Below are 53,955 nucleotides of genomic sequence, written 5' to 3'. Positions count from 1 at the left end.
GACGTGGGCGTCGTCACGGGACGGCCGGCCGCGGAGGCCGATATCGCACTCGACCGCGTCGGTCTCGACCTCCCCGACGAGCACCGGTTCACGATGGACGACCCCGCGCCGGGCAAACCCGACCCGACCGCGCTTGTCACGTTGGCGGAGCGATTCGACGCCGAGACCGTCGCCTTCGTCGGCGACACCCTCGATGATATCGAGACGGCCACGAACGCCGACGCGACCGACGACCGCACCTACCACGGTATCGGGGTGTTGACCGGCGGACTGACGGGGGAGCCGGGCCGTCAAAAGTACGAACAGGCCGGCGCGAGCGCCGTCATCGACTCCGTGAACGACCTGCCCGCGCTGCTCGCCGGCGAGGTTGGTCGGTCTCACAACGCTTAGGCGCGCGCCGCCGTGAATGGGGGTATGCGAATCGCACTGCTTGGCGGCACCGGCGACATCGGGAAGGGACTCGCGCTCCGGTGGGGCCACGACACAGACCACGACATCATCCTCGGCTCACGCGACCCCGAGAAGGCGCGTGCGGCCGCAGACGAGTATCAGGAGACGCTCGCAGAACACGGCGTCGAGACGAAGATTACGGGGTTCGTCAACGAGATGGCGGCCGACCGGGCCGACGTGGCCGTCCTCGCCGTCCCCGCCTACCACGTCACCGACACCGTCGAGGCGGTCGCCGAGAAGCTCGACGACACGGTGCTCGTCACGCCGGCCGTCGGGATGAAGCGCGACGACGACGGCTTCCACTATAATCCACCGCCGGCCGGCTCCGTCTCCGCGCTCGCTGCCGACGCCGCCCCCGACGAGGTGTCCGTCGTCGGCGCGTTCCACAACCTCGCCGCGGCCGGACTCACCGACCTCGACACCGAGTTCGACTGGGACACGCCGGTCTTCGGTGACGACGACGGCGCGAAGGCGACGGTGATGGAGCTTGCAGCCGAAATCGAGGGGCTGCGTCCGCTCGACGTGGGCGGGTTGGCGAACGCCTCGGAGGTCGAAGCGCTCACGCCGCTGCTCATCAATCTCGCGAGCGAGAACGAGGGACTCCACGATCTCGGCGTGAAGTTCTGGTAGGGTCGGCGACCGAGCGCACTCGTCGGTGCGGCCCGGGTCGCCACGCTGTTCGTCCCGCTCGCGCTCGTCGTGTGGCTTTCGGGATTACCGTTCGTCTTCCCGAGTCTCGGCCCGTCGGCGTACGTGCTCGCCGTGAGTCCCGACGCCGACACGAGCCAACCGAGCCGCGTCTTCGGCGGTCACCTCATCTGACTCGCTGTCGGGCTGGTCTCCTATCACCTGCTCGCGTCGGGGCTCGTCCTCACGACACAGCCGGTCGCCGGGTCGCTCGCGGGTGGGCGACTCGCCGCGAGCGCGTTCCTCGCCGTCCTCGGCACGACCGCCGGAATGGTGGCGAGCGACTACCGGCACGCGCCGGCGTGTGCGACGACGCTCATCGTCTCGCTGGGGCTGTTGACGACACCGCGCGAGGCAGCTGTCGTCATGCTCGCTGTGGGCGCGCTGCTGGCGACCGAGGTCGGACTCAGGCGGGGCGCTCGTCGGTAGCTCAGCCGTCGTACGGGAGTTCGAACTCATAGCCCACGGCCTCGACCGCGGCATCGAGCACCGCCTCGACGCCGTCGTCGGTCTCGACGCTCATGTAGAGGTCGGCGTCCATCTCGCGGGACTCGTCGCTCTTGTTGCAGACGGTGAGCACGGGGATTCCGTCCTCGGCGTCGTCGACAGGCGAGTCGCCGACGGAAGGTTCCGCGAACAGCTCCTCGATTTCGTCGCGTAGTTCCAGTTGCGATTCGAGCGGGTATCCGCAGTTCCCGCTCGCGTCGGCGATGAAGAGGACGGCGTCGGCCAGATGGACCAGCGCGCTGACGGCCTGTGACTCGATGGCGTTGCGCTCCTCGGCGGGTCGGTCGAGCACGCCCGGCGTGTCGACGAGCTGGTAGCGGATGCGCTCGCGTTCGAAGTGACCGACCCGAAGCTGGCGGGTCGTGAACGGGTACGTCGCCACCTCGTTCGACGCGCGCGTGACTCGGTTGACGAACGACGACTTCCCGACGTTGGGGTAGCCGGCGACGACGATGGTCGGCTCGTCCGGCCGAATATCGGGGAGCGTGCGGAGTTCCTCGCGCGCGTCGGCGATGGCGAGCAGGTCGTCCTCGACGGACTCGGTCACGTCCGCAAAGCGGGCGAAGGCCTGCTTGCGGAGTTTGCGTGCCGTGTCGGGGTCGGCGTTGCGGATGCGGCCGTGGTACTCCTGTTTGATGTTCTCGACCTGTCGGGAGGCCCACATCACTTCGTTGAGGTGCTGGCGGAGCGCGTCCACGTCGAGGTCCTCGCGCGCGACGATGGCGTCCGCGAGGTCGCGGTAGAACGGGTCCACGAGGTCGAAATCCGGCCACGAGGTGACGACATTGCCGAGATTGTCAGAGAGGATGTTGCCCGCGGTCTGGAGCATCGACTCCTGGGCTTCGATGCCGTGTTTGGCGTTGCCCGCGCGTGCGGCCCGGGAAAACGCCTTGTCGATGAGCTCCTCCGACCGAGGGGTGGTGGGGAGCGACTCGAAGATAGTCATTACCCACCCTACCCTATCGACGCGTAAAACACGTTCGTTGGGGCCTCAGCCCGTGTGTGTCGCGTTCACAGCGCGAGCGTGGCGAGGTTTTTGTCCCGGGCGACCCAACGACGGGTATGGCAGAAATCGACGCCGGCGATCTACTTCCGAACGAGCGCGTGATGGATGCGGTCGCAGATGGCGAAATCACGCAGTTGACCCGCGGTGCCGGGACTCGCTACGCCGACGAGGGCGACACCTTCGTCGTGGACGGTGACAGCTTCACCGTCGTCGAGATCGAGGAGCGGAAGCTCGGCGACATGACCGATGGCGACGCCGAACGCGAGGGGTCGCCGTCGCTGTCGGCGTACAAGTCGCGGATGAAACGCGCCCACCCCGGTGGCTTCGAGTGGGACGACGACGCGGACGTGCTCACGTACCGGTTCGAACCGGCGGAGTAGTCAGCGCCGCTCCAGTTCCTCAAGGAGGTCGTCCAAATCGAGCTCCTGCATCGACAGCAGGACGAGCAGGTGGTAGACGAGGTCGGCGGACTCGGCCGCGAGCTCCTCGCCGTCGTCGTCTTTCGCGGCGAGAATCGTCTCCGTCGTCTCCTCGCCCAGCTTCTCCAGCACGTAGTTTTGGCCCTTCTCGTGAGTGAACAGCCGGGTGGTGTAGGAGTCGTCGGGCAGCTCGGCTTTGCGCGATTCGATGAGGTCGAACAGCTCGCGGAGGGTGTCGTCGGTCATTCGGTGACCGCACGAATGTCCCGCAGGTCGGTGAACGCATCGGTCTCGCGCTTGCCGGCGTCGAACACCGACCGGGCGACGGAGATGGGTGCGCCGGTCCGGGCCGCAAGCGCGAGCGAGTCGGAGGGGCGCGCGTCGAGCGTGACCGACCCGCGGGGCGTCGCCAGCCGGAGTTCCGCGATGTAGGTCCCCTCCTCCAGTCCGGTTATCTCGACTGCTTCGACGCGGCCGCCGAGTTCCTCAACGGCGTCAAGCAGGAGGTCGTGGGTGAACGGCTGGGGCGTGTCCTCGGCGTCGAGTCCACGGCGAATCGCCAGCGCCTTCTCGAAGGCGACGAAGATGGGGAGCACGTCGGTCGTGTCGGCGACGCCGACGAGGACGACCGGCACCTGCCCGGAGGGCGTGTCCGCGACGTGTACGCCGTCGATAGCTGCGTCCATACCCGAGAGAGGGGCGCTGGCGGGAAGTGGTTACCCCTCGGCGAAGAAGGCGAGTTCGTGGATGCGGGCGTCCTCGGTGAGTTCAGGGTGGAACGCCGTCGCGACAATCGGGCCGTCCTGGACGGCGACGACGCGGTCGTCCCACTGCGCGAGGACCGACACGTCGGGGCCGACGGAGTCGATTGCCGGCGCGCGGATGAAGACGGCCGGGAACGGCGAGTCGAGGCCCGTCAGGTCGAGCGGGGTCTGGAAGGAGTCGGCCTGCCGCCCGAAGGCGTTGCGGTCGACGGTCACGTCGAGCAGGTCGAGGGTGGCGACGCGGTCGTCTTTGGCGTCGGCCGCGAGGACGATGAGACCGGCACACGTCGCGAGAATCGGTTTGTCGGCCGCGGCGTGAGCGCGAATCTCCTCGTCGATGCCTTCCTCGGCGAGCAGCGTTGAGATTGTCGTCGACTCGCCGCCGGGAATCAACAGGAGGTCACAGTCGGGGACGAGCCCGGCGTCGCGAATCGTCACCACCTCGACGGTTCGGTCGTGGCGGGCGGCTGCCTTCTCGATGGCGGCGGCGTGTTCCGACACATCGCCCTGGACGGCGATGACGCCGGCTGTGAGAGTCATACGCGAGGGTAAGAACGACGGCGAGAAAAGCGCGCGGGTCCGTTATGCCAGCGCGTTCAGGACGATGACGAGGACCCCGAAGAGGAGCCCGAACATGACGACCGTCTGTGGGGCAATCGTCGGCGTGTTGCGGTCTTCGCTGTCGAAGTACCGGACGAGTCCCGCAGACGACATCAGGCCGCCGGAGTTTTGTCCACTGCTCATACTATACACTCCGAGCGCAGGAACCTAAGCGTTGTGTCATGGGCCGAGAGCGCCAGCCGCGAAAGGTTTTACACCGCGGCTCGTCTACGCCAGATAGGCATGAGTGTCAATCTGAAGGACTTCTACGCGGACTGGTGTGGTCCGTGTAAGACGCAAGACCCGATTCTCGAAGAGATCTCCGAGGATTACCCGGAGGTCGGTTTCGAGAAGGTGAACGTCGACGAGGACCAAGAGACTGCAAACGAGTATCAGGTCCGCTCGCTCCCGACGCTCGTCATCGAGAACGACGACGGTATCGTCGAGCGGTTCGTCGGCGTCACCCAGCGCGACGACATCGAGAGCGCCCTGCAGAAGGCGGGCGCGTAACCCGGTCGCTTTTCTCTCCGCTGCGCGTACCGACGGTATGGACGGCGAAGTCACTCCCGCAGAGCTATCTGAACTGCGCGACAGCGAAGATCCGCGCATCATCGACATCCGGTCGCCCGTCGCCTTCGACCGGAGCCACATCCCCGGCAGCGAGAACATCCCGTTCCCGGAGCTGTCTGGTCGCATCGAGGAGCTGAACGGCACCGACCGCATCGTCACCGTCTGTCCACACGGCAAGTCCTCGGTACAGGCCGCTCGCCTCATCGACTCCTACGAGGGGGCGAGTGGCCGCGTCGAGTCGCTCGAATCCGGACTCACCGGCTGGGAGCAGGCAGGTTACGAACTGGAGTCGTCCGGGCCGAGCGACGAGGGGCCGAGCGCGGAGCCGCCCTTCTGACCCACCTGTCGCTGGCCGAGTCGAGAAGACGAACGACAGAGAGAGTGTTAGGCGACGTTGAAGCCTTTGTCGCGGAGGAAGTCCTCCACACGGCCGGTGTGGTTCCCCTGGAGTTCGATCTGGCCGTCCTCGACCGTCCCTCCACAGGCGAACTTGGATTTGAGGTCCGACGAGAGTGAATCCACATCCACGTCCTTCGGGTCGAACCCTTCGATAATCGTTACCTCCTTCCCGTAGCGGCGCTCGTCAATGCGGATTGTGATCTCTTGGGACTCCTTGGCGACGTCCTCACAGACGCAGAGTTCCTGGGGCAATCCACACGTCGAGCAGACTTCCGACATTACGCAAAGACCTACAGAACGGCGCTATTAAACACTGTCGGGAGCGGCGGTCACGAGCCGACAACGACAGCCGCGAGCTCGACTGCGTCGTCGGCGTCCGACTCGCTCGCCGTCTCCGCGTACATCGCCCGCTCGTACAGTCGCGCGAGCCGCTGGAACGGCTCGTCGCCGACGGCCGCGGCGTACTGGCGGACGGTCTCGTCGGGCCGGCGCGTCCGCGTGCGCGCTTCGAGCGCGTACTCGGCACGCGCGTAGGCGCGCTCGACATCTTCGAGTGGAGAGTTGCGCGGCTGATAGCGGAGCCACACGGCCCGGTAGGCGAGTTCGTCGATGCCCGCGAGCCGGAGGGCGGCGACGCCGCCGGCGAGTGCGACGACCGCGAGTGCGGCCTGCTCGCTGGTGACCGACCCGGCCGCGCCACCGGGGGTCGGCGTCGGTGTGGTCGGGTCGGACTCCGAGAGACCCGGCGGTGCCACGCCGCTGCGCTGTGGAATCGCCGTCGCCGTTCGGTCGCCGGACGATACCGTGGTTTCCGGGGTGGCCGTCGGGGTCGGCGTCGGCGACCACTCGCCCGGTCCCGTCTCGTTGGTGTCGACGTTGTCCTCGTCGGAGAGGCGCGCCTGTTCGAGTCGCTGCTGTTCGTTGAGTCGGCGGGGGCCGGCCGGCGTCGGGTCGAACTGCTGCCAGCCGTAGCCGGGAAAGTACACCTCGACCCACGCGTGGGCGTCGAAGCCGCGCACGACCCACGACGACTCGCCGACCCGTTCGCCGGGCGTGTAGCCGACCGTGAACCGTGCGGGGATGTCTTGCGTCCGGAGCATCGCGACCATCGTCGTCGCGAAGTAGGTACAGTAGCCGGCGTCCATCTCGAAGAGGAACTGGTCGGCGATGTCACCGCCCGGTCGGTCCACGTCGAGCGAGTAGTCGCGGTTCGCTTCGAGCCACGCCTCAACTCGGTTCGCGACATCGTAGGCGGTCGCGGCGTCGCCGACGATATCGGCCGTGCGGTCGGCAACCCGCGACGGGAAATCGCCCGGAAGCGCGAGATACCGCTGTTCGATGCTGTCGGGATACTGCTCGGGCGCGGACCGGAGGTCCGCCGGCGTCGCCTCTGAACGGGCCGAGGTGACGGTGTACGACTCGTCTTCCCGGAGCGAGCGCGTGGGCGCGAGGCTGCCGTCCTGGTACGCGTCGACGCTCGCGGGTACGTCGACCTCGACGGGCTTCCACAGCGCCGGGAGCCGGCCGAGCTGTCCGGCGAGGGTGACCTCCTGTCGGACGCGTTCGGCGGGTCCCGGCGGCGGGGCTGTAGTGCCGTCGTACGGCTCCGTCTCGCCGGTTCGGATCCAGCCGCGCCCGGAGTAACGGTCGAAGGAGAGCGCACGCCAGTAGCCGACCCGCTCGCTTTCGATCCGGAATCTGACCGTCGGCGAGAGCGAAATCGATCCCTGGATCTGGAGCGACTCGCTGTCGGCGAGCAGATTCGCCTCGGTCGTGGTCGCGTCCCCGCCGAACCCGCCGAGTCCGTCGCCGCCGACGCCGGCACGCTCGCTCGGCACCACGTCAAGGACGGACGCGCCGACGACCGCACCCCCCAGACCGACGAGTACGGACCGGCGGCTCGCGTCGACGGCCGTCGGCGTCGCCTCGACGGTGCCGAAGCCGGCCGCGGCGGCCACCCCGACCGCACCGAGTAAGGTGGTCGTCGCGCCGGCGTCGCCGGTCAACACGAGTAGCCCGAGCGTGCTCCCGGCGACGGCCGCGCCGGCGACGTAGCGGCGACGCACCGCGAGATACCACGCGAACACCGTCGGTGCCGGCGTCAACGTCAGCGCCCAGATGTCCGCGTTGATGATGCGGAGAATCGACATCCCGGTGAGCAGCGACACCGTGTCGCCGACGAACGGTCCCAGGTTCTCGCCGAGCGCGACAGTCGCGGGGAGCGAGGCGACGTACTGTTGGGTGCCGACGGCAACCAGCGCGAGGAAACAGACGAGCGCCCACCGCGGCCGGACGAGTCTGGCGAGGGCCGTCCCGCCGGCGAGTGAGAGGGCCGCCAACACCGGGACCGACCCCGAGCCGTCGGCCACGACGACGATACGGTCGAGCACGGCGAGATACGTCAGGATGACGAGCAGGACCCCGCCGGTCGCGAGCACTCTGTCGGGGCGGTCTACCTCGAACAGCGTCCGCACTCGACCCTCGGGGAGTCGCCCGCGCGGTCGTTCGCGACCGCTCATGCGTTTGCCCCCGTGAGTTCGGTAAACGTGAACGACTCCTCGGCGATGGTGATGGTCGTCTCCTCCGTCGCCGCGTCGATTCGAACGTCGCCCTCGTCGGCCGGCCGCCCGGGACCGGCACGAGCGAGCAGCGCCAGCATATCGGTGCGGGCCGTCGGCCCGCGGCGTTCCGGGACCCGGCCGTTGGGCGCGACCAGCCCGACGGTGAGTCCGCGGTCGAGTAGGTGGACGGCGACGCTCGCTGCGGCGGTCGCCATCGCGTCCGCGCTGTCGGCGTCACTCGCCGCGACGATGGTGATACCGCCCTCGTCGGGAGCGGCGTACTCCGTGACGACGAGTTCCCCCGGTTCCCGTTTCGCCGACGACGGCCAGTGGACGTTCCGGAGCGGGTCACCGGGGACATACTCGCGAAGCGAGGCGAACGCGTCCCGTTCGGGCGACCCGGCCTCGTCCACCAGGCCGGCGAACCGTCGGGACGGAGCGAGCGGCTCGACGGCCGGATAGACGAGCAGGTCCGTCGGGTCGCCGCGCTCGGCCGTGCGCGAGAGCAGTCCGAACACGTCGGTCTCAGTCGTCGTCGCCGGACCGAGTCGGCCGACGCCGCGTTCCGTGAGCTCGACGCTGTACCCGTCGGGACGGTCGCCGCGGCGCGCGAGTCGCTCGCCGACGCTGTCGGTGACGGTCACCGGGCCGGCGCCGTCAGTTCGGAGGGTGATATCCCGCGTCTCTCCCGGAAAGCCGGGGGTCGGCTGTGACCGCGTGACCGTCGGCGGCGCGCGCCGGCGGAGCGAGAGCCACCCGTAGCCGACGGCGACGAGCGCCGGCATCACGACGGCGTTCAGCGACCGCGGACCCGCCGTCAGCCCGGCCCACAACGCGACGACGACGAGCGCGAGCGTCGCGTAGCCACGCCGCGTCGGTCTCATCGCTCGACGGGCACCGCCTCGAGTGCCGACGCCACCACGTCTCCGGGGTCGCCCTCGCCGCGGGCCACGCGAATCCGGTGGGTGAACACCGGTCTCGTCTCCTGTTGGATGTCGTCGGGGAGGACGTAGTCGCGGTCGTTCAGGACGGCGCGACCCTGTGCGGCCTGCAACAGCGCGACCGACCCCCGCGGCGAGACGCCGAGTTGCGCGTTCTCGCGCGTGTAACCCGCCAGCCGAGTGACGTAGTCGCGAACCTCCTCGCTTACCGTCACCTCGGCGGTCGTTGTTTGGGCGGCGACGAGGTCTTCGGTCGTCGCGACCGGCTCCAGGGTCTCGATTGGGTGTTCGCCGACCACGCGGCCGAGAATCTCCGTCTCGTCGTCGGGGTCGGGGTAGCCGAGCGAGAGCTTCACCGCAAACCGGTCGAGTTCGGCGGCCGGAAGCTCGTAGGTGCGGTCCCGCTCCACGCTGTTTTGGGTCGCGACGACGAAGAACGGCTCCGGCAGCGTCCGGGTCGTCCCGTCGGCCGTTACCTGTTGCTCCTCCATCGCTTCGAGCAGCGCGGCCTGCGTCTTCGGCGGCGCGCGATTGATCTCGTCGCCGAGGACGACGTTCGCGAACACCGGCCCGGGCCGGAACTCGAACGTCTGATCGGCCTGGTCGAAGACGTTGACGCCGGTGATGTCCGCCGGGAGCAGGTCCGGCGTGAACTGGACGCGCTTGAACTCACACTCGAAGGAGGTGGCGACAGCGCGCGCGAGCATCGTTTTCCCGACGCCCGGGACGTCTTCGAGCAGGACGTGGCCGCGACCGAGCAGCGCGACGACGAGATGTTCGATACTGTTCTCGTTTCCGACGATGACCTCTCCGATGTTGTCGATGACGCGGCGAGCCGTCTCGCCAGCCGTCGCGGTTGTGTGCTGGCTCATCGTGGCTCGGCCATGCGGAGGGATGGCATTAGCCGAACGGTGGAGCCGCTGTACCGTAAGTTTGGTCCCGGGGAGGGGGATTTTATGTCAGCGGGCGACCGGGATAGGACAATGACCCAGACGGCGATTTCCGGGAACTACTACAACGCCAATCTCTTCTCGAACTACTATCTCGACGAGCGAATCTACGGGCTGGACGAGTGGGACTGTGACGACACAGCCCGCGAGGCGATGGAGGAGTTACAGGACCTGTACGAGCGTGAGCGTGACCAGTTTGCGGGCCGGAAGGAAGACCAACACATCAGCCGGTGGATTGAGCCGGTGTTGGAGACACTGGGCTTTGCGCATGCGTCGGAGGCGACACTCCCAAGCGGTGGCGGGTACGTCGACCGAACACTGTTCGGGTCGGACGACGAACTACTGGCAGCCGAGAACGGCGACAGCGAGACCTTCTTCGCCCGGTCGCTCGCCCTGTTAGAGGCAAAGCAGTGGGGCCACGACTTCGAGGCCGAGTTCGGAACCGACCGGCAGTATCGCAACGCCTCCCACCAAATCAAGCATTATCTCGAACAGACGCCCGACGAGGTCGGGTGGGGAGTCCTCACGGACGGGAAGAAGTGGCGGCTGTACGGAACCAAGGAGTACGAGGCGCGGACCTACTACGAGGTCGACCTGCCCGAACTGCTGGAGCGTGGAAACCTGGAGGCGTTCAAGCGGTTTTTCGTCTTCTTCCGGGCGGAAGCGTTCCGTGCGGTCGGTGAGACGACGTTTCTCGACCGCGTGTGGGCGGAAAGCGAGACGGCCGCACAGGAACTCGGCGAGGACCTCCAAGACAACGTCTTCACCGCACTGCGCGTGCTCGGTGAGGGGTTCGTGGAGTCGAACGACCTCGACATCGACCCCGGCGACGAGGAGGCGCTCGCGGAACTGAAAGAGCAGTCGCTCGTCTTACTGTACCGGCTGATGTTCGTCTCGTACGCCGAGTCGCGCGACCTGATACACCCAGAAGGCGAGGAGCGCGCCGAGTACGAAGAGAACTTCTCGTTCGGCCACCTTCGGGAGACAGTCAAGGAGACGGTCGATTCTGGTGAGACGTTCGCGTCCGGCTTCAGCACCTACTCGGACTCGATGTGGTCGCGGCTTTCGCGACTGTTCGACCTCGTGGACAGCGGCGAGGACGCACTCGGGATTCCAGCGTACAACGGCGGGCTGTTCGACCCGATGAAACACGCGTTCCTCGACGAGCATTCGGTGTACGACCGGTGGCTCGCCGAGGTGGTGTATCTCATCTCCACGACGGACTCGGAGACGAGCGACGAGGTCGTGTTCGCCGACTACGCCGACCTCGACACCCGGCATCTCGGCAGCATCTACGAGGGGCTGCTCGAACACGAGTTCCGTATCGCCGGTGAACCCCTCGCCGCGGTGGCCGACGACGGCGGGCAGACGTGGAAGCCGGCGGACGAGGTCACCGTCGCCGACGCCGTGGAGACGGTCGACCCGGGTGAACTCTACGTGGTGAACGACGACGGCGAGCGGAAGGCCACCGGCGCGTACTACACGCCCGACTACGTCGTCACCTACATCGTCGAGGAGACAATCGACCCGCTGCTGGACGAGATTCGCGCCGACCTCAACGCCGACGGACTCGAATCCGGCGACCCGCAGTACTACGCGCGGTTTCACCGCCGCGTCCTCGATTTGACCGTCCTCGACCCGGCGATGGGGTCGGGACACTTCCTCACGAAGGCGACGGAGTATCTGGCCGAGGCCGTGATGGAGGAGTCGCGTGAACTCGCCTCCGCCGGTGGAATCGACGAGCAGGCGGTGCGGCGTGAAATCTCGAAGGAGTGCATCTACGGCGTCGACCTCAACGGGATGGCCGTCGAGCTCGCGAAGCTGTCGATGTGGCTGGAGACGCTCGCGACGGACCAGCCGCTCGCCTTCTTAGACCACCATCTCAAGTCGGGCAACTCACTCGTCGGCTCGGATATCGAGACCATCGAGGGGCTGGAATCCGACGCCAGCGACGACGCCGACACGCAGTCGTCGCTCGCGGAGTTCGGAGCCACCCGCGCCGGGACCATCGAGCGACTGATGGACATTTATCAGGAGTTCCTCGCCATCGAGAACGAGGATATCGAGGACGCCCGCGAGATGGAGCGCAAATACCGCGAAATCGAGCAGGACGACCTCCGCCAGCGGCTCGTCGGCATGGCGAACGTCGCCACCGCCGAGGATTTCGGCGTCGACGTTCCCTCCGGCGCGTACGAGCGCATGGCCCGGTCGCTCGAAGCCGACGACGAGTGGGCCGAAGTCGAACAACAGGACTGGTATCAGACCGGCCAGTCGCTCGCCGAGGAACACGACTTCTTCCACTGGAAACTGGAGTTCCCCGAGGTGTTTTACGATAGAGACGGTGGGATGGCCGAACGAAGTGGCTACGATGCTGTTGTCGGGAATCCGCCGTATGTACGTATTTACGGAGATCGTTTGCCAGATGAGGTCGTTGAATACTATCGAACAGCGTACGAATCAGCGTATAAGAAATTTGACCTATATATCTTGTTTTTGGATATATCTCTAGATTTACTGCATCACGAAGGATTCACTTCACAGATTGTTCCTGATAAATTTCTCAACACACCCTACGGCGAGAAGCTTCGAGACAAGATATATCAGACATCGGATATCCAATCCATCCTTGATTTGAGAGATACGAGTGTGTTCAAAGATGCTTCGGTCTCTAATGTTATTCCAGTATTCACCAAGCAGAGAACAGCGAACTCAAAAATATCAATCCGAGAGAAGGAACACACCACGTTCCCAGAGGTGAATCGTGCCGATATAAATTTGCTCACAACGGGGACTGAGAACACGATTCGGCTCCGTGTAGAACAGGGGGATATCTCAATTCTCGATAGAATCAGCAAGAAATCAATTCGCTTTGACGATGTTTATTACGTGAACTGGGGGCTCCGAACGGGAACTGCTGAGAAAACGAATAAGTATGTTGTCAAGGAGACGGACGACCCACGAGCAAAGCCGATGATACGAGGGCAAGACGTTGCAGAGAGATATCGACTTTTACCCCCGTCAGAGTATGTGATTTACGCGCCAGAGGATTTCTACAATCCGATGTTTCCAGAGCTGTTTGAGAATCCTAAGCTGGTCTTTAGGAAGATAAGTGGTGAAGGTATTATGGCAGTTGTTGACGAGAGCGGTTACTACTGCTTCTCAACGCTGATTCCCTGTGTGAATATCAGAGAAGTATCGCATATTGACCGTTCGGGAATACCAAATGAAACACCCGAATCAAGCGAATATGACGACCCATACTTTGCACTCGCAGTAGTTAATTCAAATCTGACAGCTTGGTACTACCACAAGACCCTATCCGATGAACTGAGTGTGGTTCCGGGCCATGTGAGCGAACTACCACTACCTGAGGTCGAATTTGGGACGGGGAGAATCACCGAGCAAGAATTGGAACAAGTACATAATCAGACTATTTCTGGGAAGTTCCAAGAAATAATTGATAGAGTTACTCCGGATGGCAGCAATTCTGTTGTATCGAATGAGACCACATACCGCGTTTTATCATACTCTGCCCGAAAAATTTCGAAATATCAAGATGCATACGTCTCACTCAATCTCCACCTCCCCGACTACCTCGGCAGCTACAACGATGGCCCCACTCTCGCCGACCTGAGTCCGATGCCGCCGTCGGGACTCGCCGACAGTGTGTTGACGAAGGGGATGGGCGACGTGGAGCAGTACGAGACGGTTCGGGCGACCGAGGCGACCGTCGAACGCACCGGGAACCGGGTGACGGTGTCGCTGGTCCCGTACGTGAAGCCAATCGAGAGCGAGCGCGACGAGTACGAGACGAACACGCACGACTATGCCACCCTCGACCCTGTGCCGGCGATGGAGTTTCACGACGTGGACGACGACCTCGCCGCGCTCCTAGAAGCGTTCGTCCCCTACGCCGTCGAAGAAGAGAAGGCGGGGTATCGCGACGGCACGACCAAGACCATCTCGCTGCTCGACCGACTCGAAGACCTGACGCTCCCGGCTATCGAGGACGTGCGCGACGGCATCGAGCGCTACGAGCAGGCGACGGAGCGCGCGGCGGAGCTGGACGAGCAAATCGAGCGCACCGACGACCTCATCGACGAACTGGTGTATGACCTCTACGGACTGACCGACGAGGAAATCGAGATCGTCGAGCAGGCGGTCGGAGAGTAAGCCGGGCCAGCATCCGCTCGCGGAGCGAGCGGTTCACCGCGCCGAAGGCGCGGCTGCGGCTTTTGGTGCAGATTTTACCGACGAGCGGTGCGCTTCGCGCACCCGAGTCGGTAAAAGGTGCGTTAGAAGAACTTGAACAGGTCGTCGCGTTTCGCCTCGTGCAGATGATGCCGGACGGCCTGATTCAGCGCGTCGATGTTCCCCGTCTTCGCCGTAATCGGGGCAATCGTCTCGCCTTCCCACTGTTTCCACGGCGGAAAGAGACCGAACCGGTCACAGATGTCGTTGAGTCGCTCGTCGCGGTCGTCGACCTTGTCCATCTTGTTGACCGCGAGCACGACCGGAATCCCGAGTTCGCGACAGAAGCCGAACATCTCGACGGTGTGGGGTATCTCGTCGGGCCCGGAGTGGCGGTCGATGATATCGACGGCGGCCTTCCCGTCGAGGACGATGACCCCGCAGAGAATCTTGTCGGCGTGTTCCTCCAGATATTGGACGATGTGGGTCTTGATGTCGTCCTGTACGTCGTCGGGGACGCCGGCCATGAAGCCGAAGCCGGGGAGGTCCGAGATGACGAAGTCCTCGCTGGTCCAGTCGTAGTGGTTGGGCTGGCGAGTGACGCCCGGCTTCTGGCCGGTGTCGAAGGTGTGGCCCGTGATTTCGCGCATCAGGGTCGATTTCCCGACGTTGGAGCGGCCGATGAGGACGACCTCGGCGTCACGGTCGGGGCGAGAATCGAACATACCACCCGTAGCGGGGCGAGGGGGATAACGCTCGTGGAGTCGGCCGGGGAGAGGCGGCTTTTTATTCGCGCGTTACGAGGCGTGAGCGTGCGACTCGTACAGGTGACGATTCCGGCGGGCAAACGCGACGCGCTGTTATCGGTGCTCGACGACGAGGGAATCGATTACGTCGTGACCGACGAGACCAGCGGGCGCGAGTACGTCGGCGTCGTCTACTTCCCGATACCGACGGTGGCCGTCGAGCCGGTGCTCGAATCGCTGCGCGAGGTCGGCATCGACGACCAGGCCTACACCGTCATCCTGACGGCCGAGACGGTCGTCTCCCGGAAGTTCGACCAGCTGAAAGAGAAGTACGAGGAAGACCAGGGGAGCGACGACCGCATCGCGCGCGAGGAGCTCCAGGCCCGTGCCGAGGACCTCGCCTCCTCCCTCCCGACGTACGTCGTGATGACGGTCGTGTCGGCGGTCATCGCGACGGCCGGCCTCCTGCTCGATTCGCCCGCGACCGTCGTCGGATCGATGGTCATCGCGCCGCTCATCGGGCCGGCGATGGCCGCCGCCGTCGGCAGCGTCGTCAACGACGACGAGCTGTTTGCTCGGGGCGTCCGGATGCAGGCGCTCGGGGGGCTCCTCGCCGTCGTTTCCGCAGCCGCGTTCGCTGCACTCGTCAACGGCTTGAATCTCGTGCCCGCGTCGCTCGACCCCGCGACCATCGGACAGGTGCGGGAACGACTGAATCCGGATTTCCTCTCGCTGGCCGTGGCGCTCGGCTCCGGTATCGCCGGGGCCGTCTCGCTGACGACGGGCGTCTCCTCCGCGCTCGTGGGTGTGATGATCGCCGTCGCGCTGGTCCCGCCGGCCGCGACCGTCGGAATCGGCATCGCCTACGGCAGCCCCGTGATGGCCGTCTCCTCGGGCGTGTTGGTCGTCGTGAATCTGCTCTCGATTAACCTCGCCGCGCTCGGCGTGTTGTGGTACGCGGGCTACCGACCCGCCGGTCTGTTCCACGAGGACAACGCCCGCGCCGCGACCATCCGCCGGGTCGCTGCACTCGCCGGGATTATCCTCCTGCTGTCGGCGTTTCTCGGCGGCGTCACCTACGACACCTACCAGACCTCCGCCGTCGAATCGGACATCGAGGGTGAGGTCGCCGGGCTGTTCGCCGACGACGGCGCGTATCCCGACCTCACCGCGTTCGAGACGGTCGTGAGCTTCGAGCCGCGCGACCCCGTCTTCCTCCTGCACGACGCCTCCTCGGTCGTCGTCACCGTCGGCGTCCCGCCGGGCGGGGAGACGGCGGGATTGACGGCCGCCATCGAACGGGAAGTGTCAGCCGTCGTCGACGCCGACACCGAGGTAGAGGTGCGCTACGTTTCCTACGAACGGGCGTAGCTCAAATCTCTCTTTGAGTTATCAGCGTGGTTATCTAACCAGGTGTCCTACCGAGGTGTATGCGCAAACAGACACTCGCTACCGTGGCCGTCGCAGTCGCCGTGCTCCTCGCCGGGGGCGGTCTCGCCGCGGCCGTCTCGTCGAACGACCAGCCCGCACAGCCCGCGACCCAACAGTCGAGTGACGCCCCGACCGTCACCGTGACCGGGGTCGGTGACGCAGAGGCCGCGGCCGACCGCGCCGTCGTCGCCGTCACCGTCGAGGCAACCGCCGACAGCGCGAGCGAGGTGCGTGAGGCCCTCGCCACCGACGCCGACGGCATGCGCGGTGCTCTCGCCGACGCGGGTATCGACGGCGACCAGCTTCGCACGGCTCGCTACGACATCTCACGCAACTACGAGAGCCGCGAGAATCCCGACGCGCCCGCCTACCGCGGCCAACACAGCTTCGAGATTCGGCTGAGTGACACCGACGCCGTCGGAACCGCCATCGACGCCGCCGTCGACGGTGGCGCGAGCTACGTCGAGAACGTGCGCTTTACTCTCTTCGAGGAGACACGACAGGAGCTTCGCACGCAGGCGCTCGCCGAGGCGATGGAGACGGCCCGCGGTGAGGCCGAGACGCTTGCCGACAACGGCGGTCTCGAACTCACCGGCACGGCCGATATTTCGACCACGACCGACTACAACCGCCCCGTCGCTTACGCCGCTGACAGCGGTGGTGCGGGCGCGGCGACCAGCATCGACGCCGGTCCCGTGAGCGTCTCTGTCACCGTACAGGTCACCTACGACGCCCAGAACGTCTAGAGTTCGATTTTCGTTCTTTCGTCTTCTTCGCTGATTTTCTCGTCCTTCGGTTGTTTGGCTGGCGTCCGGTATTTTGACACTACGGCGCTTTGTGGTGTGGGTTCGACAGCACCGCGACCACTCTCAATGCTTGGCATCGGGGAAACAGCACCGCGACCACAGCGGTCGTGTCGCGCCACGAGGGCGCGACGGACCGCCCGCTCGCGTGTCGCTTCGCTCCCGCTCGCTGGCCCGTGGCCGTCGGCCACTCTCCCAACCCTTCCCCACGACGCACACGGCTTCGCCGGTGCGTCAGGCCACCGCACGGTTGCCCAGTCAAGCAACGCAGTGCGGTGGCGTGAGCCGGCGCGCCTTGTGCGCGCCCGTCGTCGCGAGGTCGTCGCGAGGGCACCGAGCGACAGCTTGTCAGCGCGTGTGCTGACAGTGGATAAACGAGCGCAGCGAGTGAATCGGCTGGGGAGGCGTGAGGGCGGTGTGGTTGGGTGGAGTGAAAGGGGTCCTGAAGTCTGCCATGGCAGACTTCAGGGTCAGCAAGACGCGCAGCGTCTTGCACAAACGGGCGTGTCGCGTTCGCGTGGTCGGGTCCGTGACCACTCTCGACGAGAACGAACGTGAGCGAGAGATGTCACGGAGCGACCGCGACACGCCCGGGGCTTTCAAGATAATCTCAGCTACGTAGCTGAATCCACCAAATGACGCGACCAGGACTTTCGGCTAATTCATGAAAAAAGTCAATCAAAATATCCGAATTCCCACTTAGCGCAGTCCTACAAGTCGTACAGGTCAGAGAACTTCGCGTCAGCGTAGTCGATGAACGCGTCGGCCGAGAACTCCTCGCCGGTCGCGCGCTTCACGAGTTCGTTCGTGGTGTAGCGCGCCCCGTGCTGGTGGACCTCCTCGGTGAGCCACTCGTGGAGCGCGTCGAACTCCCCGTCCGCGAGCTGTGCGTCCAATCCGTCGATATCGGACTCGGCCGCGTCGAACAGCTGGGCGGCGAGGACGGAGCCGAGCGAGTAGGTCGGGAAGTAGCCAAAGGAGCCGTGTGCCCAGTGGATGTCCTGCAGACAGCCCTCGGCGTCGGTGTCGGGCGTGACGCCGAGATACTCCTCCATCTTCGCGTTCCACGCCTCGGGCACGTCGGCCACGTCGAGGTCGCCCGAGAGGAGGTCGCGCTCGATTTCGAACCGGAGGATGATGTGCATGTGGTAGGTGAGCTCGTCGGCCTCGACGCGAATCAGGTTGTCCGGATACACCTGATTGGCCGCCTCGTAGAGTTCCCGTCCCGAGATGTCCGTGCCGAGGTCGTCGTTCACGAGGTCGACGTAGCTCGACAGGAACGACGCCGAGCGGCCGACGTGATTCTCCCAGAGCCGAGACTGCGACTCGTGGACCGTCAGCCCGCGGTTCTGGCCGAGCGGCGTGCCGTACGCCTCGCGCGGCAGCCCGAGGGTGTAGGTGGCGTGGCCGAACTCGTGGATGACCGAGCCGATGGAGCCGACGGGGTCCTCGTTGTCAAAGCGCGTCGTCACGCGGGCGTCGAACTGCGTGCCCGACGAGAACGGATGCGGGGCCGTGTCGAGTCGGCCGTGCTCCTCGGGGTAGCCGAGATACTCGAGGGTCGACTCCGCGAGGGAAAACTGGTCATCGTCGGAGTAGGTCCCGTCGAACGGGGTAGCGAGGTCGGCGTCGGTCTCGTTTAGCTCGTCGATGAGCGGAATCAGGGCGTCACGGAGCTGTTCGAGCACGTCCTCGGCGACCGAGAGGTCGAGCCACGGCTCGTAGTCGGCGAACAACACCTCGTAGGTGTCGGTCTCGGGGTCGATGTGGTTGGCGTACTCGCGCTTGAGTTCGAGGAGCGTCTCGACCTGCGGGGCGAACGTCTCCCAGTCGTCCTCGGCTTTGGCTTCCTTCCAGATTGGGAGGGCGTTCGAGGTCTCCTCGGAGATGCGCTCGACGAGGGATTTCGGCACCTTGGCGGCCCGGTCGAACTCGCGGCGAATCTCGCGGACGACGGCCGCCTGCTCGTCGGAGAGGTCGGCGTCCTCGGCGGCGTTCAGGTCGGCTTCGAACTCGTCGCTCGTCAGGATGTCGTGGCGGGCACCTGAGAGCGCGGAGGTCTGCTTCGAGCGGGCGGGCGTGCCACCTTCCGGCATCACGACCTCTTGATCCCACGAGAGGACACCCGCGGCGTCACCGATGTAGGTGGCGCGTTCGTACCGTTCGAGGAGGGAATCGTACGCGTCGGGGCTGTCGTCGGCTGACATACCCGATTCGTGGTGGGCGACGGTAAGAAAGCCGGCGGTTCGCGTCTCGCCCAGACGCGGGCACAGACTGGCGACACGACGCTTTTCTTCCCCCCGAACCGAACCACGGTATGCACTTCGACCAGCGGGAACAGACCGCGCTCCGCGAGGCCGGACTCGACACCGACGACCTCCAGAGCGCCTCCGAGCGAGTGGGCGAACTCGCCGCCGACACGGCCGCCGACCTCGAAGCGTTCGTCGCCGACCACGACACCCTCTACTCCGACATGGACCTCGCCCACTCGGGCGACGGACCGGCCGAACACGCCGTCGAGTACCTCGACACCTACATCCACGGCGGTGACCTCCACGGCTGGCTCCGGTTCGAGACGTGGGGAGCCACGGTCACCGACGGCCGCGTGCTGACCGACGAGACGGTCGAGTTGACGCTCGAGGGTCGCCACGGGCGGACCCGGTTCGCGACCACGCCCGACGCGCTATGAGGGTCCGGATTCGCGGCATCTACACCACCACACTCACCCACCTGTTCGAGGACGTGGTGCAGGCGTCCCCGCCGATTCGGGACCGGTTCGACGAGTCGTTTCCCGTCGCCCCTGCCGACCTCGCGGCGTGGACAACCACCGACAGACAGGGCGTCACCCTCTCTGGGGACCCGGTCGCGGTCGCCGACGCCCACGAGCGACTGGCCGGTATCTCGCGTGACACCCTCGCGTGGACTGACCCGCTCCCGAAAGACGGCGTCTTCGCCGGCGAGGTGACCGAGACGCTCGGCGGCGGCGCAGTGGTCGACGTGGGCGGCGGCGAGGGGTATCTCCCCTACGGCGAGACCGACGACCACGTCGAGACGGGCGACACCGTGCGCGTGCAGGTCCGGCGACCGAAGCCCCCGTGGACCGACCGCCGCGCTCGCCTCTCGACCCGTATCGAGGTGTCTGGCGAACTCGTCCGTCTCGTCCGCGGGGAGTCGCGCGAGTCGACCGGCGCGGCGAGTCTCGAAGACCTGCTCCCGCCGGAGGTCCCGGACGGCTGGCGACCGAAGTGGGGCCGCGACGAGGAGGAGGCCGCGATGGACGCACTCGGTACCGCACTCGATACGGCGACCGACCGCGCCGAACGGTTCGACGACCTGCCGACGCGGGGCGACCCCGACGCGCCGACCGCGCTCGCGACCCCGCTCGCCACGAGCCACGTCTGGTTCGGGCGGGAGGGCCGGTTCGAACTCGACGCGTTGCGCCGAGAAGTGACCCGGACGATGCCCGGACACCACCGCGTGAAGGCGGGCGCGTCCGACGCGAGCGCGGCCGTCGACTTCGCGGAGGCGCTTGGCGCGTTCGATTCCGAGGCGTTCCCCTTCGCCGTCGTCGCCAGACAGTTCGGCCCACAGGAAGGTGACCGACTCGCCATCGACCACGGGAAGCCGTCGGGGGAGTGTTTCACCCTCGGGAAGGGGGAGGTAACGAGCGTCGGAGCCGACGGCTCGCTCAGACTGGAGCGCGAGATGTCGCCCGGCGGGACGTACGACGCGCTCGGCGTCGACCGACGAGCCGGCGACGTGGCCGTCACGAAGTTCGAGGAGGGCCGCTGGTGGTATCCGACCGTCTACCGGGGCGACGACGGCACCTGGCGGGGGACGTACGTCAACGTGTGTACGCCTGTCGAGCTGTTTCCGAATGCCGCGCGCTACGTCGACCTCCACGTCGACGTGGTGAAGGGACCCGACGGCGAGGTTCGCCGGGTCGACGACGACGAACTCGACGCGGCGGTCGCGGCCGGGCACATCTCGGAACCGCTGGCGGAGAAGGCTCGGGCGGTCGCGTCGAAACTGGAGCGGGCGCTTTGAGCGATTTCTGACGGCCCCATCCGTACACCCCCCGGTGCGTTCGCTCGGTCGGTCGTCTATCTCGACGTGCTGGGCGAGGTGGCGAGCGGGACGAGTGCTGCTTCTGCCTCGTCGGCGTCGTAGCGTTTGCGCTGTCCACCGTCGGCGCGAGCGGTCGTCGTGGACGTATCGTCTATCGGCATTCTCGGGACAATCGGTTCGATTGTATCTCGGCGCATCTACTCTGTAGATGAACCGGAGGGTAATAAGTATAATGAATGTTCATAATATATGCGAAGGGCTGGCGGCGATCCAACAATACCCAGACCGTACAATCAGTGCAGGTAGTGGATTCCGGGTTCGACGGCGTCCCGTACACATATCTTCGGGGCGCGTGTCTGGCCCGTATGGACCTGCTTCCCGACCTCGACGGCCGAGTCGCGCTTGTCACCGGTGCCGCCCGCGGGCTGGGCCGTGAGTTCGCACTGGCGCTGGCCGACTGCGGTGCGGACGTGGCCGTCCACTACAACACCAGCGACAAGAGCGCCCGCGAGACCGCCGCCGACATCCGCGAACTCGGCGTCGATGCACAGGCGTTCTCCGCCGACGTGACCGACCCGACGCTCGTGGAGGACCTCTTTAGCGCAATCGAGGACGAACTCGGCACGGTGAACGTCCTCATCAACAACGTCGGTGACTTCGAGCCGGTTCACTGGGAGACGGTCGAGTGGTCGCGCTGGCGAGAAGTGACCGCGACCAACTACGAGGCGACCGTGCTCTGTTCCCGGCGCGCGCTCGCTCCCATGCGCGAGGCCGGCTGGGGTCGTATCATCAACATTGGCTACGCCTCCGCCGACAAGGGACTCGTCTCGCCGAAGAACTTCCCGTACTTCGTCGCCAAGACAGGCGTCCTGATGTTCACCCGGATGCTCGCGGCCGACACACAGGCGGACAACATCACGGTGAACGCCGTCTCGCCGTACGTCATCGAAAGCTCCGACGAGTTCCCGGAAGAGGCTCCCCGCGGCCGGTGGGCCACCTACGACGACCTCATCGCCCCGACGCTGTTCTTCTGTTCGGACGCCGCCAGCTATCTCTCGGGCGAGAACATCGAGGTCGACGGCGGCTGGCTTCCGGAGACCGTATGAGTGTCGAGTATTACACGCGAGTAATACTTTTCTGACGCCAGTTCGTACGCGCGGTATGTCCAAGGTGACGAGCAAGGGACAGGTGACGATTCCCAAGAGCATCCGTGACCGGCTCGGTATCGAGGCCGGCGACGAGGTGATTTTCGAGGAGACGGACGACGGCTACGTCCTCCGAAAGCGCGTCACCGAGAACCCCTTCGAGAAGTGGCGCGGCGCGGCCGACACCGATGCGACCGTGACCGAACGGATGGCGGAGCTGCGTGGCGAGCGGTGAGGACGGCTATCGACACCAGCGCGCTGCTCGCACTCCTGTATCCCGACGACGCGCACAACGAACGGGCGAGTCGCCTACTCGGCGAGGCCGTCGCGGACGGGTCGGTTGTCGTCACCGGCACCGTCGAGACGGAGCTGGCTGCGGACCCGACGTTCGAGACGCGCGCAGACCTCGACGCGTTCCTCTCCGACACCGGGATACAGACGGTGACGCCCGCCTCGGAGACGCGATTTCTCGCCGGCGAACAGTTCTGCACGTACATCGACCGCCGTGGCTCCGAGTTACAGTGTCCAGCCTGTGGTTACGAGACGACCCACGACTGTCTGGAGTGTGACCGAGAGATTCGGTCACGACAGCGACTCGCCGCCGACTTCACCATCGGCGCGCACGCCGAGCGCGAGGCCGACCGACTGCTCACCTTCGACGCCGGCGTCTACGAGACGTACTTCGACGTGGAGATACAGACCGTCGGGGAGTAGTTACGCGTCGTCGACGGCCGCGAGCGCGACGCCGATGGAGATGCCGGCACCCATCCCGATGGCGATACCGACAGCGATGTCGTCGAGTGCGACACCGAGGGCAGCGCCGAATCCCGTACCGAGGGCGATACCGATGGCGAGCCGCTCGGGGTGAGGGAGTCCCTCGTCGGCGCCCGCGTCGCCCATCAGTTGTTCTGAATCGCGTCGATAACCATCGCGGCGGCGACGACCGGCTCTTTCGGCACGTCGCTCGTGTCGTCGAGGTCGATGGTGTATGTGTCCCGCAGAGAGAACTTCCCGTGGATGCTGCCGACGTGATCGCCGTCTGCGTCGGTGATTTCGTACTTGTGCGGGATGAGATAGCCGAACGGGAGGAAGTTCCGCGCGAGCGTGACAGCAGCGCCACGGGAGTCGATTTTCGCGAGCGCGCGCTCGGAGTCGGCGTCGCGAATCGTCCACGTGTCCTGAAAGATCGAGTAGTCGTTATCGAGGATGACGAGGTTCTGGCCGGTCTGGCTGTCAGTGAGCATGTAATCGCCGGCCACGTCGAGGATACCGCCGGCCTTAACCGTGAATACGTCCGTTCCGTCGCCGTCGACGAACGGGAACTCCTCTTTCAGCTTGAACATCTTCTGTTTCCCCCGCAGGACGACGTTGCCGGTCGAATCCGTCGCTTTGTACTTGTTGCGGATGAGACTCTGCTGGACGGTGTAGGAGGCGTCCATCAGTTCGATGCCGCTGATGTCGTAGGAGGACATGCGCGTGTCGTCTCGGGGAGGGGTAAAAAGGACTCGCCACCCATGTCAGACGCGTGACCGACAGGGTTTCCGTTCGCGCGTCCCTCGATTCGCGTAATGAGTAAAGACCACATCGAGGTCCGTGGGGCCGAAGAACACAACCTCAAGGACATCGATATCGAGATTCCTCGCGACTCCTTTACCGTCGTCACGGGCTTGTCGGGGTCGGGCAAGTCCTCGCTCGCCTTCGAGACGGTGTACGCCGAGGGCCAGCGCCGCTACATCGAATCGCTGTCCGCGTACGCGCGCAACTTCCTCGGCCAGATGGACAAGCCGCAGGTCGAGAACGTCGAGGGGCTCTCGCCGGCCATCTCCATCGACCAGAAGAACGCCGCCAACAACCCCCGCTCGACGGTCGGGACCGTCACCGAACTCCACGACTACCTCCGCCTGCTGTACGCCCGCATCGGCAATCCACACTGTCCCGAGTGTGGCCGTCCCGTCGGGGAGCAGTCGGCCCAGAACATGGTGTCACGACTGCTCGAACTCCCCGAGGGAACCCGCGCGAAAATCGCCGCGCCCGTCGTGCGCGACCAGAAGGGAGCCTTCGAGGACCGGTTCGACGACCTCGTGAGCGAGGGGTACTCGCGGGTCGAGGTCGACGGCGAGGCGTACGACCTGACGACGGAGCGTCCCGACTTGGACGAGAACTACAACCACACCGTCGACGTCGTCGTCGACCGCGTGAAACTCTCCGCGGATGCGCGGTCGCGAATCACAGACTCCGTCGAGACCGCCCTCGAGGAGGCCGACGGCGCGTTGAAGCTCATCCTCCCCGACCCGCCCGAAGACACCGAGTTGGGTCGCGAGACGCGCTCGACCGGCGACTTGGCTGGCGAGAGCGACGACCGACTCGTCGTCACCTTCTCCGAGGACCTCGCCTGCACCCACTGCGGAATCGACCTGCCCGAGTTGGAGACGCGGTCGTTCTCGTTCAACAGCCCCCACGGCGCGTGTCCCGAGTGTGAAGGGATCGGGGAGTCGAAGAGCGTGGACGAGCGGTTGGTCGTACAGGACCCGTCGAAGCCGCTGAAAGACGTGTTCGAGCCGTGGTCGTACAACCGGAAGTACTACCAGCGCCAAATCGACAACGTCGCGGAGCACTTCGGCGTGAGCGTCGAGACGCCCTTCGAGGAGTTAGACAAGGAGATTCGAGAGCAGTTCCTCTACGGTACCAACGACATCGTGGAGTTCTCCTGGCGCACCAAGAACGGCGTGCGCGAGAAGTCCGAGAGGTTCGAAGGCGTGATGGGGAACCTCTCGCGGCGACACGTCGAGACGGACTCCGACCGTGCCCGTGACCACATCGAGGAGTACATGGCGACGACGACCTGTCCCGCCTGCGACGGGACGCGGCTCCGACCGGAGTCGCGGGCCGTGCTCGTCAACGGGACCGACATCACCGAAATCAACGAACTCTCCATCGGCGACGCGCTCGAATACTTCGAAGGGCTGGAGGCGGAACTGACCGAGCGCGACCGCAAGATTGCCGAGGAGATCTGCAAGGAGATTCGCGCGCGTCTCGGCTTCATGGAGGAGGTCGGGCTCGAATACCTGACGCTCGACCGCGAGGCCGCCACGCTCTCGGGCGGGGAGAGCCAGCGGATTCGGCTGGCGACGCAGGTCGGCTCCGGGCTGGTCGGGGTACTCTACGTGCTGGACGAGCCATCCATCGGGCTTCACCAGCGCGACAACGACAAGCTGCTCGACACGCTCGAAGGGTTGCGCGACCTGGGGAACACGCTCATCGTGGTCGAACACGACGAGGAGACGATGTGGCGGGCGGACAACGTCATCGACATGGGTCCCGGGCCGGGGAAGCGCGGCGGCGAAATCGTCTCCCACGGCGACGTGTCGGACATCATGGCCGAGGAGGAATCGGTCACCGGGGAGTATCTCTCCGGCGAGCGCGGGATTCCCGTGCCCGAGACGCGCCGCGAGGCCGACGGCTACCTGACGATTCGGGGCGCGCGCCAGCACAACCTCGCTGACCTCGACGTGGAGGTTCCGCTCGGCTGTTTCACGGCGATTACGGGCGTCTCCGGGTCGGGCAAGTCAACGCTGCTGCACGAGATTCTGTACAAGGGCCTTCGCAAGCGGATGAACGACAGCGACGTGAATCCGGGCGAACACGACGACATCGAGGGCATCGACCGGATTCGCGGCGTCCGGCTCATCGACCAGTCGCCCATCGGACGAACGCCGCGGTCGAACCCCGCGACCTACACCGGCGTCTTCGACCACATCCGCGAGCTGTTCGCCGAGACGAAGCTGTCGAAACAGCGCGGCTACGAGAAGGGCCGCTTCTCGTTCAACGTCAAGGGCGGCCGGTGTGAGGCCTGTGGCGGGCAGGGAACCGTCAAAATCGACATGAACTTCCTGTCGGACGTGCACGTCCCCTGCGAGGAGTGTGACGGGGCGCGCTACAACGACGAGACGCTCGACGTGACCTACAAGGGCGAGACCATCTCGGACGTGCTCGACATGGAGGTGGACGAGGCGTACGACTTCTTCGAGTCCCACAGCGGGCTGCGCCGTCGGCTTCAGCTGCTGAAGGACGTTGGTCTCGGCTACATGCGACTGGGCCAGCCGTCGACGACGCTCTCGGGCGGGGAGGCACAGCGCGTGAAGCTGGCCGAGGAACTCGGCAAACAGGACAAAGGCGAGACGCTGTATCTGCTCGACGAGCCGACGACGGGCCTCCACTCGGCCGACGAGCGCAAGCTCATCGAGGTGCTCCAGCGGCTGACCGACGATGGCAACACCGTCGCGGTCGTAGAACACGAGCTCGACCTCGTGAAGAACGCCGACCACATCATCGATCTCGGTCCGGAGGGTGGCGAACACGGCGGCGACCTCGTCGCCGAGGGAACCCCCGAGGCGGTTGCGGAAAACGACGACTCCCACACGGGTCGGTATCTGCGCGACCTGCTCCCGGGCGTCGAGCTTGAGGGACCACGCTCTGACAGTCGCCGTCACGAGCTGAAGGAGGCAGAGACGCCGGTGGCAGAGTAGTCGACCCGACTGTGAACGCTCGAAGTGGCCGAATTTCGGCTCGTGAGCCGACCAACGTTCTTAATGGGCTATCGGGCGACAGTGAGTTGTGAACCAATACGCCGTAGTGGCAGTCTTCCTCGCCGTCGCGCTCGCCGGCTGTGGCGGGTTGGTGGGCGATACGTCCACGGGACCGATCGCCGACGGGTACAACGAAACGGGCGTCGAGGACGTTTCGCTGGCCGTCCAGACCCACGCGGAAGCGGTCGCGTCGAGCCGGTACAGCTACGAGCAGACGGTCGAGACGGGCGGGACGACCGGGAGCTTCGAGATACACAGCGGCTCTTCGGGGACCATAGCGACCCAGCGTTCCTCGAACGGCGCGAGCCGGTCGGTGTGGCGTGACGCCGACAGCGCGGAGGTACGCACCCAGCGCGGTGAGCAGTCGACCTACAGCGCGCTCGCCGGTAACGTCTCCATCGCCCTCTCGGACTCACGAACCGGAAGCACGCTCCGCGCGGCCGAGCAGTTCCCGCGGACCATCATTCAGCAGGTCGCCTTCGACGCGGCGGGCGGGACGGAGTGGAACGGCGTCAGCGTGCGCGAGTACGAGACGACCGGCTTCCGCGTCGCCGGCATCAACGGCACCGTCGACGGTCAGATGCTCGTCGACGCCGAGGGCCGCGTCCGGCACATCGACATCGACCTGACCCAGACGATACAGGGGCAGTCGCAGTCGGTCGCTATCGAGACGAGTCTGACCGACGTCGGCTCCGCCACTGCGAGCGAACCGGACTGGACCGGCGAGGCACCCTCCGTCTCGGTCGTCAACGAGGGCGGCGTTCTCGAAGTGACCAACACCGGGAGCGCGAGCATCAACGCGACGTTCGTGGGACTGGAGGCTGGACTCGATAGCCCGCTCGCCCCCGACGAGACGATGTACGTCGCCCCGGGGAACAGCACCGTCAGCGTGAGCCGCGAGCGACCCGATTCGGTCGAGTACAACTGGCCGCGCCCGGATATTGCGCTCCGATTCGGCACGGACCGGACGGTGACGATTGGCGCGTACTTCAGCGCGGAGTACGCCGACGAGCCGGTGACGCTGGGCGCGTAACGTCGGCTGGATAACTTAAGTTGGATGCCGTCGTTTTCTCGGGTATGAGCACGGCTGTCGATGACGAGACGATTCTCGAGGTGTTGCGGTCGAACAGCGCGCCACAGATGACGACCACCGAGGTCGCGAGCCATCTGCCGGTGACGCGCGGGACGACCCGAACCCGGCTCCAGCGACTCGTCGACGAGGGCCTCATCAACCGCGAGACGGAGGGAAACAACGTCGTCTGGTGGCTCCCCGAGCGCGAAGACGAACGGGAGGCGTGGGAGCCAGACGCCGAGGAGGAAGAAGCCGAGCCGGAGGAAACGGGCGCTGAGGAAGAAGAAGCCGAACCGGAGGAAACCGAGGCGGAAGCCGAAGAAGAGGAAGAGCCTGACGAGTCCGCGGCTGACGACGCAGAGAGTGAAGCGGGCGAGGATGAGGAGACGGACGAAGCGGGAGACGGAGCGGAAAGCGAGGATGAGGAGACCGAAATTGCGGTGACGGCGACCGAACAGTCGAAGGCCGAAGGCGAGGATGGAACCGAAGTCGAGGTCGAGGCGGTCGAGTCCGAGCCGTCGGTCGAGACACCCGACGAGGCGACCGAGACGCGAACCGCAGCGGACCGCGAGGAGGCGGCCGAACTCTCCGACGACGACGAGGGGCTGCGCGTGCTCGCCGGCGTGGCCGTCGGTCTCGTAGCCGTCATCCTGCTGCGTCGACTCCTCGGCGAGGACGAGCAGTAGGGCGGCGACTGAAAGGCATTTACTCGCGCTCGCGAACAGTGCGTATGCACGATTTCGTCGTCGTGGGTGCTGGGCCCGCCGGCTCGCGGTTCGCTCGGAGCGCGAGCGAGCGCGGTCACGACGTGCTCGTCTTCGAACAGGGAACAATCGGCGAGCCGCTGGCCTGTTCGGGCCACGTCTCGCTCGACGTGTGGGAGTACGTCCCCGACGGCGCACGCGAGGAACTGTTCCAAAACGAGATTCGGGGCGCGCGGTTCCACCTCGGCGGGCCGGACTCGCGGGCGTACCCGTTCTACCGCGACGGCCCGATTTCGAACGCGGTCGACCGCGTCGGTCTCGACCGCGCGCTCGCGCGAGCGGCGAGCGACGCGGGCGCAGACGTGCGCGACAGCCACACCGTCACCGCCGTCGATGAGGGTCGCGAGGCGGTCACCGTCACCGCGCGCGGGCCGGATGGAACAGAGAGCCACGAGGCGCGAATGGTCGTCGGCGCGGACGGCCCGCGCTCGCGCGTCCGCGAACAGTGTTCGATTCCCGAACCGGACGAGTTCCTCCACGGCGTCCTCGGCTTCGATCCCGAGCCGGACCACGAGGCGTTCGTCGACGTACACCTGACCGTGCCGGGGTTCTTCGCGTGGCGGATTCCGCGGGGCGAGGACGGCGTCGAGTACGGGCTGGCCGTCTCGCCGGGCGACGACCTCAACGCCCGGTTCGACCGGCTTACCGCCGGTTACGACGCGACCATCGACCGCCGGTGTTCCGGGCTGATTCCGGTCGGTCCCGCCTCGCGGACCATCGGTCGCCGGTCGCTACTCGTCGGTGACGCCGCCGGCCAGACGAAGCCGTTCACCGGTGGCGGCATCCTCTACGGGATGCGCAGCGCCGACCACGCCGCCCGTACCGTCGACCCGACCGACCCGGCGACGCTCTCCGAGTACGAGTCGGCGTGGCGCGAGGAACTGGGGACCGAGATTCGGCTGGGTCACGCCGTTCGGGCCGGCTACTCGGTGCCCGCACCGCTCCAGCGGCTCGGACTCCGGGCGTTCTCCGGCGAAATCGGCGTCCACATGGACGAGCCGTCGAGTCTCTTCTCCCGCGAGCAGCTGCGTGCGATGTTTTGACGCGGACGCAGAAAGCCTATGACGGACTCCCGACTCGCAGGGAGTATGTCCGAGGAACTGGTCGCGGAAAGCGACGCGCCGGTCACGCCCGACCGAATCGCCGACGACCTCCGGGCGTTGGGCGTCGAGACCGACGACACGCTGTTCGTCCACTCGTCGCTCTCCGCACTCGGATGGGTGCCCGGCCGCGCGCAGGGTGCAGTCGAGGGGCTTCGCCGTGCCGTTTCCGAGGGGACCATCGTCGTACCCACCCACTCGACGGACCTCTCTGACCCGAGCGAGTGGGAGAATCCGCCCGTCCCGGAGCCGTGGTACGGCCCGATTCGGGCGGCGACGCCCGCGTATCGTCCGGACGCGACGCCGACGCGCGGGATGGGCGCGATTGCCGACTGTCTGCGGAGCTACGACGACGCAGTGCGGAGTGCCCACCCGCTCTACTCCGTTGCCGCGCTCGGGCCTGACGCAGACCGAATCACCAACGACCACCCGCTCGAAGACGGGATGGGACCGGAGTCGCCGCTCGCAACCGTGCGCAACCTCGGCGGCCGAGTGCTCATGTTCGGCTGCGACTGGGGGCGAAACACCTCGCTCCATCTCGCGGAACAGCTCGCCGACATCGACGCCGGGCGCGTCGAGGCCGGCGCGCCGATTACCGTCGACGGTCGACGGGAGTGGGTCACGTTCACCGAACCCGACTACGACGACAGCGACTTCGCGGCCTGCGGCGAGGCGTTCGTGGAGGCGCGACCCGAGGACACGGCGACGGGGACGGTCGGCAACGCCGACGCCGTGCTGTTCGACCAGCCGTCGCTCCTCGAGTTCGCGACCGAGTGGCTCGAAGTGAACCGTTAGACCCAGACGCCGAGCGCGAGAAACAAGCCGCCGAGCGCGAGGACCGGGAGACAGTGGCCGACGCCCCACGCGAGCCCGGCGGTGACGGGTCGGTCGTCGTCCTCGACGAGGGTGGCGACGGCGGCGACGTGGTCGGCCTCGAACGTGTGTCGCACGCCGAACAGCCCGCCGACGAGGAAGGGGAGTTCGAGCATACCCCGACCACTCGGCCGCCGAGGAAAGCGCTGTCCATCCGGGCGAAACACCGAACAGCCGGCCCTCCGAAGGGCGGGTATGGACGCACTCGTGTTGTGTGGCGGCGAGGGGACGCGGCTCGACGCTGGCGAGAAGCCGCTGTACGAGGTCGGCGGCGAGCCGATGGTTGGGCGCGTGCTCGACGCGCTCGACGCCTCGGGCGTCGATACCGTCTACGCCGCCGTCACGCCACAGACACCCGAGACCCGCGCGTACGTCCGCGACCGCGCGACCGTCATCGACACCGCGGGCAAGGGGTACGTCGCCGACCTCGGAGCTGCCCTCGAAACGGTGGGGACACCCGCCGTCACTGCTGCCGCCGACCTCCCCCTGCTCGCGGCAGAACACGTCGACAGCCTGCTGGACCGCGACCGCTCAACGAGCGTCTGCGTGCCGACGCGGCTCCAGCGTGCGCTCGACGTGTGCCCGGACCGGACACACACCGTCGAGGGCCGGGAACTGTCGCCGTCGGGACTGAACCTCGTCGGTGACGGGGCAGACCGAATCGACCGCCGGTGGGACGCCCGGCTGGCCGTGAACGTGAACTACGCGAGCGACGCGACCGTCGCGGAGCGGCTCTGCTGATGGACCCCGACAGCGTCGATTCGGTCGGGCGGGTCCCCCACGGCTCCAGCGACGACCCCGACGTGCTCGACTTCTCGGCCAACGTCAACACCCGCGTACCCGACAGGGCGCGCGCAGCCTACAACGACGCCTTCGCCGAATCTCGCTCGTACCCTCCCGACGACTATCCCAACTTCCGGGCCGCCGCCGCCGAGTACGTCGGCTGTGCGCACGAGCAGATCGTCCCGACCGCCGGCGGGTTGGCCGCGCTCCGGCTCGCAATTGCGACGGCGATACGACCGGGCGAGTCGGCGCTCGTCCCGTACCCGAGCTTCGGGGAGTACGCCCGCGAAGTCGAGTTACAGGGCGGCGAGCCGACGCTCGTTCCCCACGACGCCCTGCTCGACCGCGACCCCGAACCTCACGCGCTCGCGGTCGTCTGTAACCCGAACAATCCGACCGGCGACAGCTACGACGCCGACCGGCTCCGCGAGTTCGCAGTCCGGTGTCGGAAACGCGACACACTCCTCGTCGCCGACGAGGCGTTTCTCGGCTTCACCGACGAGCCGTCGCTCGCTGGCGAACCGGGGGTTGTCGTCGCGCGCTCGCTGACGAAGCTGTTCGGCTTCCCGGGGCTTCGGGCAGGGTTCGCCGTCGACGGACGGGAGTCGGGGCGATTGGAAACGGCACGCCGGGCGTGGTCGCTCGGCTGGCCCGCCGCCCGCGTCGGCACCGTCTCGATGCGCGATACGGCGTTCATCCGGGAGACGCGCGAGCGCGTGGCCCGCGAACGTGCCTTCCTCGAACGCGCACTCGCGACGGAGTTCACCGTCACGCCGAGCGATTCCCCCTTCCTGCTCGTGGAGGTTCCCGACCACGAACGGCTCATCGAGCGGGCGCGCGAGTCGGGTGTCGTTGTTCGCGACGCCACTACCTTCCGGGGAATTGACTCACACGTTCGGGTGGCGGTACGCGAACGCGAGGAGAACGAACGACTGCTCGCCGCACTCGGAGTCGATGTATCGGAGTGACCACCGGGCGGGCGTCTGTCGGCTTCACGGGCCGGCGACGCGGTGGCTGTCGGCCGGCTTCGACGGCGGCTACACCGAAGGGGAGGTGGCGTACAACGTCACCGTCCCGGAGGGGTTCGACCGGACCGACCTCGCGACCTACGCTCGCGAGCGCCGCCGCGAGGCCGAATTCGGCGACGGCCCGACCCTGCTGACTGGGGTGGAACAGCAGCACGCGAGAGGGGCGCGACTCGACTCCGTTACGGCAATCGCGACGGCCGGCGTATCGAACCCGGCCGGGTTGCCGATGGACCTCGACGACGGGCCGACGGAGCCGACGGAGCCGAAATCCGGTGACAGGCCGCCGAAACCCGGAACCGTGAACGTCCTGTTGGCGACGACGCGACGGCTCCCGGACGGCGCGCTCGCCAGCCTGCTCGCGCTCGTCGCCGAGACGAAGGCCGCCACTCTCCTCCACGAGACGGGGGTCCCGGGGACGACCTCCGATGCCGTCATCGTCGGGAGCGCACGCGACGGCGAGCGGGCACAGTTCGCAGGGAGTGCGACCGCGGTGGGCCGGGCGGCCCGCGCCTGTGTGCGCGAGGCGGTGCGTGGAAGTCTCGCCTCCCGGTACGCCGACCGGTCGCTCCCCGAATCGGTCGCCGATGCGGCGTACGGCGTCGAGACGACGGTGCGGGCGGACGTGTTCGAGCCGAGCGATACGCCGAAGTAGGCGGCCCGCCTGCTCGGAGTGTGCCCGTTACGTTCGATCTGTTCGGCACGCTCGTCGACGCTGCCCGGCCGGCCGACCCCGCGGCGGCCGTGGCGCGCGAACTCCGCGAGCGCGGCGTCTCGGTCCCCGACGACTGGGCCGACGCCTACGCCGAACCACACGTCGATGCGCCCGAAGGAGCCGAGGTGCCGCTACACGCACACGTCGCCCGTGCGCTCGACTCGCGTGGCGTCTCGGCCCCCGACAACGCCGCTCGTCGCGCCGTCACCGCCGCCTTCGAACCCGACGTGACGGCCGGCGAGGGTGCGCGTGCGGCCGTCGAGCGTGCCCGCGAGCGCGGTCCCGTCGGCCTGCTTTCGAACTGTTCGGTCCCGGAACTCGCCCGCCGGAGTCTCCTGTCTGCCGACCTGCGATGGCTGAACGACGACCGCGACCCGCTGTTCGACGTGGTCGTGACGAGTCTCTCCTGTGGCTGGCGAAAGCCCGACCGGCGCGCATTCGAGGCGGTCGCGCGCCAACTCGACTGTGAGGTGCGCGAACTAACCCACGTCGGTGACAGCGATGCCGACGCCGGTATCGAGGCGGCCGGCGGCAGGTTCGTCGACGTGCGCGAGCGACCGCTGGAGGCGCTGTTCCGATGAGTCTCGCCGCCGCGGGCGCTGTCGTGCTCGCCGCCCTGCTCGACCGGCTGGTCGGCGAGCCGCCGAACCGCGTCCACCCGGTCGCGCTCCTCGGGCGAGCGATTGCTCCCCTCGACCGGGCGTGGAACAGCCCCGCCGAGATGGGTCTCTCCATCGCAATCGTGCTCCCGGTGCTCGTCGGCGCGGGCGTCGGGGCAGTCGTGGCCGTGGTAGTCTCCCTGTCGGTACCCGCGGCGACTGTCGTGGCCGGTCTCGTGCTCTTCTCGGCGACGAGCCTCCGGATGTTGTTGGCCGAGGCGCGCGCCGTCGAGCGCCTGCTCGGAGAGGACATCGACGCCGCGCGCGACCGGCTTCGGTCGCTGGCGGGCCGAGACAGCTCCGACCTCGACGCGAGTGAGATTCGCTCTGCTGCCATCGAGAGCATCGCCGAGAACCTCGCCGACGGGCTGGTCGCGCCACTGCTCGCGTTCGCGCTCGGCGCGCTCGTCTCGCTGCCCGTGGCGGCCGGTGCGGCCGCGTTCGTCAAGACCGTCAACACGCTGGACTCGATGCTCGGCTACCCGGACAAGCGCCACGGCACGGCCAGCGCATGCCTCGACGACATCGTGATGTGGGTCCCGGCGCGGCTGTCGGCGCTCGCACTCGCGGTCGCGGCCGTCGACCCCGAGACGCCGTGGCGCGCGCGCGGCTGGGTCGATCGCGTCCCCTCGCCCAACTCCGGGTGGCCGATGGGGACGGTCGCCTCGGCGCTCGCCGTTCGACTCGAAAAGCCGGGGGTGTACGTCCTCAACGACGTGGCCCGGACGCCCGAATCGGCCGATGTTGACCGGGCGATTCGGCTCGTCTCGCGGGCCGGCTGGCTCGTGTGGGGGCTGGCCGCGTTCCTGCTCGCGTACGCGGGGTGGCTCTGATGGGCACACTCCGCGGTGCAGTCGGCTTTCTGACCCGGATTCCGGTCAGCGCCGACGGGGACGACTGGGACGCCTTCGCTCGCGCGCCGTGGGCCTTTCCCGTCGTCGGCTGGCTCGTCGGCGGGCTGGCGGCGCTCGCGCTTTTTGTTCCCACGCTGGGCGTCCCGTTCGCGTATCTCGTCGCACTCGTGCTCGTGACGGGGGTGAACCACTTCGACGGACTAGCCGACCTCGGTGACGCGATGGTCGTCCACGGGGACAGCGAGCGACGGCGCGCGGTGTTGAAAGACAGCGAGGTCGGCGTCGGCGCGGTGCTCGCGCTCGGGGTCGCACTCGTCGGGTTGGCCCTCGCCGGATTGGGACTGGCACGGCTCCCGCTCCGGACGGGAGTGACAGTCGTCCTCGCGAGCGAGGTCGGTGCGAAGCTGGCGATGGCAGCACTCGCGTGCACCGGGCGCGCGAGCCACGAGGGATTCGCGAGCGCGTTCACGGAACAATGCGACCCCACGGATATGGTTGGACCGCTCGTCGTCGCGGTGCCGGCGGTCGGTCTCGCCGCGTTCGGTGGACTCGCGGTGCCGGCCGCACTCGCCGCGCCGCCCGCGGTCGCGTGGTGGCTCCGTCGGTGGGCAGACGAGAAACTGGGGGGCGTCAACGGTGACGTGTTCGGCGCGACGAACGAACTCGGGCGGCTAGCCGGGCTGTACGCCGGTCTGCTTCTCGTTTAGAGGGTCTTCTCGTCGCGCACGGCCTCGGAGTCGATATCGCTCGCGGCGTCGATGCCCGCAAGCCCCATCGTGAGGTCGAGTTGCGAGAGCGTGTTGCGGAGGACCTGCTCAACGCCGTCCTGGCCGGAGTGGGCCAGTCCGTAGACGAACGGGCGACCGAGCATCACCGAGTCGGCCCCGAGCGCGAGGGCTTTGAACGCGTGCTCGCCGCGGCGGATGCCCGAGTCGAACAGCACCGTCGTCTCGTCGCCGACCTCCTCGACGATCTCCGGGAGCGCTTCGATTGCGGAGATGGAGCCGTCGATTTGGCGGCCGCCGTGAGTGGAGACCTGCACGCCCGCCGCGCCCGCCTCGACCGCCTTGCGCGCGTCTTCGGGATGGAGAATTCCCTTGATGATGACCGGCAGGTCGGTTCGTTCGAAGACGAACTCCAGGTCGTCCCACGTGAGCGAGGCGTCGCCGAAGACGGAGAGGAAGCGGTCGACGGCGGCCTCGGGGTCCTCTTCCGGCGGCTCGTCGAGCGACTCCCGGAACGCCGGGTCCGAGAAGTAGTTGCCCATGCCCTCGCCGTCGAGGAACGGGTAATACCCCTTCGAGAGGAGCCGTTCGCGCCAGCCGAGCGTCGGCGCGTCGACGGTGAGCACGATGGCCTCGTAGCCGGCCTCCTCGGCGCGGTCGAGGAACGACGCCGCCACGTCACGGTCTGCAGACCAGTAGTACTGGAACCACTTCGGCGTGTCACCGAGGGCGTCCGCCACCTCTTCCATCGACCGGGTGGAGAGCGACGAGAGGACGAACGGCACGTCGAGGTCGGCGGCGGCGCGTGCCGTCGCGAGTTCTCCCTCCTCGTGGACGAGTCCCTGCACCCCGAGCGGGGTAATCATCAGCGGGTAGGCGTGTTCCTCACCGAGGACGTCGACCGAGAGGTCTCGGTCGGCGACGCCACGTAACATTCGGGGGACGATGCGCCAGCGCGAGAACTCCTTGTTGCGCTCGAAGGTCTCTTCGGTGCCGGCCCCGCCGTGGATGTACGCCTGCGCCTGCCACGACATCCGTTCTGTGGCCTCCTCGCGCAGCGTCTCGAAGGAGACGGGGAAGTCGGGCGTCTCGCCGTCGAACATCCCGCGTCGGTACACCTCGCGAATCTGTTTCACGCCGAACTGCTCGCCGTGGGTGTCGTCGTCTGACATACAGGGGGTGGCGGGGCCGGCGGCATAACTCTACGGCTCGCCGCGAACGGAAACGGGAAGGAGCGTGAGAGGTCGCGCACGGACCTCCGTTCGGGGCTGAATACGGCCGCAGTATAGCTGTTTCGCCGCGTCCGACGACCGTTCGCCGCCCGTCGTCGCTGCGTCCGACGCTCAGTACTCGGTGCCGCGGCGCGCCCGAATCCCGGCGTCGAACGGATGAGTCACCTTCCGAACGTTGGAGACGAGGTCGGCGACGCCCTCCAGATACGCCGGCGAGGAGTGTGAGCCGGTGAGTACGAGTTCGAGCGACTCGGGCTTTGACTCCACGAACTCGACGACCGCGTCCGACGAGACGAGGTCGCGGTCGACGGCGTACAGCAGTTCGTCCACGATGAGCATGTGGACCCCCTCGTCGGCGGGGCCATCGGGGTCGAATGGCGTCGTGAGGTCGGCCTCGCGACATGCCGCCACGACCTCGCGAGCGCGCTCGAAGCCGGCTGCGGCCTCCGCTTCGTGGTCGCGGTCGTCGCTTCCGTCGTTGAGCGCGTGCCAGCCGTAGTGGCCGAGGTTCTCGTAGCTGTAGCCGGGGAGGGCGGCGATGGCGTTGTACTCGCCGCGAGTCGACTCGACGCTGTCTGCGCCACCTTTCATTAACTGGAGCAGATGGACGCGGTAGCCGTGACCGGCCGCGCGCATCCCCATCCCGAGGGCGGCGGTCGTCTTCCCCTTCCCGTCACCCCACCACGCCTGCGTACAGCCGAAGTCGTCGGGCGCGCTCGGCTCGATTGGCTCCGCGGTCGGCGTCTCTCCACCGGCAGGTGTCCGGTCGTGCATACCGGCGGGTGGAGTCTCCCGCTCAAAGTCGTGTCGTCACTCCACGAACTCGACGCCGGTGAACTCGAAGCGTGCCCCGCCCGACTCGCTGTCCGTGAGCGACACTGTCCAGTCGTGTGCCTCGGCGATAGAGCGGACGATGGCGAGCCCGAAGCCGGTGCCGTCGCCGCCGGAGTGGCCGAACTCGAACACCTGGTCGCGCTCGTCGGCGGGCACGCCCGGCCCGTCGTCGGCGACGTAGAAGCCGGTCGGGAGCCACCGCCACCGACGCTCCCAGCCGGTCGGGAAGCGCAGCCGGCGGGCACTCGTCGCTGAGAACGTAATCGTCGGCACCAGCCGCGAACAGGTCACTCGCGAAGGAAGCGTCCCCCTCGTCGGCGTAGACCACGACCGACACGTCCTGTCGACACAACGAGAGCGTCTCCTCGGGTGAGATTGCCGGCCCGACGACGAGCGCGGCTGCACCGGGCAGCCGCTCGCGGGCATCCGCCGGCGTCGCGACTGTCTCCACCGTGTAGCCGGCAGCCGACAGCGCGTCCCCAACCGCCCCGTCGTACGCCTGACCGAGGCAGATCACCCGGGCTGTCACACTGTACTGTGGAACCCATCCCAATTTAAAACGTGTGTCAAACCAGACGGCAGTCAAGACGAGTCGGCGACCAACGGGGCGGTCAAGAAGACGGGAGACAAGTTTCAGCTACGGAAATCGCCCGACGGCGACGGACACCGTTCGTCTCCTCGTTCCACTCACGATTTTCCGAGGTCGAGCAACCGCCGAAATCGCACGACAGCGTGGGAACTGTCGGATGCCCTGATACGGCGTGAGAAGTAGTCCGCCCTCCCCGATTTGAACGGGGGACTGCGGCGCGATAACAGGGTGGCATCGGGCAATCTGCTCGGCTTCCCCGACCGACGTCGTGGGTTCGCGGAGATGACAACCGATGACCCAAAACCTCGAACCCATCGCACCACAGAAAGCGGTAGACCTCTACCTCGCACAACGGGAAGACGACGCTTCTGAGAGAACCGTACAGGCTCACAGATACCGTCTCAAGCACTTCGTGCGCTGGTGTGGACAGGAGAACCTCACCAACCTCAACGGCCTCACCGGTCGCAGGCTGTACGATTACCGACTCTGGCGGAAGGACGACGGCGACCTCAACCCTGTGTCGCTTCGGACCCAACTCTCGACGCTCCGAGCCTTCGTGCGATTCTGTGAGAGCATCGACGCTGTCGAGTCAGGCACCCACGAGGAGATTCTGCTTCCGACCCTCGATGCCAACGAAGACGTGAAGGACGAGATGCTGGACGGAGAGCGGGCAGGGAAGATTCGGGAGTATCTCGAACGGTTCGAGTACGCCTCTCGAAAGCACGTCCTCTTCGAGATGTTCTGGGCGACCTCGATACGGATGGGTACCCTACACTCGCTCGATCTCGAAGACTTCCGCTCGGAGGAGCAAGCACTCGCAATACGGCATCGTCCCGACGAAGGAACGTCTCTCAAGAATGGCAAGAGGGCAGAGCGAACCATCGCCTTGCCAGAACGTACCTGTGAAGTCCTGAGCGATTGGATAACCCACACTCGTCCCGACGTAACTGACGACAACGGACGAGAGCCGCTCATTACTACTAAGCAAGGGCGTGTGAGCCAGAGCAACATCCGTGCCCTCGTGTACCACATCACCCGACCCTGCTACCACGGGGAGTCCTGCTGTTGTGCCGAACAGTACCCCTACTCCTACGCCAGCAAGTGCGAGCAATCACGGAGTCCCCACTGCTTGCGGAAGGGGAGCCTAACTCATCTCCTGAAGAACGACGTGCCGAAGCAGGTCGTCTCTGACAGGGCAGATGTCTCGCCCGACATTCTCGACAGGCACTACAACAAGATGACCGAGGAGGAGAAGATGGAGCAACGGAGAGAGTACCTCGACTCGGTGTGACCGCCCGATTGTCATAGGTTACATATGGAGGAGTGAAAGGAGTGGTAGACCACTCCTCTTAGAATGACAGACAGCAGAGATAACACAGTAGGATTTAAAAGTGATATGGTACCCACGTTCGTCTAGAAAGGCAGGCTAATGGGGCCTCTATGTCCATAAAATGGCGAAAAAACTCGCCGCCACCTTTAAGTGATAATCTCCCGTATAGTAATGTAAGGAAGTCAGAAACGTATCGCTCGCTGAGTAGCCACTTCTCCTGCTGAGGGTGTCCGTGTAGACGGTGGTTTGAGCAGTGGGTCTGGCAGTCGTGAGACTGTTCAGGACGGCTCTTGAGCGACGACTCTGGCTTGTGAGGTGACAGAAAATGCAACGCAACAGCAACGACTCTGGCAATCAGGAGAACAGCCAAGCGTCCGAGAAGGGCGTGGATACAGACACAGCGGAACCCGTTACCGATGGAGGGCAACCGCTCGCGTTAGAGGAGCGACTCGACAGTGGCTCGAAGTCGTGGAGTGACATCCAGAATGACAAGGTGTGGGTGTCTCACCGACCGAGTTATCCACCTTGTACGAGCGCCCGCACGACGCTGTGGGCGAAAGACGCTGACGAGCAGGAGCGATACGAAGTGTTGTTCCTCCTGCAACACGGTCGCCAGCATCCCGCCGAACGACGGGCCAACGGGTACAGCGAGGGGTGGGATGGGCAGAAGGTCCGACAGGAAGACGTCTTCAAGTTCTGTCGAGCGCACGTCATCCTCTCGCAAGCAGAAGTCAAGGAACCCATCAAAGGGTGGGCTGTCCAGAGGGTGATGCAGGAGTCACTTCAGGGTTTCAGCCGCTACTACGAGGGCATCGACGGAGCCGCACTCGGGTTTGCCACCCTCTGCAAGTACGATGATGTGGAGATGGCGAAGGACTCCTATCTGGTGGATGAAGCCGAGGAGATGCTCGGTGTAGATGGCGAGAACTTGGTCGAGTACGTCTGGGGTAAGTACGGAGGTGAAGTACAGTGACGACCTTCACCTTCCAGCAGGACAGCCGAGAGAACACAGGTGGTGATGATTTCCCGAGCCGGTTGAAACAGCGCGACTGCTGGCTCGTGACACAGGACAAGGAGCCGGTCACTCCATCGAGCAAGTGGCAACACTCGGAGAACCTGCTCACCTTCGCCGAGGCACAGGCAGAGGCTCACCGGATCGGTGGACAGGTAGCCTTCTGCTTCACCGAGGATGACCCCTTCGTCGGCTTCGACTTAGACGACGTGAAGCGCAACGGTGAGTTCACCAAGGAGGCTCGAACCATCGTGCAACGGCTCGACTCCTACACCGAGGTATCGAGTTCGGGCACAGGGTTGCACGTCATCGCAGAAGCCAACCACTCGGACGACCGCAAGCATCGCGGTGACTTGTCCGAGGGTGACCACCTAGAAGTGTACGACGAGAGTCGGTACTTCGTCCTCACGGGAGACGTGTACGACGGCCATACATCGGTCGAGAGCCGCTCCTCAGTCGCTCGAACCACACAGGAGGAGTATCTCCCTGTCGATGACCAACCCGACACAGGAGGCGACCAGAAGCCTATGAGCGAACAGGAGTTCGGTGGAGGTGACGTTGATGCAACTCCCGAACAGGTGCGCCGAACCATCCGAGAGTACGGAGCAAGCAGTCGCACCTCGGTTGATGGAGACGCGATCCTCCGACTATGGGATGGGAGTGATGCTGGCTACAGTGGAGACACCTCACGGGCTGATATGGCCTTCGTCAAGCACCTCTACTTCTGGTGTAAGGGCGATGAGCAGTTGATAGATGAGTGCTTCCGAGCCTCTGGTCGGATGCGACCGAAGTGGGACGAGTATCGAGGGAATCAGACATACGGTGAGATGACCATAGGGAAAGCGTATCGAGGCGATACCTTCGAGGGAGAGTACCTGTGAAGTGGAGGTTCAGAAGGGTGTGGTCATCACACACCTCCTGTGTCATTCCGGCGGTCACTCCTCTGGTCACTCTCCTCATTCCACCCTATGACAATCGGGTAAGTGTCACGGAGGTAGACACCGAGAAAGTATCTAAACGGTCTATCATATATCGAGAGCCGTGCTGAAGACAGCCCGCGTACTTCACACCAGAGGCTTGCTTCAGGCAACCTCTTCAAGTATTGACTCACCACTTCCCTCTTGTGATTCCCAATCCCATTCGTCTTCGACACGAACACGGCCGTCATCAAGCAGTTTGACGGTCCCTATGGAGTGCCCACTCGCAGTTTCGTGCTCCGAATTGATTTGCGTGTACCTAATATCCCACTCACTGCCATCGAACGTTCCAACGAGATGCCCATCGACGATATCACCACCGGAGTAGTGTGCGTAAATCCGGTCGCCCTCTTGCTCAAACTCAAAGCGGGTATCCCCACTCACTTCACCAGCGTCAGTATTTGCAACACCAACAAGCGTCCGGCCATCGAGGGATATTTCGTCTGTCATATACAGTTTCACTCACGGTGGACTCAAAAAAGCCGCCGAAACACGTTGCTGAATCCAGCCTCTATATTTAACGAGCAGATTAATTCAGTTTGCGAAGGCTTCCTCCACCAACTCATCGGCCTCTCCGTTTTCCTCTCGTGAGACGTGCTGTATCTCAAACTTCTCGAACCCGTCAGCCAACCCCTGTGCGCGGTCGCGGAGTTCACGAAGATGAGGCTCTCTCGTCTTCCACTCACCGTTGACTTGGCGGACGATTAACTGCGAGTCGCCCTTCACCTCAACGTCGGTACACCCCATCTCTGAAGCCGTCTCCAGCCCTCGGATGAGTGCCTGATACTCGGCTTCGTTGCAGGTTGCCGTCCCAATCCGTTCGCTTCCCTTCTCCTCGGTTGAGTTGTCTATCTTGACGATGTACCCGATAGCACCCCGACCGTTATCTGGTGGACGGGCACCTCCGTCGAAGTGGATAATAGCGGATGTGGTCATCACCAACCACCACCTGTGTCTTCTCGTCTGTCCATCACTCGATACGTGCCACTCTGCGTTGAGACTCGTTTCATACTTCCTCATTCTATCCTATGACAATCGGGCGGTCTTCACGGGGTATTTCCCATATAGCACATCTGGCGGATATTCAGGCTCGAATCCACCTTGGTCGCATATGGCTGGTTGCAGAGCAGGGGTATTTTCGGAGTCGGGGTGGCCTCTTTCTATGGCACCGAGTTCAACGCGCTGTATAAAAAATACGCCGCGCAAGGCTTGTGAACCGGAATGACAGCAGTACGTGACTTCGGGCCGAAAGTTTCTAGGTTCCCCAATACGTTCGGCTATACGCGAACGCACGACGGCGGTAACCCGAGTCAGGTGACCTGTTGAACCCAAACACGTCGAGATGGAATCGCACGACTGCGCAACTCCTCTCGGCTCTGAATCGTTCGGCGGAGAAGTCCGCCCTCCCCGATTTGAACGGGGGACAAGTCGATCTACAGTCGACTGCTCTACCAGTCTGAGCTAAGGGCGGGCGTACCAGAATCCAGTCGGGTGTCGGACTTAACCGTTATCATCGGACGCCGGATGACGGTTGACAGACGGAGGTGAGACGGCTGTCAGACACGCGGGAAGATTGAAATACCGCGCCACACAAGCAGAGACGACTGATGAGTAAGATAACGTTCCGGGCGGACGACGAACTCGTCCGACAGCTCGACGAGTTCGACGCCTCGAAGAGCGAGGTGATGCGCGAGGCGCTGCGCGAGTATCTCGACGAGCCCGGAACGTCGGATACGGAGCCGACCCCGGAGTCGGGGACGGTCGACGCGATGCTCGCAGACCGCATCGATACGCTCATCGAGGAACGGCTCGGTGGCGTCCGACGCTCTCCACAGGACGTAAACGTCAATATCACGCTCGAAGGGGCTGCAAACGCCGTCGAGGCCGACGCGTCGACGGACGGTGAGACGCGTAAGACAGAGGACGCGCCGGACGCAAACGCGCCGGAATCGGAGCCGGAGACGTGCAAACAGTGTGGCGACGAACTGCCGCCGTCTGCCGTTTACTGCGCCAACTGTGGAGAGAAAGCCACCCACCGCGTGTTCTGTGAGTGTGGCGACGAACTCCGCTCGGACTGGGCGTTCTGTCCCGCCTGCGGCCGTCGGACGACCGCCGCAGACGTGTTGAACGACTCGTAAGACACCGTAATCGCGCGTTTCGTCGCCGTATACGCCGATTCCCTATTCTTGTCTTACGCACCATGCAAACATTTATAACCCCACAGTCTGTGCATACGGTTGCGTAAGACGGTCGTCTTACAGAACGGGCGGGGTCGGACGTACCCCAGCGCTGTCGGGCGTTTCCGGGCTGTAAACGTGTTGCGGGTGTGCACCGCACGCCGTCTTACTCAGGGAATACAACAATGGAGCGTGTGACACTACGAATTCCGGAACAGCAGATCGCCGGCGTCGAACAGATGGTCGATACGGGAGAGTTCCCGAATCGCAGCGAAGCGATTCGCTCGGCCGTCCGTGAGATGCTGAATGAACAGGAAGACCACGAGGACGAGACGCGCCCGTGGGCGAAGGTCTGATGCAAGACCTCGTCAACTCCGCGTTGGAGAACGCAGAGGCAGAAAACCGCGACCTCTCGGAGGCGGGCAACGACGTCGACGGCTTCGGCGACCCGCGAATCGCCATCATCGGCTGTGGTGGCGCGGGCAACAACACCGTCAACCGACTGTACAACATCGGCGTCAACGGTGCCGACACTATCGCTATCAACACCGACAAACAGCACCTGCAGATGATCGAAGCCGACACCAAGATTCTGGTCGGCAAGTCTCTCACCGAGGGACTCGGTGCCGGTGGTGAGCCGTCGGTCGGTGCCCGCGCCACGGAGATGGCACAGGGCACGATTAAGGAGGTCCTCGGCGACGCGGACCTCGTCTTCGTCACCGCGGGCATGGGTGGCGGAACCGGGACCGGTGCTGCGCCGGTCGTCTCGAAAATCGCCAAAGAGCAGGGCGCTATCGTCGTCGGGATGGTCTCGACGCCGTTCAACGTCGAGCGCGCCCGCACGGTGAAAGCCGAGGAAGGACTAGAGAAGCTCCGCAACGAGGCGGACTCCATTATCGTCCTCGACAACAACCGTCTGCTGGATTACGTGCCGAACCTTCCCATCGGGAAGGCGTTCTCGGTGATGGACCAGATCATCGCCGAGACGGTGAAGGGCATCTCGGAGACCATCACCCAGCCGTCGCTCATCAACCTCGACTACGCCGACATGACCTCTATCATGGGACAAGGCGGGGTCGCGGTCATGCTCGTCGGCGAGACGCAGGATAAGAACAAGACGCAGGAAGTGGTGAAAGACGCGATGAACCACCCGCTGCTCGACGTGGATTATCGCGGCGCGACGGGCGGGCTCGTCCACATCACCGGCGGTCCGGACCTCACGCTCAAAGAGGCCGAGGGAATCGCTCAGAACATCACCGAGCGACTCGAAGCCAACGCGAACGTCATCTGGGGCGCGCGCATCGAGGACGAGTACAAGGGGAAGGTGCGCGTCATGGCCATCATGACGGGCGTTCAGTCGGCCCAGATTCTCGGCCCGTCGACGCAAAAGCAGGCCGACGCCTCGCGCGAGGCCATCGACGCCGATGTGGACGGTATCAACAAGGTCGACTCCGACATCTCGCGGGCGACGGAGTCGTCCGGCTCGGAGTTCGGTACCGGTCACACGGACGGCGGCGAGTCCCCGACCGAGACGAACAACGGTCTCGACGTTATCCGATAAATCAGATATCGTATCTGACTTTTTGCGGTGCTGTCTTGCGTTTTGAGCAGTAACTGTGCGCGTATTTATTCTGACATAGTTGGTGAGTCAGAACAGACAAGTCGCGTATTACACGTGGCAGACACGCGTATGACGCGCGGCAGCCACAGGGCAGACGCTACCGCGCGGGAACCTCGCCGTCAACCGCCTCGACCAGGTAGCACTTGCGACACACGTCGCGGTCGGTCGGCGCGCCACAGCGGTCACACTCCCCGAGGTCGTCGACGCCGTCGCGCAGCGAGTCGGCCGCGCTCTCGGCGAGCTGTTCGTAGCCGGCCATGATGGAGTGGCGCGTTCCCGGGTGATTCGATTCGAGCTTCAACAGGAGTTCCTGAATCTCACCGCGATACGCCTCGCTCGCGTGTGGACACTCGGTGATGTGGGCGGGCAGATTCTCGACGTGCGCGTAGAGCGCGACTTCTTTCTCCGGTACGTCGCGCAGCGGCTTCGCTCGCGGGACGAACGTCTCCTGGGTCTCGCGGTCGTCGAAGCCGCCCAGGGAGGCGTCGAAGTGTTTCGCAATCTGGCGGGGGTTCCCTTCGAGGAAGTTCATCAGGGCAGTCTGGGCCTCGTCGTCGAGGTTATGGCCCGTCAGCAGCTTGTCCGCGCCCAGTTCGTCAGCGTACCGTTCGAGGATGTCCCGGCGGAACACGCCACAGTACGCGCAGGGAGCCATTCCCTCGGGGTCCTCTTCGGCCACGTCGTCCATCTGGACCCCGAACTCCTCTTCGTAGGTGACGAGTTCGTGGCGAAGCTCGAGGTCGTCGGCGAGTTCGACACAGGCGTCGACGCTCTCGTCGCGGTACCCCTCGATGCCTTCGTGGATCGTCAGCCCGATGAGTTCGATACGCGGGTCCTGCTCGAAGGTGTCGTGGAGAATCTTCGTGAGGACGACGCTGTCTTTCCCGCCGGAGAGACCGATGACCCACGTGTCCGGGTCCTCGGGCGTGGCGTCGTCGGGGACAACTCCGTCCTCGCGGATGCGCTTGCGGACGCGCTTCTCGACCGACTGGGTGAAACACCCCTCGCAGAGATGCAAGCCAGAGTAGGCGAGATGCGTGACCGCGTCCGTCCCGCACTTATCGCAGTCCATACGCAGGATTCGTCGCGAACCGATTACGGCTTTCGCTCACTCCCCAGCGCGTCCGGCCCGGATTCGAGGGCCGCCCGCACTGTCTCGATGTGTTCGCCGCGACACCGCGAGGCGAACAGTTCGTGCCCGCCGTCGTAGGCGACCCGATGGGATTCGGGGACGCGCTCCTCGATTTCGCCCGCGCTGAGACCCCGTCGGTCGGCGAGTAGAACACGCTCGCGCGCTCGGCGTCAAACGGCAGCAGCCGTTGTTGGGCACAAGACGCCTCCCGCAGGAACGTCGGCGCGGCTCGGCTCGGATTCTCGGCGTAGCGCTCGTCCGTCGTTAGCTCGCCCAGTTCCGCCTTCTCGATGCCCGCGGGCAGAATCGGCGTCGCAATCGGTAGCCGCATCGCCAGCGAGACGACCGGGTTGCCGAGGTCGTCGCCGTCGCCGAAGGTCGCGGTGCGCATATCCGGGCCACGGCGGGTCGTCGCTTGTATCCTCGGGCGCAAGCGGTTTGTCCGACACCGCCTACCTCCGGGTATGACAGACGTGACCGCCGGCATCGACCGCGAGCGGGCCGTCGCGACCATCGAGCGCATGCTCGACCGCGCGAGTGACCCCCTACCCGTGCCGCTGCGCGAGATCTGGGTCGCCGGCGACATCGTCGTCGGACTCGACCCCGTCCCGCGCGTCGATATCTACCTCACCAAGGACCTGCTGTTCAAGGACAGCCCCGAACGCGAAGCCGAGTTCGAGGAACGCCACGGCGTCGCGGGCGTCGGCAAGAGCGTCCGCGCGGAGTGGGCCGAGGAGCATCCAGACCGGCTTCGCGCCGACGACTCGGGCTACGTCGACCCCGCCGCCTGTCTCGTCGCGCATCTACTACCCGACACCGACGACCTCCCGATTCGCGTGACGGTCTCGAACACCGGCTTTGAGCGCGCCGTCCCCAAGCGTCTCGGAAAGTTCGACGACGGGGACGACACGCTCCCGCTGGACCCGCGGGCCGCCCTGCTGTGGGCCGACGAGGGCGACGGCGGGACGGTCAGTGCGTCTGCACTCGAAAAGCTTCGCGACAACGAGTTCGTCTTCGCCACGCTGGAGCAGGCGCTCGCAATGGTGGACGACGACGCCGATACAGAGGCCGCGGCCGACGCAATTGAGACGTTCGATACGGACGGGCGAACAATCGAGAGCGACGTGGTGTAGGGGGTCGCTCCCGCTCGTTCGTGTCCAAACTCACTTCGCTCGTTTGGACTACTCCGCGTGTCGCTCGCGCTGCTCGCTCCCGCGTCGTTTCTGTTCAGCCTCACTTCGTTCGGCTGAACTACTCCGCGTGTCGCTTGCGGCGCTCGCTCCCGCGTCGTTTCGACGCCTCGTGTTACTCGGCGTCGCTCTCCTCAAACACGAACGTCCCGTCCGTCTGGATGCGCTCGCCGTCGACCTCGATGAACGAGTCCTCGCTCATGTCGACGATCATGTCGGTGTGGACGGCCGAGTCGTTGCGCTCGTTTTCCTCGCTGACGGTGTCCTCGTAGGCCATTCCGATGGCCATGTGGACGGTGTCGCCCATCTTCTCGTCGAACAGCATGTTGTAGGTGAACTCGTCGATATCGCGGTTCATCCCGATACCGAGTTCACCAAGGCGTTTGGCTCCCTCGTCGGTTTCGAGCAGCGACGTGAGCATCTCCTCGTTCTTCTCGGCGTCGTGTTCGACGACCTCGCCATCTTCGAAGACGAGTCGGGCACCGAGCACCTCGCGGCCGTGGACCATCACCGGCTTGTCGAACAGCACCTCGCCCTCGACGCTGTCGGCGATGGGCGCGGTGAACACCTCACCGCCCGGCATGTTGTGCTTCCCGCAGTCGTTTTTCACGATGTTGCCCTCGATGGACATGCGCACGTCCGTCGTCTCGCCGGACTTGATGTGCACCTCGTCGGCGTCCTCCAAGATGTCGACCAACTGCGACTGGTACTCCTCGACGGCGTCCCAATCTTTGTTGACGGCGCTCCAGACGAACTCCTCGTATGCTTCCGTGGACATCTCGGCCTTCTGTGCGCCCGACGGCGTCGGGAACTGCGTCCCGTTCCACCGCTTCTCGAGATACTCCTGCTGGATTGGCTTGTTCTCGGCCGACTGCTTTTGTCGGGTCTCCGGAGGCACGTCGCTCTGTTCGGACATGTTCTGTTGACCCCGGATGGAAATCATCGCGTCTGCGGCCTCGATTTCGGCCAGCGCCATCTCATTGAGTTCGATGTCCTCCTCGTCGACGGCGCGCATGTAGGCGCGACTCGCGCGGGACGAGCCCATCGAGACGGAGGTGGTGGCGCCGCGTTCAGCACACAGTTCGTTGACGGCGACGACAAGGTCCTCGGCGGCCGGCTGACCGCGGATGAGAACGTTGTCGCCCTGCTGGATTTCGGTACTGTGGTCGACGAGCACCTCGGCGTGCTCGCGGATACGGGGGTCCATACCCATCCTCGTGGGGCCAGACAGTTAGCTTCCCGCAGAAACCGGTTTCTGTTCACATCTTTATACGTCGCCGACGGCGACGTGGAACGGAACCGTCTCCCGACGTTCGTACTCGCCGGCCTGTGTCTGTTCGAGGGCTTCACGGCCCATCTCGCGCCACGCCGCGCGCAGTCGGTCGAGGGCGTCGGCATCACCCGCGAGGTCACCTCGTTGCGTGTGAATCGCGTCACCGCGCGCCTTCCGACCCACGGCTTCGAGGTCCGCTTCCGAGTACGGCGGTGCGACCGTCTGGGTCTGGTCGCGACGGGCCGTCTGGACGTTCGTGAGTCCTGCCTGCTCGAACAGCTCGGCGAGCCGACTCCCGAGCGTTACGTCGGTGTCGACGCCGGCGATGTAGCGGTTGCGCGCCTCGCCCGCCAGCCGCGACTCGCTCGCGACTGTCGATTCGACTGTGACGGCGCTGTTGTCGGGTTCGACGGCCGCGACCGACTCGCTTGCGACGCGGGAAAGCTCAGCGAGTGCGCGCTCGGGGTCGGGGAGATTGATGAGCAGCGCCTGACAGACGACGATGTCGAAGCTGTCGTCCGGGAAGGGGAGTCGGTAAGCGTCGGCGCGCACGCCCTGTACGTCTGGCGGGAGATACGCTAACAGGTCCGGGTCGCGGTCTGCCCCGACGATGCGGGCGTCCGTTTCGTTTCCGAGAGCCGCCGCAAGTTCGCCCGTCCCGCAGCCAACGTCGAGCACGGAGCTGCGGCTGGCGAGTCGGAGGGGTTCGAGGGTGGTCCGGTCGGCCCACATCCCCTCGCGCGTGCGGTCGAGATACTCGGCGGAGAAGCGGCGCACACCGCGGGTTCGATACGGTTGAAAAAAACGGCGTCGGCTCTACGCGTCGAGTTCCGTGCCACACTCGGGACAGACGAGCACCATCCCGTCGTCGCCAAACTGCATCTGCATGTTGTCGCTGTCGCCATCGGGGCACGGCTGCGGGAGTCGCACGTCGCCGCTCTCGCGGGGCGCGCCGAGCGCGATGACCGCTGCCTCGCCGTCGCCGGTGTTCTCGCTGGTCTGGTACTCGCCGGGGGCAAATCGGATGGCCTCTTCGCCGTCGAGCACGACCGACTCGCCGCCGTCGTAGCCGACGGTGAACGTCACCTCGCCCTCGACGACGTAGAAGATTTCCTCTTGATCCATGTGGGTGTGAAGCCCGCCGGACAGCCCCTCGCCCGGTTCGACGGAGTAGTGATTGATAGCGAGTCCGGTCGCGTCGAGGGCGTCGGTCAGGCCGCGCCGGTCTGCCGCTCCCATCCCGCCCGACTCAACGTCTGCCACGGAGACTTTCTCCATACGGTCAACTCGGGAGCCAGCCTCAAAAGGGTCGACCTCTCGGTTTGCTTCTGAGACGGTCCGCTGACCCGTCCGTTCACGCCTGGTGCAGTTCGCGGACTCGCTCGATGTTCCACGGGAACGATTTCCCGTCTTCCGTCGGCGTTTCGAGCGCCATCGGCACGCCGAGGTCGGCGGCGGTGTTGATGAACGCGCGCATCCCCTCGACGCCGATTTCGCCCTCGCCGATGTGGGCGTGTTCGTCCTTGTTGGTGCCACAGGCGTGTTTCGAGTCGTTGAGGTGGACGTACGAGAGCCGGTCGAGTCCGACGACGTCGTCGAACTCGGCGAACGTCGCCTCGACGCCTTCCGCGGTCGAGAGGTCGTATCCCGCGGCGAAGACGTGGGCGGTGTCGAGACAGAACTCGATGGGCTCGCTCGTCTCGTCGGCGACGGTCGCGAGATGCTCGAACTGCCCGCCGAGTTTGGTGCCCGACCCCGCGTCGGACTCGATGAGCACCGTCACGCTCTCGGGCACGTCGAGGTCATCGAGCACGGAGCCGGCGTTCGCCAGGCCACCCTCTACGCCCGCGCCGGTGTGTGCCCCGAGGTGGACGTTCACGTACGGGATTCCGAGGCGGTCGGCCACGTCGACCTCCTCCTGCATCGACTCCAGTGATTTCCGGCGGAGGTCGTCTTTCGGCGTACAGAGGTTGACGAGATAGGAACTGTGGATGACCCACGGGCGCACGTCGTTTTCCTCCGCGAGGTCGCGAAACTGCGTCGCGGCTTCGTCGTCGACGTCCGGCGACTGCCACACCTGCGGCGAGTGGGAGAAGATTTGCCCGCAGTTGCCGCCGTAGTCGACCTGCTGGTGGACGGCGTTCGCCGGCCCGTCGTACGGACCCGCGCTCTTCGCGATTGAGGTGTGTGCCCCGATTCGGATGTCGTCTGCGCTCATGGTCGTGGTCGGGTGTCGGACATGAAAAGTGGTCTTATTTGGCCGGCTCTGGTGGTGTGTCCGGTTTCGACTTTGTTGTCGTTGTTTGGCTTCGGGGAGGGCACTGTGCTGGTGGACTCAGCTTCAGCAACACCGACACCGCTCTCGTTGCTTGGCACCGGGGAAACGATACCGCGACCGCTGGCGGTCAAGTCGCGCCACGAGGGCGCGACGGACCGCGCCAACCCTCCCCCGGACCGCACACGCTCGCACAGCGAGCGGTGCGGTAGGCCACCGCCTCGGTTGCCCGATCAAGCAACGCAGTGCGGTGGCGTGAGCCGGCGCGCCTCGTGCGCGCCCGTCGTCGCGAGGTCGTCGCGAGGGCACCGAGCGACGGTTTGTCAGCGCTTGCTCTGACAGTGGACGAGTGAGTGGAACGAACGAGTCGGCTGGGGAGGCGTGTGGGCTGTTGCCGTGGGTGGACTGAAAGGGGCGTTCCGGCTATTCACAACAGAGCAATCACCAGACGATACGCCCGGGGATTTCAAGCCGTGCTCACCAACGTAGCCAAAATCAGCGAGAAACACACTCAAACGATAGCAAAAACCTAGGTCGTGGGGTCGTCGCGGTGTCGCGTCCACGCCTCGGACCCGTACTTCTCCCGGGCGCGCCGTTCGGCAAACGCCACCTCGTCGTCCGACCACTCCCCCGTCTCGGCACCGGCCCACTCGGCGAGCGCCTCCTCCAGCGCCGCCACCACGTCCGACCGCGACAGCTCCGGGCGAAGCTCCTCAATGCTCGTCACCCGGCCCTCGAACTCGGTGGGCGACACATCCTCGGCAAAACACCGCAGGTGGCGCTCCGGGTCACTCCGGAAGGAGATCGAGCCGTGTTGGATGACCGCGTCCTTCCGGCGATACTGGGCGTTGCCCGACAGCTTCCGGCCGTCGCCGGCGACGATATCGTGGGCCGGGTGGAGCGCGCGGAGATAACAGGCCGGCTCGTGGATGGCCGGCTGCTCCTCGTCGGCAAAGTGTGCGTCGATACCGAGCGCATCGAAGGCGGAAAAGAGGGGCTGACAGAACCGCTCGTACGTCTCCATCAGGTCGCCCGGAACCTCGTCGGCGGGGGCGATAATCGAGTAGGAGATGTCGCCGTGGGTGTCGTGGTAGATGCCGCCGCCGCCGGTGTTGCGCCGAATCACGTCGATTCCGGCCCGTTCGCAGGCGTCCCAGTCGACGCTCTCGGGAGCCTGTCGGTAGCCGAGCGAGAGCGTACTGGGTTGCCACTGATACAGCCGAACGGTCCGGGGACCACCCGCCGCGGCGGTCCGGGCGGCGGTCTCGTCGTACGCCATCGCCTCCCCGCCCGGCAGGGTCTGCTCGCGGAGCAGTCGCCACTCCGCGCTCATTCGACGAAGGTCTGGTCGTGGAGGCGGTCGGTGACCTCATCGAGTAGGGTCTTCAGATTGACCGTGTCCTCGCGGTTGTAGGAGACGAGTGTCTCCAGCGAGCCGTCCTTGCCGCGCTCGTGTTCGCGCCACAGTCGGACGGCGTCGCGCCCGGAGATGTCTGGGCGGTCGCGCTCGATTCCCACCTCCGGTTCGATGGCCTTCAGCCCGCCGGACAGGCCCACCTTCTTCGCGGCGTACATCGCGTCGATGTGGGGCGTGTCGATGTCGAGGTCGAACGACTCCTCGAGGAAGGGCACGTCGAAGGAGACCCCGTTGAACGTGACGAGCAGGGAGCCGTCCAACTGCTCGCGGAGGTTCCCGGCGGTGAGGTCGTCGCCGCGGACGAGGGTCGTGGTGTCGCCGTCGCGGTGGAAGGAGACGGTCGTCACGTCGTCGCGCCCGGGCGAAAGCCCGGTCGTCTCGATATCGAAGAAGACGGTGTCATCACGGAAGTTCTCATAACAGCGCCACAGTTCACTCGACGGGAATCGCTCGCCGAAAAAGCGGCTGTCCTCACGGTCGAGGCGGTCGCGGGCGGTGTCGATGAACGCCTCGATCCGCTCGCCGGTCGTCGGACCGACGTGGCTCGGGTCGAAGCTGTCCCAGTTGGTGACGCCCGCGGCCCAGAGATTCCGCTCCGTGGTCTCCCCGACGCCGCTGACGGGGATGAAGCTGTTCTCGATGCGCATACCGGCAGTACCCGTCCACCGGCTAACGTGTTTCGCTCGCCGCGGGCGGAGCCAGTCGCCAGCCGACGAGTCCACCGACAGCGACACTCGCGTCGAGACGGTTCACGGCGGCAGCGTCGTCGGCCTCGCACACGGCTCGACGGGCTCGGCGCTCGCGTCCGTCGTCTGCGTGAATCGCCCGGTGTAGCCGAGGATCTCGCCGGCGAGTGGGTTCGACACCTCTGCCCGCACCCGAAAGCGGTCCTCGTCGGGGAGGAATCTGTCGCGTACCTCGACGGTGGCGGCCATCGGGCCGGCGAGCGGGAGATACCGGCCGCCGGCACGGAGCCACTGCTTGCCCCCCTCCACGATGAGTTCACCGTCCGCGACGCGGGGGTGGAGTTCGCTCACGATGTGGCCGTCTCTCCCGAGGAAATCGAACAGGCGGTCGCGCGACGCATCGTAGACGGTCAGCGAGTCGAATCGCCGACGCTTCGAGTCGAAAATGAACGCGCGCTGGGTGATGAGCGCCTCCCGACCCGCCACCTCGATGCCGGCCGTCGTCACGGTGAACGGAACCGCTTCGCCCCGTTCGGGAAACAGCAGATTCCAGCGCGGCATCACGTACAGTCCGGGGAGAACGAGCGTGCCACGGGTAATATCCATCTCGCCGCGGCCAACCCAGACGCGGTCGTCGGTGGAATCGAGCGCGTACCGGTCGCGCACGCGCTCGTGGAGCCGGTCGGTCTCGTCGCCGAGTTTCGCCGCGTAGACACCAGTCATTCTCGTGATGATTTCGCGGGAGCGAGCAATGAGCGTTGGGGGCTACGACACCGAGGAGCTCGACGCCCGCCCGATGAGATAGACGGCGGCGGC

Annotated in this window: 60 protein-coding genes, 1 tRNA gene and 2 pseudogenes (2 of these 63 only partly in view); 32 read left to right on the top strand and 31 right to left on the bottom strand. The window is 65.5% G+C overall.

The window, feature by feature from the left end; genetic code table 11:
• From DMP03_RS05395 to DMP03_RS14900, 3 genes and pseudogenes are all read left to right on the top strand, one after another.
• Positions 1 to 390 carry the end of a TIGR01548 family HAD-type hydrolase gene (locus DMP03_RS05395; protein ID WP_152120087.1) on the top strand. The gene continues 501 nt to the left of window position 1, outside the view, so 390 of the gene's 891 nt are visible here — the last part of the coding sequence; the start codon falls outside the window, past its left edge; it ends in the stop codon at positions 388 to 390.
• A gap of 24 nt (positions 391 to 414) precedes the next feature.
• On the top strand, positions 415 to 1,080 hold the full coding sequence (gene npdG / locus DMP03_RS05390; RefSeq protein WP_152119682.1) for an NADPH-dependent F420 reductase: 666 nt from the start codon (positions 415 to 417) through the stop codon (positions 1,078 to 1,080).
• Positions 1,081 to 1,125: 45 nt separating this feature from the next.
• Positions 1,126 to 1,566: pseudogene (locus tag DMP03_RS14900) on the top strand (HPP family protein).
• Between the two features lies 1 nt (position 1,567).
• Here DMP03_RS14900 and DMP03_RS05380 read toward each other — a convergent pair.
• Entirely contained in the window at positions 1,568 to 2,590 is a 1,023-nt protein-coding gene (locus DMP03_RS05380; RefSeq protein WP_152119681.1) for an NOG1 family protein, read from the bottom strand.
• Between the two features lie 116 nt (positions 2,591 to 2,706).
• Here DMP03_RS05380 and DMP03_RS05375 point away from each other — a divergent pair, with 116 nt between their 5' ends.
• Entirely contained in the window at positions 2,707 to 3,030 is a 324-nt protein-coding gene (locus DMP03_RS05375; RefSeq protein ID WP_152119680.1) for an ASCH domain-containing protein, read from the top strand.
• On the opposite strand, the gene hisE is transcribed toward DMP03_RS05375, so the two are convergent.
• From hisE to DMP03_RS05355, 4 genes are read right to left on the bottom strand one after another with little or no spacing between them, the layout of a single operon-like run.
• Entirely contained in the window at positions 3,031 to 3,315 is a 285-nt protein-coding gene (hisE, locus tag DMP03_RS05370) for a phosphoribosyl-ATP diphosphatase (protein ID WP_152119679.1), read from the bottom strand.
• Positions 3,312 to 3,755, bottom strand: coding sequence for a bifunctional nuclease family protein (locus DMP03_RS05365; RefSeq protein ID WP_152119678.1), 444 nt, complete (start codon positions 3,753 to 3,755; stop codon positions 3,312 to 3,314). Before DMP03_RS05365 ends, hisE begins: the two co-directional genes overlap by 4 nt.
• 30 nt (positions 3,756 to 3,785) lie before the next feature.
• Entirely contained in the window at positions 3,786 to 4,373 is a 588-nt protein-coding gene (gene pdxT / locus DMP03_RS05360; protein ID WP_152119677.1) for a pyridoxal 5'-phosphate synthase glutaminase subunit PdxT, read from the bottom strand.
• A 42-nt stretch (positions 4,374 to 4,415) separates the two neighbouring features.
• A complete protein-coding gene (locus DMP03_RS05355) occupies positions 4,416 to 4,577 on the bottom strand; it encodes a preprotein translocase subunit Sec61beta (protein WP_075937868.1) in 162 nt (53 codons plus the stop codon).
• A 33-nt stretch (positions 4,578 to 4,610) separates the two neighbouring features.
• Here DMP03_RS05355 and DMP03_RS05350 point away from each other — a divergent pair, with 33 nt between their 5' ends.
• Both DMP03_RS05350 and DMP03_RS05345 read left to right on the top strand, forming a co-directional pair.
• Positions 4,611 to 4,943, top strand: a complete 333-nt coding sequence (locus DMP03_RS05350; RefSeq protein ID WP_225870730.1) for a thioredoxin domain-containing protein — start codon at positions 4,611 to 4,613, stop codon at positions 4,941 to 4,943.
• A 37-nt stretch (positions 4,944 to 4,980) separates the two neighbouring features.
• Complete coding sequence (locus tag DMP03_RS05345; protein ID WP_152119676.1) at positions 4,981 to 5,340, top strand: rhodanese-like domain-containing protein; 360 nt, start codon at positions 4,981 to 4,983, stop codon at positions 5,338 to 5,340.
• Between the two features lie 47 nt (positions 5,341 to 5,387).
• Here DMP03_RS05345 and yciH read toward each other — a convergent pair whose 3' ends face one another.
• From yciH to DMP03_RS05325, 4 genes are read right to left on the bottom strand one after another with little or no spacing between them, the layout of a single operon-like run.
• Positions 5,388 to 5,681 (bottom strand): stress response translation initiation inhibitor YciH, encoded by a 294-nt coding sequence (gene yciH / locus DMP03_RS05340; protein WP_075937865.1) that lies wholly within the window; start codon positions 5,679 to 5,681, stop codon positions 5,388 to 5,390.
• A 50-nt stretch (positions 5,682 to 5,731) separates the two neighbouring features.
• Positions 5,732 to 7,921, bottom strand: a complete 2,190-nt coding sequence (locus DMP03_RS05335) for a transglutaminase TgpA family protein (RefSeq protein WP_152119675.1) — start codon at positions 7,919 to 7,921, stop codon at positions 5,732 to 5,734.
• Entirely contained in the window at positions 7,918 to 8,847 is a 930-nt protein-coding gene (locus tag DMP03_RS05330; protein ID WP_152119674.1) for a DUF58 domain-containing protein, read from the bottom strand. Before DMP03_RS05330 ends, DMP03_RS05335 begins: the two co-directional genes overlap by 4 nt.
• Positions 8,844 to 9,776: an AAA family ATPase gene (locus tag DMP03_RS05325; protein ID WP_152119673.1), complete on the bottom strand. Its 933-nt coding sequence runs from the start codon at positions 9,774 to 9,776 to the stop codon at positions 8,844 to 8,846. Before DMP03_RS05325 ends, DMP03_RS05330 begins: the two co-directional genes overlap by 4 nt.
• Positions 9,777 to 9,887: 111 nt before the next feature.
• On the opposite strand from DMP03_RS05325, the gene DMP03_RS05320 reads away from it, so the two are divergent.
• The gene (locus DMP03_RS05320) at positions 9,888 to 14,027 is read left to right on the top strand and encodes an Eco57I restriction-modification methylase domain-containing protein (protein WP_152119672.1); all 4,140 of its coding nucleotides are present in this window, start codon (positions 9,888 to 9,890) and stop codon (positions 14,025 to 14,027) included.
• Positions 14,028 to 14,149: 122 nt separating this feature from the next.
• On the opposite strand, the gene engB is transcribed toward DMP03_RS05320, so the two are convergent.
• Positions 14,150 to 14,770, bottom strand: coding sequence for a GTP-binding protein EngB (engB, locus tag DMP03_RS05315; protein WP_152119671.1), 621 nt, complete (start codon positions 14,768 to 14,770; stop codon positions 14,150 to 14,152).
• A gap of 87 nt (positions 14,771 to 14,857) precedes the next feature.
• On the opposite strand from engB, the gene DMP03_RS05310 reads away from it, so the two are divergent.
• On the top strand, positions 14,858 to 16,162 hold the full coding sequence (locus DMP03_RS05310) for a TIGR00341 family protein (protein ID WP_152119670.1): 1,305 nt from the start codon (positions 14,858 to 14,860) through the stop codon (positions 16,160 to 16,162).
• Between the two features lie 59 nt (positions 16,163 to 16,221).
• A complete protein-coding gene (locus tag DMP03_RS05305) occupies positions 16,222 to 16,968 on the top strand; it encodes an SIMPL domain-containing protein (RefSeq protein ID WP_152119669.1) in 747 nt (248 codons plus the stop codon).
• Positions 16,969 to 17,735: 767 nt separating this feature from the next.
• Here the strand turns inward: DMP03_RS05305 and DMP03_RS05300 are convergent.
• Positions 17,736 to 19,232 carry a carboxypeptidase M32 gene (locus DMP03_RS05300; protein ID WP_152119668.1) on the bottom strand — a complete coding sequence of 499 codons (1,497 nt, stop codon included), beginning with the start codon at positions 19,230 to 19,232 and terminating at the stop codon, positions 17,736 to 17,738.
• A 110-nt stretch (positions 19,233 to 19,342) separates the two neighbouring features.
• On the opposite strand from DMP03_RS05300, the gene DMP03_RS05295 reads away from it, so the two are divergent.
• Positions 19,343 to 19,714, top strand: a complete 372-nt coding sequence (locus DMP03_RS05295) for a DUF7532 family protein (protein WP_152119667.1) — start codon at positions 19,343 to 19,345, stop codon at positions 19,712 to 19,714.
• On the top strand, positions 19,711 to 21,072 hold the full coding sequence (locus DMP03_RS05290; protein WP_152119666.1) for a DUF402 domain-containing protein: 1,362 nt from the start codon (positions 19,711 to 19,713) through the stop codon (positions 21,070 to 21,072). Before DMP03_RS05295 ends, DMP03_RS05290 begins: the two co-directional genes overlap by 4 nt.
• Positions 21,073 to 21,128: 56 nt before the next feature.
• Here DMP03_RS05290 and DMP03_RS14225 read toward each other — a convergent pair whose 3' ends face one another.
• A complete protein-coding gene (locus DMP03_RS14225) occupies positions 21,129 to 21,290 on the bottom strand; it encodes a hypothetical protein (protein ID WP_172967081.1) in 162 nt (53 codons plus the stop codon).
• Between the two features lie 168 nt (positions 21,291 to 21,458).
• Between DMP03_RS14225 and DMP03_RS05285 the strand changes: the two genes are divergently transcribed.
• Genes DMP03_RS05285 through DMP03_RS05275 form a run of 3 tightly spaced genes read left to right on the top strand, consistent with a single transcriptional unit; the run spans position 21,459 to position 22,952 of the window.
• Positions 21,459 to 22,199 carry an SDR family NAD(P)-dependent oxidoreductase gene (locus tag DMP03_RS05285; protein WP_152119665.1) on the top strand — a complete coding sequence of 247 codons (741 nt, stop codon included), beginning with the start codon at positions 21,459 to 21,461 and terminating at the stop codon, positions 22,197 to 22,199.
• A 55-nt stretch (positions 22,200 to 22,254) separates the two neighbouring features.
• The gene (locus DMP03_RS05280) at positions 22,255 to 22,473 is read left to right on the top strand and encodes an AbrB/MazE/SpoVT family DNA-binding domain-containing protein (RefSeq protein WP_152119664.1); all 219 of its coding nucleotides are present in this window, start codon (positions 22,255 to 22,257) and stop codon (positions 22,471 to 22,473) included.
• The gene (locus tag DMP03_RS05275) at positions 22,470 to 22,952 is read left to right on the top strand and encodes a nucleotide-binding protein (protein ID WP_172967080.1); all 483 of its coding nucleotides are present in this window, start codon (positions 22,470 to 22,472) and stop codon (positions 22,950 to 22,952) included. The genes DMP03_RS05280 and DMP03_RS05275 overlap by 4 nt, the downstream gene beginning before the upstream one ends.
• On the opposite strand, the gene DMP03_RS05270 is transcribed toward DMP03_RS05275, so the two are convergent.
• Entirely contained in the window at positions 22,953 to 23,138 is a 186-nt protein-coding gene (locus DMP03_RS05270; RefSeq protein ID WP_152119663.1) for a hypothetical protein, read from the bottom strand.
• Positions 23,138 to 23,710 carry an LURP-one-related/scramblase family protein gene (locus DMP03_RS05265; protein ID WP_152119662.1) on the bottom strand — a complete coding sequence of 191 codons (573 nt, stop codon included), beginning with the start codon at positions 23,708 to 23,710 and terminating at the stop codon, positions 23,138 to 23,140. The genes DMP03_RS05270 and DMP03_RS05265 overlap by 1 nt, the downstream gene beginning before the upstream one ends.
• 96 nt (positions 23,711 to 23,806) lie before the next feature.
• Between DMP03_RS05265 and uvrA the strand changes: the two genes are divergently transcribed.
• The 5 genes from uvrA to DMP03_RS05240 all read left to right on the top strand — a co-directional run bounded on the left by uvrA (position 23,807) and on the right by DMP03_RS05240 (position 30,555).
• A complete protein-coding gene (gene uvrA / locus DMP03_RS05260; protein WP_152119661.1) occupies positions 23,807 to 26,764 on the top strand; it encodes an excinuclease ABC subunit UvrA in 2,958 nt (985 codons plus the stop codon).
• 88 nt (positions 26,765 to 26,852) lie between these two features.
• A complete protein-coding gene (locus DMP03_RS05255; protein ID WP_152119660.1) occupies positions 26,853 to 27,857 on the top strand; it encodes a DUF7537 family lipoprotein in 1,005 nt (334 codons plus the stop codon).
• Between the two features lie 44 nt (positions 27,858 to 27,901).
• The gene (locus DMP03_RS05250) at positions 27,902 to 28,582 is read left to right on the top strand and encodes a winged helix-turn-helix domain-containing protein (RefSeq protein WP_152119659.1); all 681 of its coding nucleotides are present in this window, start codon (positions 27,902 to 27,904) and stop codon (positions 28,580 to 28,582) included.
• Between the two features lie 44 nt (positions 28,583 to 28,626).
• A complete protein-coding gene (locus DMP03_RS05245; RefSeq protein ID WP_152119658.1) occupies positions 28,627 to 29,703 on the top strand; it encodes a geranylgeranyl reductase family protein in 1,077 nt (358 codons plus the stop codon).
• A 45-nt stretch (positions 29,704 to 29,748) separates the two neighbouring features.
• Positions 29,749 to 30,555 (top strand): aminoglycoside N(3)-acetyltransferase, encoded by an 807-nt coding sequence (locus tag DMP03_RS05240; RefSeq protein WP_152119657.1) that lies wholly within the window; start codon positions 29,749 to 29,751, stop codon positions 30,553 to 30,555.
• Here the strand turns inward: DMP03_RS05240 and DMP03_RS05235 are convergent.
• Positions 30,552 to 30,749, bottom strand: coding sequence for a HoxN/HupN/NixA family nickel/cobalt transporter (locus DMP03_RS05235; protein WP_152119656.1), 198 nt, complete (start codon positions 30,747 to 30,749; stop codon positions 30,552 to 30,554). The genes DMP03_RS05240 and DMP03_RS05235 overlap by 4 nt on opposite strands.
• Before the next feature lie 79 nt (positions 30,750 to 30,828).
• Between DMP03_RS05235 and DMP03_RS05230 the strand changes: the two genes are divergently transcribed.
• From DMP03_RS05230 to cobS, 6 genes are read left to right on the top strand one after another with little or no spacing between them, the layout of a single operon-like run.
• On the top strand, positions 30,829 to 31,374 hold the full coding sequence (locus DMP03_RS05230; protein WP_152119655.1) for an NTP transferase domain-containing protein: 546 nt from the start codon (positions 30,829 to 30,831) through the stop codon (positions 31,372 to 31,374).
• On the top strand, positions 31,374 to 32,384 hold the full coding sequence (locus DMP03_RS05225) for a threonine-phosphate decarboxylase (RefSeq protein ID WP_152119654.1): 1,011 nt from the start codon (positions 31,374 to 31,376) through the stop codon (positions 32,382 to 32,384). The genes DMP03_RS05230 and DMP03_RS05225 overlap by 1 nt, the downstream gene beginning before the upstream one ends.
• Positions 32,371 to 33,096 (top strand): adenosylcobinamide amidohydrolase, encoded by a 726-nt coding sequence (locus DMP03_RS05220; protein WP_152119653.1) that lies wholly within the window; start codon positions 32,371 to 32,373, stop codon positions 33,094 to 33,096. Before DMP03_RS05225 ends, DMP03_RS05220 begins: the two co-directional genes overlap by 14 nt.
• Before the next feature lie 20 nt (positions 33,097 to 33,116).
• On the top strand, positions 33,117 to 33,737 hold the full coding sequence (locus DMP03_RS05215) for an HAD family hydrolase (protein WP_152119652.1): 621 nt from the start codon (positions 33,117 to 33,119) through the stop codon (positions 33,735 to 33,737).
• On the top strand, positions 33,734 to 34,648 hold the full coding sequence (gene cbiB / locus DMP03_RS05210) for an adenosylcobinamide-phosphate synthase CbiB (RefSeq protein WP_152119651.1): 915 nt from the start codon (positions 33,734 to 33,736) through the stop codon (positions 34,646 to 34,648). The genes DMP03_RS05215 and cbiB overlap by 4 nt, the downstream gene beginning before the upstream one ends.
• Positions 34,648 to 35,376 (top strand): adenosylcobinamide-GDP ribazoletransferase, encoded by a 729-nt coding sequence (gene cobS, locus DMP03_RS05205; RefSeq protein WP_152119650.1) that lies wholly within the window; start codon positions 34,648 to 34,650, stop codon positions 35,374 to 35,376. The genes cbiB and cobS overlap by 1 nt, the downstream gene beginning before the upstream one ends.
• Here the strand turns inward: cobS and DMP03_RS05200 are convergent.
• The 3 genes and pseudogenes from DMP03_RS05200 to DMP03_RS14565 form a co-directional block, all read right to left on the bottom strand.
• Positions 35,373 to 36,566: a lactate 2-monooxygenase gene (locus tag DMP03_RS05200; RefSeq protein WP_152119649.1), complete on the bottom strand. Its 1,194-nt coding sequence runs from the start codon at positions 36,564 to 36,566 to the stop codon at positions 35,373 to 35,375. The two genes, cobS and DMP03_RS05200, sit on opposite strands and share 4 nt — an antisense overlap.
• Before the next feature lie 171 nt (positions 36,567 to 36,737).
• Positions 36,738 to 37,400 (bottom strand): cob(I)yrinic acid a,c-diamide adenosyltransferase, encoded by a 663-nt coding sequence (locus tag DMP03_RS05195; RefSeq protein WP_152119648.1) that lies wholly within the window; start codon positions 37,398 to 37,400, stop codon positions 36,738 to 36,740.
• 36 nt (positions 37,401 to 37,436) lie between these two features.
• Positions 37,437 to 37,652: pseudogene (locus DMP03_RS14565) on the bottom strand (sensor histidine kinase); the annotation flags it as partial.
• Positions 37,653 to 38,341: 689 nt separating this feature from the next.
• Between DMP03_RS14565 and DMP03_RS05185 the strand changes: the two are divergent.
• From DMP03_RS05185 to DMP03_RS05175, 3 genes are all read left to right on the top strand, one after another.
• A complete protein-coding gene (locus DMP03_RS05185; protein ID WP_152119646.1) occupies positions 38,342 to 39,340 on the top strand; it encodes a tyrosine-type recombinase/integrase in 999 nt (332 codons plus the stop codon).
• 364 nt (positions 39,341 to 39,704) lie between these two features.
• Positions 39,705 to 40,352, top strand: coding sequence for a hypothetical protein (locus DMP03_RS05180; RefSeq protein WP_152119645.1), 648 nt, complete (start codon positions 39,705 to 39,707; stop codon positions 40,350 to 40,352).
• Positions 40,349 to 41,272, top strand: a complete 924-nt coding sequence (locus DMP03_RS05175; RefSeq protein WP_152119644.1) for a phage NrS-1 polymerase family protein — start codon at positions 40,349 to 40,351, stop codon at positions 41,270 to 41,272. Before DMP03_RS05180 ends, DMP03_RS05175 begins: the two co-directional genes overlap by 4 nt.
• A 201-nt stretch (positions 41,273 to 41,473) precedes the next feature.
• Here the strand turns inward: DMP03_RS05175 and DMP03_RS05170 are convergent, their stop codons facing one another.
• From DMP03_RS05170 to DMP03_RS05160, 3 genes are all read right to left on the bottom strand, one after another.
• Complete coding sequence (locus tag DMP03_RS05170; protein ID WP_152119643.1) at positions 41,474 to 41,818, bottom strand: hypothetical protein; 345 nt, start codon at positions 41,816 to 41,818, stop codon at positions 41,474 to 41,476.
• 84 nt (positions 41,819 to 41,902) lie between these two features.
• Entirely contained in the window at positions 41,903 to 42,304 is a 402-nt protein-coding gene (locus DMP03_RS05165) for a ribonuclease HI family protein (protein WP_172967079.1), read from the bottom strand.
• A gap of 461 nt (positions 42,305 to 42,765) precedes the next feature.
• A tRNA-Tyr gene (locus tag DMP03_RS05160) sits at positions 42,766 to 42,839 on the bottom strand.
• Positions 42,840 to 42,975: 136 nt separating this feature from the next.
• Between DMP03_RS05160 and DMP03_RS05155 the strand changes: the two genes are divergently transcribed.
• The 3 genes from DMP03_RS05155 to ftsZ all read left to right on the top strand — a co-directional run bounded on the left by DMP03_RS05155 (position 42,976) and on the right by ftsZ (position 45,106).
• The gene (locus DMP03_RS05155) at positions 42,976 to 43,506 is read left to right on the top strand and encodes a double zinc ribbon domain-containing protein (RefSeq protein WP_152119641.1); all 531 of its coding nucleotides are present in this window, start codon (positions 42,976 to 42,978) and stop codon (positions 43,504 to 43,506) included.
• Between the two features lie 224 nt (positions 43,507 to 43,730).
• A complete protein-coding gene (locus DMP03_RS05150; RefSeq protein ID WP_075937829.1) occupies positions 43,731 to 43,901 on the top strand; it encodes a ribbon-helix-helix domain-containing protein in 171 nt (56 codons plus the stop codon).
• A complete protein-coding gene (ftsZ, locus tag DMP03_RS05145; protein ID WP_152119640.1) occupies positions 43,901 to 45,106 on the top strand; it encodes a cell division protein FtsZ in 1,206 nt (401 codons plus the stop codon). Before DMP03_RS05150 ends, ftsZ begins: the two co-directional genes overlap by 1 nt.
• A gap of 157 nt (positions 45,107 to 45,263) precedes the next feature.
• Here the strand turns inward: ftsZ and ncsA are convergent, their stop codons facing one another.
• Together ncsA and DMP03_RS05135 are read right to left on the bottom strand one after the other, a co-directional pair.
• The gene (ncsA, locus tag DMP03_RS05140; RefSeq protein ID WP_152119639.1) at positions 45,264 to 46,238 is read right to left on the bottom strand and encodes a tRNA 2-thiolation protein NcsA; all 975 of its coding nucleotides are present in this window, start codon (positions 46,236 to 46,238) and stop codon (positions 45,264 to 45,266) included.
• The gene (locus DMP03_RS05135; RefSeq protein ID WP_152119638.1) at positions 46,225 to 46,689 is read right to left on the bottom strand and encodes a hypothetical protein; all 465 of its coding nucleotides are present in this window, start codon (positions 46,687 to 46,689) and stop codon (positions 46,225 to 46,227) included. Before DMP03_RS05135 ends, ncsA begins: the two co-directional genes overlap by 14 nt.
• Positions 46,690 to 46,762: 73 nt before the next feature.
• Here DMP03_RS05135 and DMP03_RS05130 point away from each other — a divergent pair, with 73 nt between their 5' ends.
• Positions 46,763 to 47,431, top strand: coding sequence for a DUF7095 family protein (locus DMP03_RS05130; RefSeq protein WP_152119637.1), 669 nt, complete (start codon positions 46,763 to 46,765; stop codon positions 47,429 to 47,431).
• 172 nt (positions 47,432 to 47,603) lie between these two features.
• Here the strand turns inward: DMP03_RS05130 and DMP03_RS05125 are convergent, their stop codons facing one another.
• From DMP03_RS05125 to DMP03_RS05090, 8 genes are all read right to left on the bottom strand, one after another.
• On the bottom strand, positions 47,604 to 48,695 hold the full coding sequence (locus DMP03_RS05125; RefSeq protein WP_152119636.1) for an aminopeptidase: 1,092 nt from the start codon (positions 48,693 to 48,695) through the stop codon (positions 47,604 to 47,606).
• A 60-nt stretch (positions 48,696 to 48,755) separates the two neighbouring features.
• Positions 48,756 to 49,538, bottom strand: a complete 783-nt coding sequence (locus DMP03_RS05120; protein ID WP_152119635.1) for a methyltransferase domain-containing protein — start codon at positions 49,536 to 49,538, stop codon at positions 48,756 to 48,758.
• Positions 49,539 to 49,577: 39 nt separating this feature from the next.
• Positions 49,578 to 50,039, bottom strand: a complete 462-nt coding sequence (locus tag DMP03_RS05115) for a cupin domain-containing protein (protein ID WP_152119634.1) — start codon at positions 50,037 to 50,039, stop codon at positions 49,578 to 49,580.
• A gap of 76 nt (positions 50,040 to 50,115) precedes the next feature.
• Entirely contained in the window at positions 50,116 to 50,979 is an 864-nt protein-coding gene (locus DMP03_RS05110; RefSeq protein WP_152119633.1) for a deoxyribonuclease IV, read from the bottom strand.
• 586 nt (positions 50,980 to 51,565) lie between these two features.
• Positions 51,566 to 52,369: a lipoate--protein ligase family protein gene (locus DMP03_RS05105; protein WP_152119632.1), complete on the bottom strand. Its 804-nt coding sequence runs from the start codon at positions 52,367 to 52,369 to the stop codon at positions 51,566 to 51,568.
• On the bottom strand, positions 52,366 to 53,100 hold the full coding sequence (locus tag DMP03_RS05100; protein ID WP_152119631.1) for a ribonuclease H-like domain-containing protein: 735 nt from the start codon (positions 53,098 to 53,100) through the stop codon (positions 52,366 to 52,368). Before DMP03_RS05100 ends, DMP03_RS05105 begins: the two co-directional genes overlap by 4 nt.
• A gap of 102 nt (positions 53,101 to 53,202) precedes the next feature.
• Positions 53,203 to 53,862: a DUF4166 domain-containing protein gene (locus DMP03_RS05095; RefSeq protein WP_152119630.1), complete on the bottom strand. Its 660-nt coding sequence runs from the start codon at positions 53,860 to 53,862 to the stop codon at positions 53,203 to 53,205.
• A 42-nt stretch (positions 53,863 to 53,904) separates the two neighbouring features.
• Positions 53,905 to 53,955: the 3' end of an ABC transporter permease gene (locus tag DMP03_RS05090; protein WP_152119629.1), read on the bottom strand. The gene runs 780 nt beyond the window's last position; only the last 51 of its 831 coding nucleotides appear in the window; its start codon lies beyond the right edge, outside the window — the gene reads right to left on this strand; it ends in the stop codon at positions 53,905 to 53,907.

Origin of the sequence: Halosegnis rubeus (assembly GCF_009184545.1) — an archaeon.
GTDB lineage: Archaea > Halobacteriota > Halobacteria > Halobacteriales > Haloarculaceae > Halosegnis > Halosegnis rubeus.
The sequence above is the reverse complement of the archived record's forward strand: the minus strand, read 5'-3'. Positions and strand labels throughout refer to the sequence as shown.

What these genes read in the sequence shown, in the direction of transcription:
- npdG (WP_152119682.1), top strand. Translation starts at nt 415, where the DNA reads ATGCGAATCGCACTGCTTGGCGGCACCGGCGACATCGGGAAGGGACTC.
- DMP03_RS05380 (WP_152119681.1), bottom strand. Translation starts at nt 2,590, where the DNA reads ATGACTATCTTCGAGTCGCTCCCCACCACCCCTCGGTCGGAGGAGCTC.
- DMP03_RS05375 (WP_152119680.1), top strand. Translation starts at nt 2,707, where the DNA reads ATGGCAGAAATCGACGCCGGCGATCTACTTCCGAACGAGCGCGTGATG.
- hisE (WP_152119679.1), bottom strand. Translation starts at nt 3,315, where the DNA reads ATGACCGACGACACCCTCCGCGAGCTGTTCGACCTCATCGAATCGCGC.
- DMP03_RS05365 (WP_152119678.1), bottom strand. Translation starts at nt 3,755, where the DNA reads ATGGACGCAGCTATCGACGGCGTACACGTCGCGGACACGCCCTCCGGG.
- pdxT (WP_152119677.1), bottom strand. Translation starts at nt 4,373, where the DNA reads ATGACTCTCACAGCCGGCGTCATCGCCGTCCAGGGCGATGTGTCGGAA.
- DMP03_RS05355 (WP_075937868.1), bottom strand. Translation starts at nt 4,577, where the DNA reads ATGAGCAGTGGACAAAACTCCGGCGGCCTGATGTCGTCTGCGGGACTC.
- DMP03_RS05345 (WP_152119676.1), top strand. Translation starts at nt 4,981, where the DNA reads ATGGACGGCGAAGTCACTCCCGCAGAGCTATCTGAACTGCGCGACAGC.
- yciH (WP_075937865.1), bottom strand. Translation starts at nt 5,681, where the DNA reads ATGTCGGAAGTCTGCTCGACGTGTGGATTGCCCCAGGAACTCTGCGTC.
- DMP03_RS05335 (WP_152119675.1), bottom strand. Translation starts at nt 7,921, where the DNA reads ATGAGCGGTCGCGAACGACCGCGCGGGCGACTCCCCGAGGGTCGAGTG.
- DMP03_RS05330 (WP_152119674.1), bottom strand. Translation starts at nt 8,847, where the DNA reads ATGAGACCGACGCGGCGTGGCTACGCGACGCTCGCGCTCGTCGTCGTC.
- DMP03_RS05325 (WP_152119673.1), bottom strand. Translation starts at nt 9,776, where the DNA reads ATGAGCCAGCACACAACCGCGACGGCTGGCGAGACGGCTCGCCGCGTC.
- DMP03_RS05320 (WP_152119672.1), top strand. Translation starts at nt 9,888, where the DNA reads ATGACCCAGACGGCGATTTCCGGGAACTACTACAACGCCAATCTCTTC.
- engB (WP_152119671.1), bottom strand. Translation starts at nt 14,770, where the DNA reads ATGTTCGATTCTCGCCCCGACCGTGACGCCGAGGTCGTCCTCATCGGC.
- DMP03_RS05305 (WP_152119669.1), top strand. Translation starts at nt 16,222, where the DNA reads ATGCGCAAACAGACACTCGCTACCGTGGCCGTCGCAGTCGCCGTGCTC.
- DMP03_RS05300 (WP_152119668.1), bottom strand. Translation starts at nt 19,232, where the DNA reads ATGTCAGCCGACGACAGCCCCGACGCGTACGATTCCCTCCTCGAACGG.
- DMP03_RS05295 (WP_152119667.1), top strand. Translation starts at nt 19,343, where the DNA reads ATGCACTTCGACCAGCGGGAACAGACCGCGCTCCGCGAGGCCGGACTC.
- DMP03_RS05290 (WP_152119666.1), top strand. Translation starts at nt 19,711, where the DNA reads ATGAGGGTCCGGATTCGCGGCATCTACACCACCACACTCACCCACCTG.
- DMP03_RS14225 (WP_172967081.1), bottom strand. Translation starts at nt 21,290, where the DNA reads ATGCGCCGAGATACAATCGAACCGATTGTCCCGAGAATGCCGATAGAC.
- DMP03_RS05285 (WP_152119665.1), top strand. Translation starts at nt 21,459, where the DNA reads ATGGACCTGCTTCCCGACCTCGACGGCCGAGTCGCGCTTGTCACCGGT.
- DMP03_RS05280 (WP_152119664.1), top strand. Translation starts at nt 22,255, where the DNA reads ATGTCCAAGGTGACGAGCAAGGGACAGGTGACGATTCCCAAGAGCATC.
- DMP03_RS05270 (WP_152119663.1), bottom strand. Translation starts at nt 23,138, where the DNA reads ATGGGCGACGCGGGCGCCGACGAGGGACTCCCTCACCCCGAGCGGCTC.
- DMP03_RS05265 (WP_152119662.1), bottom strand. Translation starts at nt 23,710, where the DNA reads ATGTCCTCCTACGACATCAGCGGCATCGAACTGATGGACGCCTCCTAC.
- uvrA (WP_152119661.1), top strand. Translation starts at nt 23,807, where the DNA reads ATGAGTAAAGACCACATCGAGGTCCGTGGGGCCGAAGAACACAACCTC.
- DMP03_RS05250 (WP_152119659.1), top strand. Translation starts at nt 27,902, where the DNA reads ATGAGCACGGCTGTCGATGACGAGACGATTCTCGAGGTGTTGCGGTCG.
- DMP03_RS05245 (WP_152119658.1), top strand. Translation starts at nt 28,627, where the DNA reads ATGCACGATTTCGTCGTCGTGGGTGCTGGGCCCGCCGGCTCGCGGTTC.
- DMP03_RS05240 (WP_152119657.1), top strand. Translation starts at nt 29,749, where the DNA reads ATGTCCGAGGAACTGGTCGCGGAAAGCGACGCGCCGGTCACGCCCGAC.
- DMP03_RS05235 (WP_152119656.1), bottom strand. Translation starts at nt 30,749, where the DNA reads ATGCTCGAACTCCCCTTCCTCGTCGGCGGGCTGTTCGGCGTGCGACAC.
- DMP03_RS05230 (WP_152119655.1), top strand. Translation starts at nt 30,829, where the DNA reads ATGGACGCACTCGTGTTGTGTGGCGGCGAGGGGACGCGGCTCGACGCT.
- DMP03_RS05225 (WP_152119654.1), top strand. Translation starts at nt 31,374, where the DNA reads ATGGACCCCGACAGCGTCGATTCGGTCGGGCGGGTCCCCCACGGCTCC.
- DMP03_RS05220 (WP_152119653.1), top strand. Translation starts at nt 32,371, where the DNA reads ATGTATCGGAGTGACCACCGGGCGGGCGTCTGTCGGCTTCACGGGCCG.
- cbiB (WP_152119651.1), top strand. Translation starts at nt 33,734, where the DNA reads ATGAGTCTCGCCGCCGCGGGCGCTGTCGTGCTCGCCGCCCTGCTCGAC.
- cobS (WP_152119650.1), top strand. Translation starts at nt 34,648, where the DNA reads ATGGGCACACTCCGCGGTGCAGTCGGCTTTCTGACCCGGATTCCGGTC.
- DMP03_RS05200 (WP_152119649.1), bottom strand. Translation starts at nt 36,566, where the DNA reads ATGTCAGACGACGACACCCACGGCGAGCAGTTCGGCGTGAAACAGATT.
- DMP03_RS05195 (WP_152119648.1), bottom strand. Translation starts at nt 37,400, where the DNA reads ATGCACGACCGGACACCTGCCGGTGGAGAGACGCCGACCGCGGAGCCA.
- DMP03_RS05185 (WP_152119646.1), top strand. Translation starts at nt 38,342, where the DNA reads ATGACCCAAAACCTCGAACCCATCGCACCACAGAAAGCGGTAGACCTC.
- DMP03_RS05180 (WP_152119645.1), top strand. Translation starts at nt 39,705, where the DNA reads ATGCAACGCAACAGCAACGACTCTGGCAATCAGGAGAACAGCCAAGCG.
- DMP03_RS05170 (WP_152119643.1), bottom strand. Translation starts at nt 41,818, where the DNA reads ATGACAGACGAAATATCCCTCGATGGCCGGACGCTTGTTGGTGTTGCA.
- DMP03_RS05165 (WP_172967079.1), bottom strand. Translation starts at nt 42,304, where the DNA reads ATGACCACATCCGCTATTATCCACTTCGACGGAGGTGCCCGTCCACCA.
- DMP03_RS05155 (WP_152119641.1), top strand. Translation starts at nt 42,976, where the DNA reads ATGAGTAAGATAACGTTCCGGGCGGACGACGAACTCGTCCGACAGCTC.
- DMP03_RS05150 (WP_075937829.1), top strand. Translation starts at nt 43,731, where the DNA reads ATGGAGCGTGTGACACTACGAATTCCGGAACAGCAGATCGCCGGCGTC.
- ftsZ (WP_152119640.1), top strand. Translation starts at nt 43,901, where the DNA reads ATGCAAGACCTCGTCAACTCCGCGTTGGAGAACGCAGAGGCAGAAAAC.
- ncsA (WP_152119639.1), bottom strand. Translation starts at nt 46,238, where the DNA reads ATGGACTGCGATAAGTGCGGGACGGACGCGGTCACGCATCTCGCCTAC.
- DMP03_RS05135 (WP_152119638.1), bottom strand. Translation starts at nt 46,689, where the DNA reads ATGCGCACCGCGACCTTCGGCGACGGCGACGACCTCGGCAACCCGGTC.
- DMP03_RS05130 (WP_152119637.1), top strand. Translation starts at nt 46,763, where the DNA reads ATGACAGACGTGACCGCCGGCATCGACCGCGAGCGGGCCGTCGCGACC.
- DMP03_RS05125 (WP_152119636.1), bottom strand. Translation starts at nt 48,695, where the DNA reads ATGGACCCCCGTATCCGCGAGCACGCCGAGGTGCTCGTCGACCACAGT.
- DMP03_RS05115 (WP_152119634.1), bottom strand. Translation starts at nt 50,039, where the DNA reads ATGGAGAAAGTCTCCGTGGCAGACGTTGAGTCGGGCGGGATGGGAGCG.
- DMP03_RS05110 (WP_152119633.1), bottom strand. Translation starts at nt 50,979, where the DNA reads ATGAGCGCAGACGACATCCGAATCGGGGCACACACCTCAATCGCGAAG.
- DMP03_RS05105 (WP_152119632.1), bottom strand. Translation starts at nt 52,369, where the DNA reads ATGAGCGCGGAGTGGCGACTGCTCCGCGAGCAGACCCTGCCGGGCGGG.
- DMP03_RS05100 (WP_152119631.1), bottom strand. Translation starts at nt 53,100, where the DNA reads ATGCGCATCGAGAACAGCTTCATCCCCGTCAGCGGCGTCGGGGAGACC.
- DMP03_RS05095 (WP_152119630.1), bottom strand. Translation starts at nt 53,862, where the DNA reads ATGACTGGTGTCTACGCGGCGAAACTCGGCGACGAGACCGACCGGCTC.